The 57,671-nt window shown below is 43.3% G+C and carries 45 protein-coding genes, 1 tRNA gene and 2 pseudogenes (1 of these 48 running past the window's edge); 34 read left to right on the top strand and 14 right to left on the bottom strand.

Annotation, left to right across the window (positions count from 1 at the left end; all coding sequences use genetic code 11):
• On the bottom strand, positions 1-802 hold the 5' portion of the coding sequence (locus K941_RS14365; RefSeq protein ID WP_051225790.1) for a WG repeat-containing protein. Its footprint begins 122 nt before the window's first position; the window shows 802 of its 924 coding nt (coding positions 1-802); the start codon lies at positions 800-802; its stop codon lies off the left edge, out of view.
• Positions 803-981: 179 nt separating this feature from the next.
• Here K941_RS14365 and leuC point away from each other — a divergent pair, with 179 nt between their 5' ends.
• From leuC to K941_RS0101620, 10 genes are all read left to right on the top strand, one after another.
• Complete coding sequence (gene leuC, locus K941_RS0101665; RefSeq protein WP_029102242.1) at positions 982-2,424, top strand: 3-isopropylmalate dehydratase large subunit; 1,443 nt, start codon at positions 982-984, stop codon at positions 2,422-2,424.
• Between the two features lie 68 nt (positions 2,425-2,492).
• Positions 2,493-3,155 (top strand): DUF4272 domain-containing protein, encoded by a 663-nt coding sequence (locus tag K941_RS0101660; RefSeq protein WP_029102241.1) that lies wholly within the window; start codon positions 2,493-2,495, stop codon positions 3,153-3,155.
• A gap of 95 nt (positions 3,156-3,250) precedes the next feature.
• Complete coding sequence (locus tag K941_RS0101655; protein WP_029102240.1) at positions 3,251-3,784, top strand: YbhB/YbcL family Raf kinase inhibitor-like protein; 534 nt, start codon at positions 3,251-3,253, stop codon at positions 3,782-3,784.
• Between the two features lie 13 nt (positions 3,785-3,797).
• On the top strand, positions 3,798-4,022 hold the full coding sequence (locus tag K941_RS0101650; RefSeq protein WP_036387210.1) for a hypothetical protein: 225 nt from the start codon (positions 3,798-3,800) through the stop codon (positions 4,020-4,022).
• The gene (locus K941_RS14360) at positions 4,006-4,461 is read left to right on the top strand and encodes a type II toxin-antitoxin system VapC family toxin (protein ID WP_051225789.1); all 456 of its coding nucleotides are present in this window, start codon (positions 4,006-4,008) and stop codon (positions 4,459-4,461) included. The genes K941_RS0101650 and K941_RS14360 overlap by 17 nt, the downstream gene beginning before the upstream one ends.
• Before the next feature lie 87 nt (positions 4,462-4,548).
• Positions 4,549-5,199 (top strand): 3-isopropylmalate dehydratase small subunit, encoded by a 651-nt coding sequence (gene leuD, locus K941_RS0101640; protein WP_029102238.1) that lies wholly within the window; start codon positions 4,549-4,551, stop codon positions 5,197-5,199.
• A gap of 24 nt (positions 5,200-5,223) precedes the next feature.
• Positions 5,224-5,604 carry a hypothetical protein gene (locus K941_RS0101635; RefSeq protein WP_029102237.1) on the top strand — a complete coding sequence of 127 codons (381 nt, stop codon included), beginning with the start codon at positions 5,224-5,226 and terminating at the stop codon, positions 5,602-5,604.
• A gap of 23 nt (positions 5,605-5,627) precedes the next feature.
• Positions 5,628-6,695: a 3-isopropylmalate dehydrogenase gene (leuB, locus tag K941_RS0101630; RefSeq protein WP_029102236.1), complete on the top strand. Its 1,068-nt coding sequence runs from the start codon at positions 5,628-5,630 to the stop codon at positions 6,693-6,695.
• A gap of 369 nt (positions 6,696-7,064) precedes the next feature.
• Positions 7,065-8,051: an RsiV family protein gene (locus K941_RS0101625; protein WP_084137640.1), complete on the top strand. Its 987-nt coding sequence runs from the start codon at positions 7,065-7,067 to the stop codon at positions 8,049-8,051.
• Between the two features lie 150 nt (positions 8,052-8,201).
• A complete protein-coding gene (locus tag K941_RS0101620) occupies positions 8,202-8,774 on the top strand; it encodes a YceI family protein (RefSeq protein WP_029102234.1) in 573 nt (190 codons plus the stop codon).
• A gap of 166 nt (positions 8,775-8,940) precedes the next feature.
• On the opposite strand, the gene sthA is transcribed toward K941_RS0101620, so the two are convergent.
• The 3 genes from sthA to ppsR are packed head-to-tail and all read right to left on the bottom strand — an operon-like array spanning position 8,941 to position 11,875.
• Positions 8,941-10,566, bottom strand: coding sequence for a Si-specific NAD(P)(+) transhydrogenase (gene sthA / locus K941_RS0101615; RefSeq protein ID WP_228130346.1), 1,626 nt, complete (start codon positions 10,564-10,566; stop codon positions 8,941-8,943).
• 25 nt (positions 10,567-10,591) lie between these two features.
• Complete coding sequence (locus K941_RS0101610; RefSeq protein ID WP_029102232.1) at positions 10,592-10,960, bottom strand: DUF4377 domain-containing protein; 369 nt, start codon at positions 10,958-10,960, stop codon at positions 10,592-10,594.
• Between the two features lie 39 nt (positions 10,961-10,999).
• Positions 11,000-11,875 carry a posphoenolpyruvate synthetase regulatory kinase/phosphorylase PpsR gene (gene ppsR, locus K941_RS0101605; protein WP_051225788.1) on the bottom strand — a complete coding sequence of 292 codons (876 nt, stop codon included), beginning with the start codon at positions 11,873-11,875 and terminating at the stop codon, positions 11,000-11,002.
• Between the two features lie 317 nt (positions 11,876-12,192).
• Between ppsR and K941_RS0101600 the strand changes: the two genes are divergently transcribed.
• From K941_RS0101600 to glyS, 8 genes are all read left to right on the top strand, one after another.
• Positions 12,193-13,749, top strand: coding sequence for an MBOAT family O-acyltransferase (locus K941_RS0101600; RefSeq protein WP_036387207.1), 1,557 nt, complete (start codon positions 12,193-12,195; stop codon positions 13,747-13,749).
• A 23-nt stretch (positions 13,750-13,772) separates the two neighbouring features.
• Complete coding sequence (locus tag K941_RS0101595) at positions 13,773-14,975, top strand: SGNH/GDSL hydrolase family protein (protein WP_051225787.1); 1,203 nt, start codon at positions 13,773-13,775, stop codon at positions 14,973-14,975.
• 31 nt (positions 14,976-15,006) lie between these two features.
• Positions 15,007-16,275 (top strand): GDSL-type esterase/lipase family protein, encoded by a 1,269-nt coding sequence (locus K941_RS14355; RefSeq protein ID WP_051225786.1) that lies wholly within the window; start codon positions 15,007-15,009, stop codon positions 16,273-16,275.
• Between the two features lie 129 nt (positions 16,276-16,404).
• A complete protein-coding gene (gene ppsA / locus K941_RS0101585) occupies positions 16,405-18,765 on the top strand; it encodes a phosphoenolpyruvate synthase (RefSeq protein ID WP_036387206.1) in 2,361 nt (786 codons plus the stop codon).
• 129 nt (positions 18,766-18,894) lie between these two features.
• A tRNA-Leu gene (locus tag K941_RS0101580) sits at positions 18,895-18,980 on the top strand.
• Between the two features lie 186 nt (positions 18,981-19,166).
• On the top strand, positions 19,167-20,120 hold the full coding sequence (glyQ, locus tag K941_RS0101575; RefSeq protein WP_029102227.1) for a glycine--tRNA ligase subunit alpha: 954 nt from the start codon (positions 19,167-19,169) through the stop codon (positions 20,118-20,120).
• A 38-nt stretch (positions 20,121-20,158) separates the two neighbouring features.
• On the top strand, positions 20,159-20,476 hold the full coding sequence (locus K941_RS0101570) for a hypothetical protein (RefSeq protein WP_029102226.1): 318 nt from the start codon (positions 20,159-20,161) through the stop codon (positions 20,474-20,476).
• A gap of 77 nt (positions 20,477-20,553) precedes the next feature.
• A complete protein-coding gene (gene glyS, locus K941_RS0101565) occupies positions 20,554-22,647 on the top strand; it encodes a glycine--tRNA ligase subunit beta (protein ID WP_029102225.1) in 2,094 nt (697 codons plus the stop codon).
• Between the two features lie 115 nt (positions 22,648-22,762).
• Here the strand turns inward: glyS and glyA are convergent, their stop codons facing one another.
• The gene (glyA, locus tag K941_RS0101560) at positions 22,763-24,145 is read right to left on the bottom strand and encodes a serine hydroxymethyltransferase (RefSeq protein ID WP_029102224.1); all 1,383 of its coding nucleotides are present in this window, start codon (positions 24,143-24,145) and stop codon (positions 22,763-22,765) included.
• A 150-nt stretch (positions 24,146-24,295) separates the two neighbouring features.
• The gene (locus tag K941_RS0101555) at positions 24,296-24,754 is read right to left on the bottom strand and encodes a chorismate--pyruvate lyase family protein (protein WP_029102223.1); all 459 of its coding nucleotides are present in this window, start codon (positions 24,752-24,754) and stop codon (positions 24,296-24,298) included.
• Between the two features lie 423 nt (positions 24,755-25,177).
• On the opposite strand from K941_RS0101555, the gene K941_RS0101540 reads away from it, so the two are divergent.
• Together K941_RS0101540 and K941_RS0101535 are read left to right on the top strand one after the other, a co-directional pair.
• The gene (locus tag K941_RS0101540; protein WP_029102222.1) at positions 25,178-26,776 is read left to right on the top strand and encodes an isocitrate lyase; all 1,599 of its coding nucleotides are present in this window, start codon (positions 25,178-25,180) and stop codon (positions 26,774-26,776) included.
• Between the two features lie 151 nt (positions 26,777-26,927).
• Positions 26,928-29,090 (top strand): malate synthase G, encoded by a 2,163-nt coding sequence (locus K941_RS0101535; RefSeq protein WP_029102221.1) that lies wholly within the window; start codon positions 26,928-26,930, stop codon positions 29,088-29,090.
• A 94-nt stretch (positions 29,091-29,184) separates the two neighbouring features.
• On the opposite strand, the gene K941_RS0101530 is transcribed toward K941_RS0101535, so the two are convergent.
• Positions 29,185-29,565 (bottom strand): helix-turn-helix domain-containing protein, encoded by a 381-nt coding sequence (locus tag K941_RS0101530; protein ID WP_029102220.1) that lies wholly within the window; start codon positions 29,563-29,565, stop codon positions 29,185-29,187.
• Positions 29,566-29,740: 175 nt separating this feature from the next.
• Here K941_RS0101530 and K941_RS17465 point away from each other — a divergent pair, with 175 nt between their 5' ends.
• Positions 29,741-30,100 carry a hypothetical protein gene (locus tag K941_RS17465; RefSeq protein ID WP_147287571.1) on the top strand — a complete coding sequence of 120 codons (360 nt, stop codon included), beginning with the start codon at positions 29,741-29,743 and terminating at the stop codon, positions 30,098-30,100.
• 168 nt (positions 30,101-30,268) lie between these two features.
• Here the strand turns inward: K941_RS17465 and K941_RS14350 are convergent, their stop codons facing one another.
• Positions 30,269-30,727, bottom strand: coding sequence for a LysE family transporter (locus tag K941_RS14350; RefSeq protein WP_228130345.1), 459 nt, complete (start codon positions 30,725-30,727; stop codon positions 30,269-30,271).
• 293 nt (positions 30,728-31,020) lie between these two features.
• Positions 31,021-32,574, bottom strand: a complete 1,554-nt coding sequence (gene ffh / locus K941_RS0101515) for a signal recognition particle protein (RefSeq protein ID WP_029102218.1) — start codon at positions 32,572-32,574, stop codon at positions 31,021-31,023.
• Between the two features lie 110 nt (positions 32,575-32,684).
• On the opposite strand from ffh, the gene K941_RS0101510 reads away from it, so the two are divergent.
• The 4 genes from K941_RS0101510 (at position 32,685) to K941_RS0101495 (ending at position 35,612) form a co-directional block, all read left to right on the top strand.
• Complete coding sequence (locus tag K941_RS0101510) at positions 32,685-33,479, top strand: cytochrome C assembly family protein (RefSeq protein WP_029102217.1); 795 nt, start codon at positions 32,685-32,687, stop codon at positions 33,477-33,479.
• A 187-nt stretch (positions 33,480-33,666) separates the two neighbouring features.
• Positions 33,667-33,978, top strand: a complete 312-nt coding sequence (locus K941_RS0101505; protein ID WP_029102216.1) for a WG repeat-containing protein — start codon at positions 33,667-33,669, stop codon at positions 33,976-33,978.
• Positions 33,979-33,988: 10 nt separating this feature from the next.
• Positions 33,989-34,399 carry a WG repeat-containing protein gene (locus K941_RS0101500; protein WP_228130349.1) on the top strand — a complete coding sequence of 137 codons (411 nt, stop codon included), beginning with the start codon at positions 33,989-33,991 and terminating at the stop codon, positions 34,397-34,399.
• A 193-nt stretch (positions 34,400-34,592) separates the two neighbouring features.
• Positions 34,593-35,612, top strand: coding sequence for a WG repeat-containing protein (locus K941_RS0101495; protein ID WP_167539577.1), 1,020 nt, complete (start codon positions 34,593-34,595; stop codon positions 35,610-35,612).
• Positions 35,613-35,662: 50 nt separating this feature from the next.
• Here the strand turns inward: K941_RS0101495 and dusA are convergent, their stop codons facing one another.
• The 3 genes from dusA to K941_RS0101480 form a co-directional block, all read right to left on the bottom strand.
• Positions 35,663-36,634, bottom strand: coding sequence for a tRNA dihydrouridine(20/20a) synthase DusA (dusA, locus tag K941_RS0101490; protein ID WP_029102213.1), 972 nt, complete (start codon positions 36,632-36,634; stop codon positions 35,663-35,665).
• A gap of 62 nt (positions 36,635-36,696) precedes the next feature.
• Positions 36,697-37,272, bottom strand: coding sequence for a GNAT family N-acetyltransferase (locus K941_RS0101485; protein ID WP_036387203.1), 576 nt, complete (start codon positions 37,270-37,272; stop codon positions 36,697-36,699).
• 61 nt (positions 37,273-37,333) lie between these two features.
• Positions 37,334-38,728 carry a DUF3482 domain-containing protein gene (locus K941_RS0101480; protein WP_029102211.1) on the bottom strand — a complete coding sequence of 465 codons (1,395 nt, stop codon included), beginning with the start codon at positions 38,726-38,728 and terminating at the stop codon, positions 37,334-37,336.
• Positions 38,729-38,934: 206 nt separating this feature from the next.
• Between K941_RS0101480 and K941_RS0101475 the strand changes: the two genes are divergently transcribed.
• On the top strand, positions 38,935-40,080 hold the full coding sequence (locus K941_RS0101475) for a beta-ketoacyl-ACP synthase III (protein WP_029102210.1): 1,146 nt from the start codon (positions 38,935-38,937) through the stop codon (positions 40,078-40,080).
• A gap of 77 nt (positions 40,081-40,157) precedes the next feature.
• Here K941_RS0101475 and K941_RS0101470 read toward each other — a convergent pair whose 3' ends face one another.
• Complete coding sequence (locus tag K941_RS0101470) at positions 40,158-40,676, bottom strand: AAA family ATPase (RefSeq protein WP_167539576.1); 519 nt, start codon at positions 40,674-40,676, stop codon at positions 40,158-40,160.
• A 105-nt stretch (positions 40,677-40,781) separates the two neighbouring features.
• Here K941_RS0101470 and trmA point away from each other — a divergent pair, with 105 nt between their 5' ends.
• Positions 40,782-41,915, top strand: coding sequence for a tRNA (uridine(54)-C5)-methyltransferase TrmA (gene trmA, locus K941_RS0101465; RefSeq protein ID WP_029102208.1), 1,134 nt, complete (start codon positions 40,782-40,784; stop codon positions 41,913-41,915).
• Between the two features lie 50 nt (positions 41,916-41,965).
• On the opposite strand, the pseudogene K941_RS16290 reads toward trmA, so the two are convergent.
• Positions 41,966-46,734 (bottom strand): annotated as a pseudogene (locus tag K941_RS16290) (DEAD/DEAH box helicase).
• Between the two features lie 273 nt (positions 46,735-47,007).
• Between K941_RS16290 and prfA the strand changes: the two are divergent.
• The 7 genes and pseudogenes from prfA to dnaX all read left to right on the top strand — a co-directional run.
• Entirely contained in the window at positions 47,008-48,087 is a 1,080-nt protein-coding gene (gene prfA / locus K941_RS0101455; protein ID WP_029102207.1) for a peptide chain release factor 1, read from the top strand.
• Between the two features lie 14 nt (positions 48,088-48,101).
• On the top strand, positions 48,102-48,866 hold the full coding sequence (locus K941_RS0101450) for a phospholipase D family protein (RefSeq protein ID WP_029102206.1): 765 nt from the start codon (positions 48,102-48,104) through the stop codon (positions 48,864-48,866).
• A gap of 36 nt (positions 48,867-48,902) precedes the next feature.
• Positions 48,903-50,420, top strand: coding sequence for a lysine--tRNA ligase (lysS, locus tag K941_RS0101445; protein ID WP_036387200.1), 1,518 nt, complete (start codon positions 48,903-48,905; stop codon positions 50,418-50,420).
• A 241-nt stretch (positions 50,421-50,661) separates the two neighbouring features.
• Positions 50,662-50,844: a hypothetical protein gene (locus K941_RS0101440; RefSeq protein WP_029102204.1), complete on the top strand. Its 183-nt coding sequence runs from the start codon at positions 50,662-50,664 to the stop codon at positions 50,842-50,844.
• A gap of 405 nt (positions 50,845-51,249) precedes the next feature.
• Positions 51,250-52,736 (top strand): annotated as a pseudogene (locus K941_RS14340) (cation:proton antiporter).
• 42 nt (positions 52,737-52,778) lie between these two features.
• The gene (gene putA / locus K941_RS0101425; RefSeq protein WP_029102202.1) at positions 52,779-56,342 is read left to right on the top strand and encodes a bifunctional proline dehydrogenase/L-glutamate gamma-semialdehyde dehydrogenase PutA; all 3,564 of its coding nucleotides are present in this window, start codon (positions 52,779-52,781) and stop codon (positions 56,340-56,342) included.
• Between the two features lie 75 nt (positions 56,343-56,417).
• On the top strand, positions 56,418-57,671 hold a 1,254-nt coding region (gene dnaX / locus K941_RS0101420), incomplete at its 3' end, for a DNA polymerase III subunit gamma/tau (RefSeq protein WP_156892286.1).

The raw sequence follows: 57,671 nt of genomic DNA, 5'->3' as shown, positions 1-57,671 counted from the left end.
TGTCCAAGATAAACCCGTCTTTATGAAAGCGAAAATCGATGACCAGTTGCCCGCTTTTATCAATAAAGCCCCAATTATCGCCCATGCGTACCCCTGCCAGATTCTCACTATAAGCTCGGACATCATCAAAGGCGTAAATAATCATCGGTACGCCCTTATCATCGACAAAGCCCCATTTGCCGTCTTGTTGTCTTGGCGTGAGTGTTAGGTGTGTGCTAGGGTTTGGCAGACTGCCTTGGGCAGGTGTCGGCTCTGGGGTGGGCGATGGGTTGGGGGCTTGCCGTGTGCGATTGCCGTTTTTGTCGATGGTGTAGGTGCTACCACTAGCGGTGACGGTGGCAAGACCTTGAGAGAAGTCGCTAATGTGGCTGATGGCTCGCTCGGGACGGACGATGATCTTACCCTGAGTGTCTAGCACGCCAAAGCCACGGTTTTGTTTGACGATGATACGTTCGCCCCGCACGCCCCTTGCCCATTGGTTGCCATTCATACGGTCGTAGTTAAAGGCGATGATGGTTTTGCCTTTGTCATTGATGTAGCCGACTTTACCGTTTTTTAGGGCGGGGAGTAGCCCACTTCTAAACTCCGAGCCCAGCACCGCGTCATAAGCGAATAAATCGGCTGTTTTATTGCCTTTTTTGTCCAAAAGTGCCACGGGCGAGCCGTTGTCTTTGACCGCCAAAAATACGCCCGAACGTGCGGTACAGCTGACGTTTTTATAATGGCTTTTGGGCAGGGCACAGGCATAAGCTAGGGGTGTGAGCGAGCCGAGCAATAAGGCGGTGACTAGGTATTTTTTCATAAAAACAATGCGTGAGAATTTGGGCTATTTTATCATAAGTGGCAAGATTATCATGCCAAAAAAAATTTTTCCAAAAAGTTAAATAAACCATAAAAATTATAAATTATTGTTATTTTTAAAGTGTGTTATAATCTTTTAAAATTTACCATACCCAGACCATTTTAATTTGGAGAATAACAATGGCAGGCAAAACCCCCCAAGCGGTAGCGAAAACACTGTACGACAAACTTTGGGACGACCATTTGGTCAAAGAGCGTGATGACGGCTCGGCACTGATTTATATTGACCGCCAATTGTTGCACGAAGTAACGAGCCCACAAGCCTTTGAAGGCTTGACTTTGGCAGGGCGTACCCCTTGGCGACTCTCGGCAAATATTGCCACGCCCGACCACAATGTCCCCACTTCCACCAAAGAACGCTCGCAGGGCATTTTGGGCATTGAAGACAACACTTCTCGTATTCAAGTCAAAACTTTGGACGATAACTGTAAAACCTTTAATGTCGTGCAATTTGGCATTAACGATGACCGTCAAGGCATCGTTCATGTGGTTGGACCTGAACAGGGGCTGACTTTACCTGGTATGACGGTGGTGTGTGGCGATAGTCATACCGCAACCCACGGGGCTTTGGGCTGTTTGGCTCACGGCATTGGCACCAGTGAAGTTGAGCATGTACTTGCCACGCAATGCCTTGTCGCCAAAAAAATGAAAAATATGCTGGTGCGTGTGGACGGCAAACTTGGCAAAGGCGTAACGCCCAAAGACGTGATTTTGGCGATTATCGGCAAAATCGGCACGGCAGGGGGGACGGGTTATGCCATTGAATTTGGTGGACAAGTGTTTCGTGATATGTCCATTGAAGGGCGTATGACTGTGTGTAATATGGCGATTGAAGGCGGTGCAAGGGTTGGGCTTGTGGCAGTGGACGACAAAACCATAGACTATGTCAAAGGTCGCCCCTATGCACCGACTGGCGAAAACTGGGACAAAGCCGTTGCCTACTGGAACACCCTAAAATCAGACGATGACGCCCAGTTTGATGCGGTGGTGGTGCTAAATGGCGATGAGATTGAGCCACAAATTTCGTGGGGGACTTCGCCTGAAATGGTCATTCCTGTGTCCGCCAATGTACCAACACTGGATATGGCAAAAGACGATGTGCAAAAAAATGACTGGACACGAGCCTATCAGTATATGGGCCTCTCGGCAGGGCAGTCGCTGTCGGAGATTACGCTTGACCGTGTGTTTATCGGCTCGTGTACCAATTCACGCATTGAAGATTTGCAAGAAGTTGCCAAAATTGTCAAGGGCAAAAAAGTCGCACCCACCATCAAGCAAGCGATGATTGTGGCAGGTTCGGGTCTTGTCAAAAAACAAGCCGAAAAAGAGGGTTTGGATAAGATTTTCCTAGACGCAGGTTTTGAGTGGCGGCAGCCGGGCTGTTCTATGTGCCTTGCGATGAACGCTGATAAACTGCAAGCAGGCGAGCATTGTGCCAGTACATCAAACCGCAATTTTGAAGGTCGTCAAGGCAATGGCGGTCGCACGCACCTTGTGAGTCCTGCAATGGCGGCGGCGGCGGCGATAGCGGGACACTTTGTGGATGTGCGAGCGGTGGTGTAATCGTGAAAAATAAGACAATCTGTGGTAAGATGGGTTGTCTTGTTTTAAAATAAAATAAAGGTATTTTTATGAAAACCGCAGAGCAACGCAAACAGCTTTCTATTGAAAAACTCAAAAATGAAGGTATTGCCCATATTGATTGTTTGCCAGTCATAGAAGATGAAAGCGAAGCTGAATTAAAAACACCATTGGAAATCGCAAAACGCTTAATCGCCTGTATGCTGTGCATTCAAGCAAGTTTTGACCAAAGAAATGATGATTATGATGTAGAAGTTGTTATTTTTTATCAAAAACCATTAAAGCAATTTCAAATTGATAATTTAACCGAAAAAGAGTTGATTGTCTTTGAGCAAAAAGGCGATGAACAAGATTTGCTTAACATGACTTGGAAATATGAAGCGTGTTGGGCATTATTATGGGCATTGGGTTTAATTGATGAATTAAAATTCCCCAATGAACCCATGACCCACGATGAATGTCATTTTGCAATTGATGTGGTTTCTAATAATGCCAATATGGATGAATTTTTATCAAAAATCAAAATGCGTTCTTTGGATGAAATTTTAGACCAAGCCGATTTGATTTATCGTTATCATTGGGCGTGTGTGAATGCTCGTATTAACGGTAAAGAAGTAAATTTATTTGAAAGTGTGGTAATGGAACGCCGTGCAGGATTGGATTGGTTGTTTAGAGTAGATGCGGATTGGGATAATCCTGATTTAAATACCTAATGTAAAATGAATTATTCCGAACTTATCAAAACCCTAATTGCCAACCCCGTAGAAAGTGTCTTGATGACGAATTTAATTGTTAAAAGGAAAACTGTATGAACGATTTAGCCCAAAACACCTACCTAGATGTACGCAATCCCACCCAGCCAAAAGGCAATATGGTGCTAACTTGTGATGATATTGGCGAAGGTAGCACGCTGTCCAATGACTATGTCGCCAACATTTGGGGCTTTACAGGTAATAACATCAGCCCAGAACTTGCGTGGAAAAATGCCCCAAGCGAGACCAAAAGTTTTGTGCTAACAATGTACGACCCAGACGCCCCAACAGGCTGTGGCTTTTGGCATTGGAATGTGTTTAATATTCCTGCTGAGTGGAGTGAATTACCAAAAGGTAAGTCCAATGAGTTTGGCAATGGTATTATTGAGCTAAAAAATGATGCAGGACTGGACGGTTTTATTGGGGCATTCCCTCCAAAAGGCGATAAACCGCACCGTTATATTTTTACCCTATATGCCCTAAATGAAGTCCTTGATTTGCCAAATAGCATTAGCCCTGCGGTTTTGGGCTTTAATTTAAATGGTAAAGTTTTGGCAACAGCAAGTTTGACGGCTTATTATAACTGGTAAATGGAAGCCTAAAATGCCTATTGAAATTGTGGAGCATTATTATCAAATGATACAGCATTTGGACAATGCTGATAAAATGGCATTGGTTGAAAAAATCAATCAATCAATTGCCGATGACTATTCAAAATACCCTAAGTTATCACGATTAAAATCTCGCCCAAATGTGGTGATTGGCAATTCTGATGACTTGGTTAATATCAGTTGGGAAAAGGAGTTAAATCTTGATTTCTCAAGCTGATATTTATCTGGATACTCATACGGTCGTTTGGCTATATACAGGGCAATTAAAAAAGTTTTCCAAAAATACCTTAGATATTTTAGAAAACAATAATCTTTTTATTTCGCCTATGGTTAAGTTAGAATTGCAATATCTGTATGAAAAACAAAGAATTACTGATACAGCAGAACAAATTCTCAATGCTTTGCAAGAAGAAGTTGATTTAAAGATTTGCCATAAGAACTGGCTTGATATTGTTAATATGGCATTAACTTGTGATTTTACTCGTGATGCATTTGACCGTTTGATTATTGCTCACGCAATGCTAGATAATAGACTTCCTGCAAAACTAGGCTTTCCGTTCGCCCCGAGCTTGTTGAGGGGTGGCGGAAAACCGTTATGGTTCGACAAGCTCACCACGAACGGTTTTCCTTATTTTTGGGTTTTGCAGGAAGTCTAATAGCGTTTTAATTAGCAAAGATGAAAAATTAACCGAGCATTATAAAAATTGTGTTTGGTAATTGACTGAAATTGAAAAGGTAAACTTATGAAACAATACACCACCGAAATTGGCATTGTTGCCCCATTAGACCGTGCCAATGTGGACACCGATTTGATTATTCCTAAGCAGTTTTTAAAATCCATTAAACGCACAGGTTTTGGCGATAATTTGTTTGATGAACTGCGTTATTTGGACGAAGGCTATTTGGGGCAGGATATTTCAAAACGCCCAAAAAATCCTGATTTTGTGTTAAATCAAGACCGCTATCAAGGTGCAACGATTCTCCTTGCTCGTACTAATTTTGGCTGTGGTTCATCTCGTGAACACGCCCCTTGGGCATTGAATGAATATGGCTTTCGCACCGTGATTGCCCCAAGTTTTGCCGATATTTTTTATAACAACTGCTTTAAAAACGGTATGCTTCCTGTGATTTTGTCTGAAAGCGAAGTGGACGAACTGTTTAATGAATGTTTTGATACTGTCGGTTATCAATTAACCGTTGATTTACAAAATCAAAAAGTGATTAGCCCAAGTGGTAAAGAATACGCCTTTGAAGTGGATGCATTTCGCAAGCATTGTTTATTAAATGGGCTTGATGATATTGGACTAACTTTGCAAAATAGCGATGACATTAAAACCTTTGAAAACAAAGCCCGTGCGGATAGACCTTGGGTATTTAAGGAATTGATGGCTTAATCTGAATTCTTAAGGACTTAAAAGATGACAAAAGAAGAATTTTTGACAAAACTTTATGAATTGAAAGATTTGGCAATATCAGATGATTTTTTAAGTAGAAATTTGCATATTGCTGTATTAAAATCAAGTTATGGAAACCCAACAACTGCAATATTGGAAGTTGAGGGTTCTCCACCTAAATTGAGAATTATTGTTGATGTTGAGCATATTTCCAATGATTGGAAAATTTTTGAAAACATAGATGATGACCGCCTGTCAAATACATTATTTGTATTTCATTCAAAAAGTTTACCAGCCAGTCATAAGAAAAGAAAAGAAATGTTGCTTTTGATTTATGAATTTTTACAATCAAATTCTTATCTTTCTTATGACAAGAGTGCTAAATTTGGTTTTAATTCAATGTAAGAATTTTTAAAAAGGAACACTTTATGAAACACATTGCAGTCCTAAATGGCGATGGTATCGGACCTGAAATTGTCGCCCAAGCCGTTAAAGTTTTGGATAAACTCATTGAACAAGGCTTACAAGTTTCTTATGAATACGCCAAATTGGGTGGAGAAGCCTATGATGCTTATGGCTCGCCATATCCTAATGAGACCCAAGAAATCGTACGAAAAGCCGATGCCGTGCTTTTGGGGGCGGTGGGTTCTCCGCAATACGACAATTTAGACCGCCCCTTACGCCCAGAGCGAGGGCTTTTGGCAATTCGCAAAGATTTAAATTTATTTGCCAACCTGCGACCTGCTATTCTTTATAAAGAATTAGCCAATGCATCCACTTTAAAGCCAGAAGTGGTGGCGGGACTTGATATTTTAATCGTACGAGAATTAACAGGCGATATTTATTTTGGCGAGCCACGGGGTATTATTACCAACGATAAAGGCGAGCGAGAAGGCTTTAATACCATGCGATATAGCGAGAGCGAGATTCGCCGTATTGCCAAAGTATCCTTTGAATCTGCCCAAAAACGAAATAAAAAATTGTGTTCGGTGGATAAAGCCAATGTGCTAGAAACCACTGAACTTTGGAGACAGATTTTTAATGAAGTTGCCAAAGACTATCCGGATGTCGAGCTTAGCCATATGTATGTGGATAATTGTGCAATGCAACTGGTCAAAAACCCCAAGCAATTTGATGTGGTGGCGACAGGCAATATCTTTGGCGACATTCTCTCCGACCAAGCGTCTATGCTGACAGGCTCTATTGGAATGCTTCCATCGGCAAGCCTTGATGAAAATGGCAAAGGGCTTTATGAGCCAAGCCACGGCTCTGCTCCTGACATTGCAGGTCAAAATAAGGCAAACCCTTTGGCGACCATTTTATCGCTTGCGATGATGCTTCGGTATAGTTTAAATGACGAAGTCCGTGCCAAACAGGTAGAACAGGCGGTACAAAAAGTGCTAGAACAAGGTTATCGCACGGCGGATATCTATGAAGACGGCACGACTTTGGTTGGCTGTGCGGACATGGGTGATAAAGTGGTGCAGGCGTTGTAAGGTTGTCAATCTAACAAAAAGCCCATGATTGTGGGCTTTTTTATTTGCCAAGTGGTTGATTTTGCTTTACAATGCTAGGGCGTCTTGAGCATTGATAACATTTTATTTAAACTTGGTAGGGATTTAAAGCCTTGATTGATTTTCGCATGAAAAATGGCTATCCGACCACTTAATTTAAAAAATTAAGTGAAAATCTTAAAAATTTAGCCGTTTAAGTGGTCGGATTGTGGCTCGAAGTCAAAAACTTGTCTGATAGAATGACTATCAGTCCCAAGTTTTTTCCTTGAAAAACGTGCGATTTTTCTCATTTTTCATTGCAAATACCAATGTTCAACACGCCCTATCGGTTTTAATTTAAAAAGGGGTAAGATGATGAAAAAAGTATTGGTGCTGGCTTTGGCGGTGTTGATGACTGCTTGTAATCAAGATGAAACAGTCAAAAACAATCAAGTAGAATATCTAGATGCTCAAAAAAGCCAAGTCATGCCTGCCAATGAGCCAATGACAGCAACCGAGACACTAAAAGCGATTGATAGTAGTCTTGCCAAAGTAAGCGGTCAAGATGGTAAAAAGATCAGCTTTGCGACACAAAAATTAGACTATACCCTGCCAAAGGATGTGACAAATAACTGCGTGCCTGAATTGCCTGAGAATTGGGATGAAAACACCATCCAATGCCCGAGTGTTAATATGACGATGGCAAAAATCGAACCACGCTGGATAAATGACATCATGCGTCGTGAGATGACGGGCGATGACAATCCTGAGCTTGTCAAATTCCGTCGTGATTTGGATGATTTTGTCCGTTCGCAAATCCAAGATGAGATATCTTCGGGCTATTCGTGGAGCATTACCCCTGAATATCTGGGCATGCACAACCAAGTGGCACAGTTTGCAGTAATGCATGATACTTATTTGGGTGGGGCTCACGGCATGGCGGTGATGAACTATTATTTGTTTGACATGGATTTGCAAAGCCAAATCACCCTAGCTGACATCCAAGTGTTTGACTCAGAGCGTGGGACAGAGCTGTTTGACTTGATGGGCGATGCATACCAAAGCTATCTAAAAGGGCATGAGATGAGCGAAGAAGAGATAGCGGGGCATATGGAGACTTATCCACTTGATGTGAGTGAAGATTTCTATTTTGGTAAAGATGGGTTGGTGTTCTCGTACGCACCTTATCATTTGGGTCCTTATGCCATGGGAGCTGTGGAGCTTGTCATTGCTTATGACAAATTGCAAGGCATTATCCGAGAGGAATACCTGCCTAAGCAGACAGCCAAAACAGCGAACCAAGAGACAGTAAGCCAAAAGTCGGCAAGCAAAGAGGCAGCAGGTCAAAAGACGGAGTAGGCAAGCCAAACGGATAAACCTTGATGTATCATTAACCAAACATTGACAATGCGTTTCTTAATCGTGCTTGTTTTTCCTAATCAGTCTTGTTAGAATTTATCGCATTGGTGTTGTGCCAATAACATTATTCGTCAAACCCAAGGAGTTGTTATGAAAAAGCTAGCCCTACTGTCTCTTGTCGCCCTAGCAGGCATGGCAAATGCCGCCACTTATGAGATTGACCCATTTCACACCAATGCCCGTTTTGCTATTGATCATTTTAAAACCAGCACCAACGTGGGCGGTGTGTATGGTCTGACAGGTGAGATGGAGTTTGATAAAGCCAAACGCACGGGTAAGATTGACATTGAGTTGCCATTGGCAAATCTACAATCAAGCTCTAAGGAGTTTACCGAACATCTGCTGAGTGCTGATTTGTTTGATGCTGAAAAATACCCCACCATGCGTTTTGAATCTACCAAATTCAACTACACAGGCAAGGGCAAAGTACGCAAACTAAGCTCAGTAGATGGTAACCTTACCCTACTTGGTCAAACGCACCCTGTTCGTCTGCATGCCAATAAGTTTAACTGCTATGACAGTCCCATGGCAAAAACCGAAGTTTGTGGCGGTGATTTTAGCACGACCATTGACCGCACCAAATGGGGCATGGATTATTTAGTGAATGTTGGCATGGCAAAAAATGTCCGCATTGACATTCAAGTGGAAGCCGCTAAGAAATAATTTGTTTTAACTAAATCTTAACCAAAATCAAAAATCACCCCAAATTGTGTTGGAGTGATTTTTTGTGGTTTTATAAAAATAAAAAGCGAATGATATGGGCGGTATTTAAAGTTATCACAATTTAACCATGTGGACGTAGGGACGTGCTGAGCACGTCCTTTGGGCTTTAAAAAATACGGTTCATGCCATTTAACGCTGCCACACGATAGGCTTCTGCCATGGTGGGGTAGTTAAAGGTGGTGTTGATGAAGTATTCTAGCGTGTGACCACACTTCATCACCGCTTGCCCGATGTGGATAATCTCGGAGGCGTGGTTGCCGTAGCAGTGAATGCCTAGGATTTGCAAAGTTTCACGGTGGAATAAGATTTTTAGTACGCCTGAACGTTCACCGATGATTTGGGAGCGAGCCAGATGTTTGAAAAAGGCTTGTCCGACTTCATAAGGGATTTGGTCACGGGTTAAGTCTTCTTCGGTCGCCCCAATGCTTGAAATCTCAGGAATGGTATAGATGCCAGTAGGCACGCTATTGACAAACTCGGCGTGTTTATCACCCACCATAAAGCCGGCGGCATTTCGCCCTTGGTCGTAGGCAGCGGACGCCAAAGACGGCCAGCCGATGACATCGCCCACGGCATAGATATGCTCAGCTTTGGTGCGGTAGGTTTGGTCAACTTCAAGCTGTCCACGACTGTTGGCAGATAAGCCAACCGCTTCTAGATTAAGCCCGTCGGTGTTGCCCGAACGTCCGTTACACCAAAGGATGGCGTCGGATTTGATTTTTTTACCGCTTTTTAGGTGCAAGATCACGCAGTCATCAAAGGTTTCTAGGCGTTCAATCTCTTCGTTGCTACGAATACGCACACCAAACTGACGAAAGTCGTGCGATAGGGCGTCTGAGATTTCATCATCAAGGTAGCTTAGCAGTTGTTCTTTGTTATTAATCAAATCAACGACATAGCCTAAGCCTGTAAAGATGGACGCATACTCACAGCCAATCACGCCTGCCCCGTAGATGATGATTTTACGAGCGACATAGTCCATTTGCAAAATCTTATCTGAGTCAAAGACACGGGGGTGGTCAAAGTCAAGCAGGTCAGGACGGTAGGGGCGTGAACCCACGGCAATGACTGCCTTTTCAAAGGTAACTGTCTTGGCACCTTCGCCATGAACCTGTTCAACTTCTAGGGTGTTTTTGTCAATAAAACGCCCCCAACCTTGGATAATCTCAACACGGTTACGCTCATAAAATAGCTTATGGGTATTGACTTGACTGGCAATCACTCGCCGTGCTTTGCTTAACACCTTATTTAGGGGAACCTGAAAGTTGTCGGTAAATGAGCTAAAAATGGGGTCACGTCTCATGCTGATGATGTTAAACACCGATTGGCGAAGCGCCTTACTGGGAATGGTGCCGACATGAGCACAGTTGCCGCCTACTTGGTCACGGGGGTCGATGACTGCCACTTTGAGTCCTGATTTGGCAAGCTTCATCGCTGCTGCTTCACCAGCAGGCCCTGCTCCTAGCACCACGGCGTCATATTCAAAGCCGTGACGGGCTTTGCGTTTTTGGGGAGCGATGGCGATACGCTGACCGTCAAGGGGGCTAATTAGCGGGTGACTGAGGTCATGCTCTTCATGAGCTGGCGTGTTTGTGCTGTCAGGGGTTTTGATTTCTGCTTCGGGTAGGGCGGAACGTTTGGCTTGTTCTTTGATGGCGTGTTCTGCCTTGGTCTCATTTTTGGCAGGGTTTGGGGATTTACTTACCGTCTCGGTGGGGTTGGTTTTGGTCATGATATTACCTTTTTGTTTATTTTAATTAACGAATATTTTGCGTTAAAATCTCATCTAACTGCCACAGTCCTGTGGGTTTACCAGTATTTTGGTCTATCTCTTGACGCACCTTAATGGTGTAGGCGGTGCCAACAGTTGGCGTAAAGCCAATGATGTCATTATAGCCAATACCGAACAGCTTATCATCATCTGCCCCGACGGGCTTGACCAGTAGGCATTGCATGGGTGTGGCAGAATGGCAAGCACTGCGATAAGGCATGACTTCTAGTGTTTCACTGGCATTTAGGGCGACATTAGGGGTATAACGTGGCTCAGGCACAGGAGGACGACTTTGGCAGGCACTCAAAGAGATGATGAGTGTTAGGGGTAAGAGTAGCAAGTAGCGATGTTTCATATTTTTCTCAGGGTTTATCAGTTTTAAATATTTTAAAAATCAGCCAATTCGCCGTGCCAAACCTGTAATTTGTAAAATCCGTGTGGCAATCTCTTCAACGCTCATTTCTGATACATTAAGGTTGGGGATTTTTTGGGCGGTGTAGATGGCTTGGATGGCACGCTGTTCTTCTTGGCACTGGGCAAGGGAGGCATAGCGAGAGCCTGCTTTTCGCTCTTGGCGGATACGCACCAATCGTTCAGTGTCAATGGTCAGACCAAACAGTTTGTGGCGATAGGACTGTAACACTTTGGGTAGATTGCTACTATCTAGGTCATCTTCAGTCAAAGGATAGTTGGCGGCACGAATGCCAAACTGCAAGGCAAGATATAGGCTTGTGGGGGTCTTGCCTGAGCGTGATAAGCCAACTAGGATGATGTCTGCCCCGTCATAGTGATTGGTTCTTGCCCCGTCGTCATTATCCAAGGCAAAATGCACCGCGTCAATCCTTGCCTTATAGTCTTCGCTGTCCACTTGTCCGTGTGCCATGCCTGCATGGGAGTCAGGAGCCTCGCCTATTTCATTGGCAATGCGGGTAATTAACCCTTCATAGATGTCAAGGTTGGTGGCGTCCGCCCCATTGATGATACTGCGAATCTCATCGCTAACGATGGTGTCAAAAACTAAGGGTTTAAGTCCTGATAAACGATGAGCTTCGTTGATGCGTTTGACCGCTTCATAAGCCAACTCGGGAGTGTCCACATAGGGGATGATTTTGACGTCAAATTTGACATTACCAAACTGGCTAAGCAGTGATCGTCCAAGTGTCTCGGCAGTGATGGCGGTGCCATCAGAGATGAAAAAAGCACTGCGAAGTATCTCGGGGGCTTTAAACTGCTCGTCTTGTTGGCTGGGTGTGGGGGTGTGAACGTACATGGCTATCCTTTATGTCCTGTGCCATACATGGGTAAACTTAAATGAGAGTATAGCACAAAAACAGGGGGTTTTGTAGAGAAAATTATCAACTGCGGTATGATGAGCAAAGAACGTGGCAAGCAAATAACTATTAATAAAACAGCATAAAAGTGCAAGAAATCCCATTGCGAATTTTTGGTAATTTTGTTAAAATAAGTTTATTTTTGTAAATATAAAAAGTGTAGATGTATAAAAGACGGTATCAACCATAATAACAATTACATCTTTTGGTAAGATGTATTCATGATTTCTCAGATGGTTTATGACCAAGGATTGTAATGTTTTCATTTTTATCGGTAGAATTTGCTTTATTGTTCATAGCATTTTTTATGCTTTATTGGGCATTTAAAAAAAGACCAGACATTCAAAATATGCTGTTGCTCATTATCAGCCATGCCATTATTTATTTGATGGCAGGCATGATGGCAGTTGGCATACTGTTTGTTTCTGGCATTGTCATTTATTTCATTGCTCGGCAAATCATCATCAGTCATCACAAAAAAACGTGGATGACGACGGGTATTATCATCACTTTGATAAATTTATCTGTATTTAAATATTATGAATTTTTCCGTGCTAATATTATTCGTGCTTTGGAGATGTGGCAATTAGATAATACGGGACTTATGGCAAATATTATTTTTCCATTGGGTGTTTCTTATTATTCATTTCAAGCCATTAGTTATTTGGTAACGCTTTACCGACAAAGCGTGGTTTATGAGAAAAATGAACAAACTAAACAAAGCGAGCAAGAAAAACAAGATGAAAATAATGAAAATCCTATTTCTTATTTATATTTTTGGCAAGCATTAACGCACTTTTCGTTTTTTGCCACAGTTTCGGCAGGTCCGATTACCCGTGTTAATGAAACTAAAGGTTTGATTGACATTATGGGTAAGCCTTGTGGGATGTATGACCAATTAAATGAGCCAGAGCCACGCCAATTATTATACCCAAAAATCGCCTTTGCCTTGATTGTGCTTGCCCTTGCCAAAAAATGGTGGCTGGCAGGATATTTGGCGGATAATTGGGTCAATCCCGTTTTTGCCAATCCCACAGGATTCCACAGCTTGGAAGTATTGACTGCCATTTATGGTTATACCTTGCAATTATTTTTGGATTTTTCAGGATATAGTGAGATGATGGTGGCATTTGGGTTATTGCTTGGTTTTCGCTTACCCATGAATTTTAATGCCCCATTATTGGCTCATAATATTAGAGATTTTTGGGACAGATGGCATATTAGTTTATCAACATGGATACGAGATTATATTTATATTCCCTTAGGCGGTAGCAGAAAGGGTTTTTGGTTTACCCAGATTAATCTTATTATTGCGATGGTGTTATCAGGGATTTGGCATGGCTCAACCTTTAACTTTTTCTTTTGGGGGTTGTTACACGCCTTAGCCATTGCTTTATTAAATGTTGGAGATTTGGCTTGCCAAAAAATAAGCGGTCATGCCAAAGGGCGTAATTTTTTGACAAATACAGGCATCATTGGTAAAACGCTAGGCGTATTAATTACTGTGCATTTTGTGGTATTTGCTTTTGTGTTTTTTAGAGCGACAACATTAGATGAAGCATTATTGGTTTTTAATGCTTTATTTTCTAATCATATTAATGTAGCATGGACCAATAATCCGCTTTATCTATTGGCGATATTGGCATTGGCATGGCTGGTTTATCCATTATTTCATCGTCATCAAAAAAATGTAGGTCGGCTGATACTTAAAATGCCAAGTGTGATTTTTTATGTGTTATGCTTTATGATATTTATGGCGGTGGTAATTTTGGCTCCGTCTGGCATTCCCGGTTTTATTTATGCAAATTTCTAAAAGATAAGATAAAGGGTATTATCATGAGCGAAAACAAACAAGATGAGATTAATCATATTGACAAGGCTGATATTGATGGTCAAAATGACATTAATCAAGAAAATAAAAATATTGATACAAAAATCATTGATAAAGAAAATACAGAAGAAGAAATCATTTATCAAGAAGATAGTGATGATTGGGATAATGAATTAATTAAACCAGATGATAATTTTAAACAATCCTTTATTAACACGCTCATGTTTTTGGTATTATCTACCGTCATGGGTATTTGGATAATGCAAAAATCAATCAATGCCTATTATCTACAAACTTATCATCAGCCTAGTCCATTAAATCTAATCAATCACCCTTTATGGCAAAAAGGGGGCAATATTGGCGATGGGTTATATACCTTGCATGATAATATTGCCAATAATATCGACAATATGAATAAAAGTATGATTGATGAGTTTAATGATAATTATGCCTATACCCCTGCTTATAAAGCCCAAATGGCAGAAAAAGCACGCCAAGAGCAATTACGCCAAGAGCAAGAAAGGCAATTAAAAGCCCAAGACCTAAAAGAAAATCAAGCCCAAAATGAATTAGAACAATCCTTAACGTTAAATAAAAGCCAAAAGGTATTTTTTGCTGGCGATTCGATGATGCAGGGCATTGCCCCACATATGCAAAAATATTTACAGGGCTTAGGCGTAGATTCGATCAATCTTAGCAAACAAAGTACCGGCTTGGCATATCCTAAATTCTTTGATTGGAATAGCACCATTAAAAATACTTTGAGGTCAGATAGCAATATTAAAGTACTCATCATCATGCTTGGGGCAAATGACCCTTGGGATATACCAGATAAACAGGGAAAATACCTAAAATTTAATAGCGAAGAATGGATAGCAGAATATCAGGCACGCATGAAAGATATATTGGATTTTGCCAAAGAAAGACAGGTGGGTGTGATTTGGGTAACGCCGCCAAATATGAAAAAAAATAAATTAAATGAAAAAATGGTTCAGCTCAATGATGTGATGATGAATGAGCTGGCTCGTCATAATGTTAAAGTGATTGATGCACGCCCTATTATGGGTGGGTGCAATAATATTTACAATGATTATCTTGAAAAAGATGGCAAAAATATTAAAATGCGTAGCACTGATGGCGTTCATTTTTCTGGCGATGGTCAGCGGATTCTTGCCAAAGAAGTGCAATCTTATTTAATCATTGAGTGATATTATCATTTGATAACTAAAAAGAGTATTCATGAATTTAACAAAATTTAGCTTTAAGCTTACCTTATTAATCATGGCGTGCGTGTCGGTATCGGCTCATGCCAATCTAGCCAATTTTGGTGAATCCAACACCAATGCCCTAGCACAGGCAATGGCAAATCACTCGGTGCATATCGTCCAACTGGGCGACAGCCACACCGCCGGCGATACCATGACGGACGCTCTAAGAAATCGCTTGCAGGGCGTGATGGGCGATGGTGGCATGGGCTGGGCGATGCCGATGTATTTTAGCGGTCAGCGTATGACACGGTTTAGCTATGATAATGTCGATTTTTCGCCAATTTCTAGCCGTACCAACCAAAGCGAGTACTATACGCTGGGCGGACTGATTGCCAGACCCAAGGTCAATGGGGCAAGCCTCACTCTAAAACCCAAAAAAGGGGCAGAACCTGCTCAGCGTATTTGGGTGAGCATTCGTCAGCAACCGACAGACGGCAGATTTACAGGGGTGGACGCTTATGGTAAGCGGTTTGTGTTAGAGACGGCACGTAAGGACGGTACATGGCAGATGGTGAGCGTGGACGTGAATTTGCCGTTTACCATTTATAATGATAATGCCACAGGCTCGGCGATTGGCGGTTGGTGGGCGTTTAATCCTAGTGGGCGTGGGGCGGTGGTGTCGGCATTGGGTATCAATGGCTCTGAGCTGTCGCATTGGAATAGGTGGAATACGCAGGCATGGCAAAGCGAGCTTGCCACCATTCGCCCCACGCTCATCGTACTCGCCTATGGCACCAATGAAGCCTATAATGGTGTTTCAGGCGAGAGCGTGCGTACGACTTTGACCGAAAAAATCCGCCAAATCCGTGCCGTCAGCCCACGTTCGGCGGTCATGGTGTTAGGCTCGCCAGAAGCTCTAAAAAGCACAGGCGGAAGCTGTGGCACACGCCCTGCCACGCTCACAGACGTGCAGACTGCCCAACGGCAAGTCGCCCAAGCCGAACGTACGCTCTACTGGGATTGGCAAGGGGTGATGGGTGGCTCTTGCACCATGAAATCGTGGATAAATCGTGGGCTTGCCAGTAAAGATGGCGTGCATTTTAGCCAGTCAGGCTACACTCGTCTGGGCAATGAGTTGGCAAATGAGTTATTGGCATTACAAACGCAAGCCCTCACGCAGTACCCCAATGCCACGCATCCTAACACCACTCCGACATACACCCCCAATGATGTGCCGAGTATCAACTCAGGGCAGGGCGGTCAAGGGCGGGGGTTTATCCGCATTGAACGAGTTAATTAGTCTTATCAAAAGGTTGAAATGAGTGTATTTAGATAATAAATACACTCATTTTTATAAAAAATAAAATTGAGTATTGGCAAATTTATCGTTATAATTTGACAAATTTCATAGATTAAAAAAGGTGTTCGTATGGCACAAGTTATCCCTTTTAACAAACTTGGTAAAGACGATGTTGAGATTGTCGGTGGCAAAAATGCGTCTTTGGGCGAGATGATTAGCAACCTTGCCAATGTTGGCGTGTCTGTGCCAAACGGCTTTGCCACGACCGCAGAGGCGTTTAACCGCTTTTTGAACGAAACAGGTTTGCTTGACAAAATCAATGCTGAACTAAAAGGCTTGGACGTTGATGATGTCGAAAAACTTGCCGAAGTGGGGGCAAAAGTGCGTGGTTGGGTCATCGCCCAAGCATTGCCAAAAGACTTAGAAGACGAGATTCGCACGGCATTTGATGCGCTTACAGGCGGTCAAGATGTGGCGGTGGCGGTGCGTTCGTCAGCGACTGCCGAGGATTTGCCTGATGCGTCTTTTGCAGGTCAGCAAGAGACATTCCTTAACATTCGTGGCATTGACAACGTGCTGATTGCCATCAAAGAAGTGTTTGCAAGCCTTTATAACGACCGTGCGATTGCCTATCGTGTACACAAAGGCTTTGAACACGCAGGCGTGGCGTTGTCGGCAGGCGTTCAGCGTATGGTACGCTCGGAGACGGGCACGTCTGGCGTGATGTTCACGATTGACACCGAAAGTGGATTTAATGATGTGGTATTTATCACGGCAAGCTATGGCTTGGGCGAAATGGTGGTGCAAGGGGCGGTAAATCCTGATGAGTTTTATTTATCCAAAAAACTTCTTGCCGAAAACCGCCCTGCGGTGGTTCGCCGTAATCTTGGTTCAAAACACATCAAAATGGTCTATGGCGATGAAGGCACGACCAAACGCTCAACCAAAATCGTGGACGTAGAAAAAGCCGACCGTCAGCAGTTTGCCCTAAATACCGATGAGCTAACTCGCCTTGCCAAACAAGCCCTTATCATTGAAAAACACTACGGCTGTCCTATGGACATTGAGTGGGCAAAAGACGGCGATACTAATGAGCTTTTCATCGTACAAGCTCGCCCCGAGACCGTCAAATCTCGCCAAGACAAAACCAGCATGGAGCGTTACGTCATCAATAGCAAGGGGGCAAAAGTGCTATGCGAAGGGCGTTCTATTGGTCAGCGTGTCGGTGCAGGCAAGGTGCGTATCGTAACGAATTTGAACGAGATGAGCAAAGTTCAAGACGGCGATGTGCTGGTATCTGACATGACCGACCCCGATTGGGAACCTGTGATGAAGCGTGCCAGTGCGATTATCACAAACCGTGGCGGACGTACCTGCCATGCGGCGATTATCGCTCGTGAGCTTGGCGTACCTGCCATTGTCGGTTGTGGTAATGCCACCGAGCTTTTGACGGACGGACAAGCGGTAACGGTATCGTGTGCCGAAGGGGATACAGGCTTTATTTATGACGGTGTTTTGGATTTTGAGGTGCAAAAAAATTCTGTCGCCAGTATGCCCAAGCTTGGCTTTAAGGTTATGATGAACGTGGGCAACCCCGACCGTGCCTTTGACTTTGCCCAAATCCCGAACGAAGGCGTGGGCTTGGCTCGCTTAGAATTTATCATCAACCGCATGATTGGCGTACACCCAAAAGCCTTGCTTAACGTGGACACCTTGCCCCAAGAGACCCAAGCCCAAGTGTTTGAGCGTATCGCAGGGTACAACTCGCCTGTGGAGTTTTATATCAACAAACTCATCGAAGGCATCTCAACGCTTGCCGTAGCGTTTAAAGACAAGCCTGTCATCGTGCGTATGAGCGATTTTAAATCCAACGAATACGCCAACCTAATCGGCGGTAAGTTGTACGAACCACACGAAGAAAACCCCATGCTCGGTTTCCGTGGGGCGAGCCGTTATATTTCGGACAATTTCCGTGATTGCTTTGAGCTTGAATGCCGTGCGTTGAAATACGTCCGTGATGACATGGGGCTAACCAACGTCAAAATCATGATTCCGTTTGTGCGTACCACAGGCGAAGCCCGCCAAGTCATTGAATTACTTGAAAAAAATGGGCTAAAACGTGGCGAAAATTCTCTTGAAATCATCATGATGTGCGAGTTGCCAACCAATGCCTTGCTTGCTGATGAATTCTTGCAATACTTTGACGGTTTTTCAATCGGTTCAAACGACCTAACTCAGCTTACGCTAGGGCTTGACCGTGATAGTGGCATTGTGTCGCACTTGTTTGATGAGCGAGACCCTGCGGTCAAAAAACTGCTTGGCATGGCGATTGAAGCGTGTCGCAAGCAAGGCAAGTATGTCGGCATTTGCGGTCAAGGACCGTCCGACCACCCAGACCTCGCCAAATGGCTCATGGAGCAGGGTATCAGCTCAGTATCACTAAATCCTGATACGGTGCTGGATACTTGGTTATTTTTGGCGGATAAATAATACCTATAAGATTGGGCTGTCCAATCAGTCCAGTCTTTAAAATAATTTTAAAATTTTTATAAAAACCCCTTGACGAAATTTTAAAATAAGCTATAATACGCACCCATAGCAAACAAGCTAACCGCTCATGCCAGTGTGGTGAAATTGGTAGACACGACGGATTCAAAATCCGTTGCCTAATAAGCGTGTCGGTTCGAGTCCGACCACTGGTACCAACTATAAACCCTTGATTTTTCAAGGGTTTTTTGTTTTTAAAAGCAAAATCATATCCCCAACCCTTTAATCTGCTCTGTCATTCGCCATTTATCTGTAAAAATCTTAACAACTTAAAATTATAACCATTTTTTATCCTATCCATTTGTGTTAAAATAACTCATTTACCAAAGCCAAAAGTGATGACCATGACACAAACATCAAAACAACCACTTACCTTTCAACAAATTATCCTAACTCTACAAAACTACTGGGCAGAGCGTGGCTGTGTGGTCTTGCAACCTTATGACATGGAAATGGGGGCAGGGACGTTTCACACCGCTACATTTTTGCGTGCTTTAACCCCCGAAAAATGGAACGCCGCCTACGTTCAGCCGTCTCGCCGTCCCACAGACGGGCGTTATGGCGACAACCCCAACCGCTTGCAACATTATTACCAGTTCCAAGTCGTCTTAAAACCAAACCCTGCCAATATCCAAGAGCTGTATTTGGGCTCTTTGCAGGCGTTGGGTATTGATACACTAACCCATGACGTGCGTTTTGTGGAAGACAATTGGGAGAGTCCAACGCTTGGAGCGTGGGGGCTTGGCTGGGAAGTGTGGCTAAATGGTATGGAAGTTACCCAGTTTACCTATTTTCAGCAGGTTGGGGGTATTGAGTGTTTCCCTGTAACGGGCGAGATTACTTATGGGCTTGAACGCCTTGCCATGTACATTCAGGGTGTGGACAGCGTCTATGACCTTGTGTGGACGGACGGCGAGTTTGGGCGTGTAACTTATGGCGATGTGTTTCACCAAAACGAAGTGGAGCAATCTACCTATAATTTTGAATATGCAGACGTTGCCAAACTTTTTGAATTATTTGACTTTTATGAGCATGAAGCCGAACGTCTGGTGGGCGTAAATCTGCCCCTGCCTGCCTATGAAATGGTGCTAAAAGCAAGCCATACCTTTAACCTACTGGACGCTCGTGGGGCGATTTCGGTTACCGAACGCCAAAGATTTATTTTGCGAGTGCGGACTTTGGCAAGAAAAGTGGCGGTCAGCTATGTGCAAGCTCGTGCTAAACTGGGCTTTGTGCTTGCTGATGAAGAACATAAAGCAGAAGCTCTTGAAAAATGGCTTGCCAAAGAAGAAGATTGATTTGACCATCACAACCTTTTTGTTAACTAGGACGCATCATGAACACCAAATTCATTAAATCACTATCTGTATTATCACTTATTGCTCTTTTGACTGCTTGTGGTTTTGGTGGTAATAATGATAATGACAATAACGAACGTGAAAACGACCGCACCGAATATTCCGACCGTCAAGACCGTGATAATGACGATGACAGAAATGACAATCGTGACAATCAAAATGACGACCGTCGTGATAATGATGACGATGATGACCGCAATGAGCGTGATGACGATGAGAGAAATGACAATCGCAATGACGACCAAGACGGTGACAGAGATAACGATCGTGATAATGACGACGATGACAAAAATTAATACCAAATAAATATCATATCGGTTATTGATAAAAACCTGTATCGTGTTTTATAGTTAATTAAATGTAAAAGGTTAAAATGAACACAATCCTATTTGAACTTGGCACCGAAGAATTGCCCCCAAAATCCCTAAAAACCCTACAAAATGCCCTATACGACCACGTCAAAACGGCATTGGGCGAGCAAAACATCGCTTTTGATGACATCAAGGCATTCTCTGCCCCACGCCGTTTGGCACTACTTATCAAAGGTGTGGGCGACTATCAGCCCGACCGCACCGAGACCAAAAAAGGCCCAAACATCAAGGCAGGTTTTGACGCTGACGGGAATTTGTCTCGTGCAGGGCAGGGCTTTTTGCAGGGGCTTAACGCAAACGGTCTAAATCTCACCAAAGATGATTTAATCACAATCAGCGACAAAAAAGGCGAATACATCGCCTACAAGCTGACTATTAAAGGCGAGAAAATTACCAACCTGATGCCACGCCTTATCCAAAAGGCATTGGACGATTTGCCGATTGCCAAACGTATGCGTTCTGGGGCGAGCAAGGACGAGTTTGTCCGTCCTGTACAATGGGTGGTACTCATGGCAGACGATACTGTCATTCCTGCACGCATTCAAGGACATGACACAGGCAAGCAGTCTCGTGGTCATCGCTATCACGCCCCTGATTTTTTTGTGATTGACCATGCCGAGCATTATGAAAGCCTGCTTGCTGAGCGGTTTGTGGTGGCGGATTTTGCCAAACGCCAAGCGGACATTGTCGCCCAAGTCCAAAAACTCTCCGATGAAATCGGTGCGACCGCCATTGTCCCTGATGAGTTGCTGGATGAGGTTACCGCCCTTGTGGATTATCCTGTTGCCTTGCGAGCGGGTTTTGAAGAGCGTTTCTTAGCCGTTCCCCAAGAAGCCCTTATCAGCACCATGCAAGCCGACCAAAAATATTTTTGTCTCACGGACGACAACGGCAAGCTAAAACCCAACTTTATCTTTATCAGCAACATTGACAGCCTTGATAAATCTGCGGTGATTTTGGGTAATGAAAAAGTGGTACGCCCACGCCTGTCGGACGCTGAATTTTTCTTTTTGCAAGACCAAAAACGTCCGCTTGCCGACTTTGCCGAAACCCTAAAAACACGAGTGTTCCAAGACAAACTTGGCACGATTTGGGAAAAGGGCGAGCGTATTGCCAAACTGTCTGCCTTTATTAGCGAAAACTTGCGTCCGCACGGCTGGGACGTGCCGACCGATGACGTGGTGCGAGCGGGGGTTTTGGCGAAGGCGGATTTGGCGACCACGTTGGTGGGCGAATTCCCCGAATTGCAAGGCATTGCAGGGACGTATTATGCCCACAAGTCAGGCGAAAAAGCGGACGTGGCGAACGCCATTAGCGAGCAATACCTGCCCAAATTTAGTGGCGATGAATTGCCAAAAACACCAATCGGTATCGCCCTTGCCTTGTCCGACCGCCTAGACACTTTGGTGGGGATTTTTGGCATTAACGAAGCTCCGACAGGCTCAAAAGACCCATTTAGCCTAAGACGAGCAAGCATTGGCGTTCTGCGTATTTTGATTGAAAATAAACTGCCATTAAACCTAGCAAGCCTTGTCGGTGAGGCCATTAAAAATTATGGCAATAAAATCAATAACATGAGCGAGACTTTTAATGCCGTCATGGAATTTGTCAGCTCACGCTATCGTGCCATGTATACCGAGCAGGGCGTGAATGTGGACACCATTCAAGCGGTGCAAGCGATAAATCCGCACATGCCCCTTGATTTTGATGAGCGTATCCGTGCGGTGCAGGCGTTTCGTGCGTTGCCACAGGCACAGGTGCTGGCAGAGAATAACAAACGTGTTGCCAATATCCTTGCCAAAGCCGACAATGTGGGCGAGAATGTAGATGAGAGCCTATTGACCGAGACGGCAGAAAAGGCGTTGTATCAGGCGATTCTGAGCGCCAAAGAGACGGTAAAACCCTTGCAGGACAATGCCGATTATCAAGGGGTATTGACCGCCCTGACCGCCTTGGCAAGCCCATTGACCGACTTTTTTGATAATGTCATGGTAAATGCCGATGATGAAAATCTCAAAAACAACCGCCTAGCCTTGCTTGGGCAGGTGCGTACGCTGTTTTTGAGCGTGGCGGATATTGGGGTGTTACAAGGTTAAACAAGTCTTGCCAAAACCAAAACCCTATCGCAATGATAGGGTTTTTGATTAACTCTACAGACAACCAAAAAAATCCGCCCCATGACATCATCAAGGGGCGGATTTGATTTAGGACTTATTTTTGATTGATTTTCGCCATCGCTTTTTCGTAGAACTCATTGAATTTGTCTTTGGCGGTGTGGACAAATTCACTGTCAGCTTGCTCATCAATCATATCACTGATTTTGGAGAACAGCTCTTTGGTTTTGGATTTTTGATAAACAGGCAGTCTTTGACATACTTCGCTAACTTTGGTACGCACCTCACCAATCACCTTTTCATCGCCTTTGGCGTCTAAAATATCGCACACCCAGCCAGCCAGCTCCACGCACTCAGCTTCTTTAAAACCACGAGTGGTAACGGCAGGTGTACCAAGGCGGATGCCACTTGTTACAAAGGGCGATTTGGGGTCATTTGGCACGGAGTTTTTATTGACGGTGATATGAGCATCGCCTAGCCATTTGTCCGCTTCTTTGCCTGTAATGCCTTGCTTGATAAGACTGATAAGCATAAGGTGGTTTTCGGTACCGCCAGACACCACGTCATAGCCACGAGCGATGATCGTGTCTGCCATGGCTTTGGCGTTTTTGACGACTTGTTGTTGGTATTCTTTGAACTCTGGTGACATCGCTTCTTTAAAGCACACGGCTTTGGCAGCGATGGCGTGCATGAGTGGACCGCCTTGCGTGCCAGGGAAGACGGCTGAGTTGAGTTTTTTCTCAATCTCTTCGTTGGCACGGGCAAGGATAAGACCCGAGCGAGGGCCTCGCAAGGTTTTGTGAGTGGTGGTGGTCGTTACGTCTGCAATCTGCACGGGGTTCGGGTACACGCCTGCCGCCACAAGCCCTGCCACGTGTGCCATATCTACCATAAGATACGCACCGACTTCATCGGCAATCTCACGAAACTTTTGCCAGTCCATGACTTGACTATATGCCGAAAAGCCAGCGATAATCATCTTAGGCTTATGTTCACGGGCCAGACGAGCCACTTCATCATAATTAATCAAGCCGTCATCGGTAATGCCATAATGCACGGCATTGTACGTCTTGCCCGAGAACGACACGCTTGCCCCGTGTGTCAAGTGTCCGCCGTGAGCCAAGCTCATGCCAAGCACAGTATCGCCTGCTTCTAGTAGGGCAAGATACACGGCAGCGTTGGCGTTAGACCCTGAGTGTGGCTGTACGTTGGCATAGTCCGCCCCAAACAGCGCTTTGGCACGGTCAATGGCAATCTGCTCAATCACGTCCACATGCTCACAACCGCCGTAGTAGCGTTTGTTAGGGTAGCCTTCGGCATATTTGTTAGTTAGGTTTGAACCTTGGGCTGCCATCACGGCAGGCGAGCAGTAGTTCTCACTGGCGATGAGCTCAATATGGTCTTCTTGACGCTTGCCCTCGGCATCAATGGCGATGGCAATCTCGGCATCAATGGCGTGTAGGGAGATGTCTTTGAACATAAAAAATCCTTAGATTAGATTGGAAAGATTAGAGATGAAAGGGTATAAATAAACATGCTAAGTGTATCATATTTTACCTAAAATGGTAGGGGTATTTTGGTATCAGAGATGATAAATAGACCAAAATCATACCAAGATATTAGCCGATTATCAATTTAAAAAATCCGTCAAAAATACCTCTTGCACCAACACCGCTCGCCCTTGCCAATCATAGACCGTATTTCGCCCCCAATGTTCATTATTATCAAAAAAGTAAGTGCGAGTATGGGGTAGATTTTTGTTGTGTTTAAACATGACATAGCCAATCGGCGTGCGTTTTAAATGGCGTAGGCGTTTGGCATTACCGACTAGGCTTGTCAAGGGAAATACGCTTTTGGCACGCACCCATGCTTTATCATCATTGCCATAAAGCCCCACTTCACGTACCCACGCAAGGGTAGGACGGTGGACGGGCAATCCTAAGAGTTTTTTGGTGGTAAAATCAATGACTTGATACGATTCACGTACCACATTGACACGCAAGGCTTGCCCTGCTCGCTGTTCTAATAAGGTGGTGAGCGAGCCGTGAGAATACAGATAAGGGACTAGGGTGGTGGGTGGTGTGGTCATGATAAAATGGTGTGAAATTTGGCAAATTTTAGCATAAAATGACAATAGTGGGGGTCAGATGGGGTGGTTTTTGAGATGTTTTGTTACAATTTGGCAGATTTTTCAAAAAATTTTTATAAAAAATCAAACATCATCATCAAGATAATTTATACACCCCATTTTGAGAAAATCACCTTACTTTTCAAAGGGTTGTCATCTTGCTTGTCTTAATTATCATCAATTTTTATAATGAAAAATCCAACATCATTTTTTTAAAAAATAATGACAATTTAAGCAGGCTATTGGATAAATGCCAAACTTTTGGGTATGCTAGGCACATGAAAAACAAACGAGCAATACAGATGGTCTTGCATTGCTTTTTTTCATAAGTTGGCAGTTTTATCATTCACGGTCCTAGACCCATGAACTTTAAGGAAAATTCTCATGACTTACCAATCCGCCCTAGAACACGTTCGCTCTGTTAAAGCCAGATTAGGTGGCACTTGGGACGCTATCCGCCCAGAAGATGCCGCTCGCATGATTGTCCAAAACCGCTTCAAAACTGGTCTTGACATCGCCAAATACACCGCAAGCATCATGCGTCGTGACATGGCAGAGTACGATGCTGACAACACCAAATACACACAGTCTTTGGGCTGTTGGCATGGATTTATCGCCCAACAAAAAATGATTGCCAACAAAAAATACTTCGGCACTACGAACAAACGCTACATCTACCTATCAGGCTGGATGGTTGCCGCCCTACGCTCTGAGTTTGGTCCACTGCCCGACCAATCCATGCACGAAAAAACCGCCGTGCCAAAGCTGATTGAAGAGATTTACACTTTCTTACGTCAAGCCGATGCCAAAGAGCTAAACGATTTGTTCCGTGCCTTACAAAAGGCTGAGCAAGCAGACGACACTGCCAAAGTTAAAGAAATCGAAGCGCAAATTGACAATTTTGAAACTCATGTTGTGCCAATCATCGCCGACATTGATGCAGGGTTTGGTAACGAAGAAGCGACCTACCTACTTACCAAGCAAATGATTGAGGCAGGTGCGTGTGCCATTCAAATTGAAAACCAAGTATCAGACGCCAAGCAGTGCGGACACCAAGCAGGCAAAGTTACCGTACCACACGAAGATTTTCTTGCCAAAATCAATGCCGTGCGTTATGCGTTCTTAGAGCTTGGCGTGGACGAGGGTGTGATTGTTGCCCGTACCGACTCAGAAGGTGCCGACCTTACCCAAAAAATCCCTGTAAGCCGTGAACCCGGTGATTTGGCGAGCAAATACATCAGCTACCTAGAAACCACTGAGATTGACATTGCGGACGCCAAAGAAGACGAAATCCTTATCAAGCGTAACGGCAAGCTACACCGCCCAACTCGCCTAGCGTCTGGCTTGTATCAGTTCCGTGAAGGCACACAGCACGAGCGTGTGGTGCTAGACTGCGTAACTTCGCTCCAAAACGGTGCGGACATGATTTGGATTGAGACCCCAACCCCAGACGTGGCGGGTATCGCAAGTTTTGTCAACGACATCAAAAAACAAGTGCCAGATGCTAAATTGGTGTACAACAACTCTCCGTCATTTAACTGGACAATCAACTTCCGCCAACAAGCCTACGACCGCTGGGTTGCCGAAGGTAAAGATGTGTCAGGCTATGACCGTGCCAAGCTCATGGACGCTCAATATGACGACAGCGAGCTTGCCCGTGATGCGGACGAAAAAATCCGTACTTTCCAAGCGGACGCTGCCCGTGAAGCAGGTGTGTTCCACCACCTCATCACGCTACCGACTTACCATACCGCCGCTCTATCTACGCACGAGTTGGCAAAAGGCTACTTCGGTGATGAAGGTATGCTTGCGTATGTGGCTGGCGTTCAGCGTAAAGAAATCCGTGGCGGTATCGCTTGCGTGAAACACCAAGCCATGGCTGGCTCGGACATTGGTGATGACCACAAAGAGATTTTCTCTGGTGAGAACGCTCTAAAAGCAGGTGATGCGAGCAAAAACACCATGAACCAATTTGGCGGTTAATCTAATCGGCTAAATGAAAGAAACGGTGTTTTGCTGTAAAGTGGAACACCGTTTTTGTTTAAATTATCCGTTCGGTGCGGATTTGTAGGGACAAATTGCAATTTGCCCTATTATCCAAATTTCATCATTATTTTATTTTAAGGACAAAATTATGGCTACCCAACGCATTACCAAAGGCTCACTTGCCATTGACAAAATCTTATTTGATTTTATTGAAAATGAAGCCCTACCTGTCGCCAAACTTGACAGCGATACTTATTGGAAAAACTTTGAGCAGGTTGTGCTTGATTTGACCCCAAAAAACAAAGCCCTACTTGCTCGCCGTGATGAATTGCAAGCCAAGATTGATGACTGGCACAAAAACAACGCTTATGAGCTGTCGGCGTATAAAAATTTCTTAACTGAGATTGGCTATCTTGAACCCGAAGTTGCCGATTTTACCATCACCACCGAAAATGTCGATGATGAAATCGCCACCATCGCAGGGGCTCAGCTCGTTGTGCCTGTGCGAAACGCCCGCTACGCCCTAAACGCTGGTAACGCTCGTTGGGGGTCGCTCTATGATGCTTTATATGGCTTTGATGTGATTCCCGAGATAGACGGAGCCGAGAAAGGCAAGGGCTATAACCCTGTGCGTGGGGCGAAAGTGGTGGCATTTGCCAAAAATTTCCTTGATAAAACTTTTGCCTTGCAAAACAGCTCGCACGCTGATGTAACGTCTTATACCATAAAAGACGGCAAACTATCCGCCAAAGTGGGCGAGACTGACACCACTTTAACCGAAAATAAAGTGGTCGGCTACAACGGCGCGCCTGACAATCCTAGCGAAATTATATTAAAAAACAATGGCTTACATGTCATTATCCAAATTGACCCAAATAGCCCAATCGGTAAAGATGACAAAGCAGGGGTTAAGGACGTGGTGCTAGAATCTGCCGTTACCACCATTCAAGACCTAGAAGACTCTGTGGCGGCGGTAGATGCCGAAGAAAAAGTAGAAGGCTATCGCAACTGGCTGGGGCTTATGAAAGGCGATTTGTCCGAAACCTTAGAAAAAAATGGCAAAACCATTACCCGTACGCTAAATGCCGACCGCACTTATACTGACCTTGACGGCAACACCCAGACCTTGCACGGGCGTTCGGTCATGCTACTTCGTAACGTGGGGCATTTGATGACCAACCCTGCGATTTTGGTCAATGGCGAAGAGATTTTTGAAGGCATTATGGACGCACTTATCACGCCCATGCTGTCCGCCATTGACATTCGTGGCGAGAACACCTTGCGTAACTCTCGCACAGGCTCTATGTATATCGTTAAGCCAAAAATGCACGGCTCAGAGGAAGTGACATTTGCTGTTGAGCTGTTCTCTCGTGCCGAAGAAGCCATTGGCTTGCCCAAAAATAGCCTAAAAATGGGCATCATGGACGAAGAGCGTAGAACGTCCGCCAACCTTAAAAACTGTATCGCCCAAGCTCGTGAGCGGACGATTTTTATTAACACAGGCTTTATGGACAGAACGGGCGATGAGATTCACACCGCCATGCACGCAGGGGCGTTTGTGCGTAAGGGCGAGATTAAGGGGCAGACGTGGTTTGGGGCGTATGAAGAGCGTAACGTCTCAATCGGTCTAAAAGCAGGACTGCGTGGCAAAGCCCAAATCGGTAAAGGCATGTGGCCTAAGCCTGATGAGCTTGCCGATATGTACCGCACCAAGATTGAACACCCTCAAGCAGGGGCAAACTGTGCATGGGTACCGTCTCCAAGCGGTGCGGTGATTCACGCCATTCATTATCACAAATGCAATGTCATGAGTCGCCAAGAAGAGCTTGCACGCCTTGCCACGCCTGGCCTTGATGACCTTTTGACCATTCCACTTGCCACCGATACAAACTGGACAGCAGACGAAAAACGCCGTGAACTTGAAAACAACTGCCAAGGCATTTTGGGCTATGTGGTGCGGTGGGTTGATTTGGGTGTGGGCTGTTCCAAAGTGCCTGACATCAACAACGTGGGGCTGATGGAAGACCGTGCCACCTTGCGTATTTCATCTCAGCACGTCGCTAACTGGCTTGCTCACGGTATCGTAACTGCCGATGAAGTCTGGGACACCCTAGAACGCATGGCAAAAGTCGTGGATGAACAAAACAAAGACGACCCTGCCTATCGTCCGATGTCGGCTGATTTTGACAATAACATTGCCTTCCACGCCGCCGCCGACCTTATCTTTAAAGGAGCGACCGAGCCGTCTGGCTATACCGAGCCACTGCTACACAAAGCTCGTTTGAAGTTGAAAGGTTATCAGAGCGATTAATTGACTTGAATTGGTTGTAAAAACAAAACCCCAAATTTAGGTTTGGGGTTTTTGGTTTTTTAGGTGGGGTTGGTAAAAATTTATCCACTCTTGACTATTTTTGCAAGGCATTAACCAATTTTTCCAATGTTTCAATCTGTGCTTGTTGCCTATCTATGGTTTGTTTTTGATGTTCAATAATAAGTTTGAGTTTATCATTTTCATGTTCTAAGGTATCACCTTGCCCATAATAAGAATTGATATTATTGTGAGAATTTCCATCTCCAAGTACAACAATGCTATTTGGGCTAACAAGTTCGGTAACGGAAATGCCAAACACATTGGCAATTTGCTTTAATCTATCCGTATTAAGTCTTGTTTTGCCTTGTTCAATCTTAGCATAACCATTTTTAGACATATGAAGTTGGTTTGCCATATCTTCCTGCGACCATTGGTTAATTTCTCGGTATAAACGAATTTTTTCATGAGTTTCCATAAAACACCCAATTAGTGTACAAAATAAACTTTTTGTTGTTTGAAAAATATTTATCAAAATTTTATCATATACAAATCTTAAGTCAAGGCAAAAACTGTAATTTTGCAGTAAGCCGTTAATTGGAGAAGTCAAATGGCAAGATGTCCAGAATGTAGAGGTTCAGGCGAATCGTCCTGTGATGTGGATTATGGTGAGTGGCCACATCCAGCAGGGTGTCCCGCGTGTGGCGGTAGTGGGTGTTCAACTTGTTTTGAATGCGGTGGTACTGGTCAAGTTGATGATGATTAAGAACCAAAAAATCCTTAACGTTTTGTTGGGGATTTTTTTATTTAAACTTGCCAATATATTTTATATAATTTATATTAGACTTCCTGCAAAACTAGGCTTTCCGTTCACCCCGAGCTTGTTGAGTGGTGGCGGAAAACCGTTATGGTTCGACAAGCTCACCACGAACGGTTTTCCTTATTTTGGGTTTTGCAGGAAGTCTATTATCAACCAGCCCAATTTTAAAATTTACCCCGACAAATCCACATAACAAAATCACGATACATTATAATTAAATCCCCAAATCACAACCTTGCCAGCCACAAATTCACCTCAAACCCAATAAACAAACACCCCACCCCAAACATCGCCACAGTCATAATCATCGGGCGAGAGCTAAAGATATCCGCCAGTTTTTTGCCACTAAAAATCAGCAAAGTCAAATATAAAAAGCTGACAATTTGCAAAATGACCGCCAAAATAAAAAAGTCAAAAAGGGCTTATCATAATCAGGGCGGACAAATTGCACAAAAAATGATAGGAAAAATAAAATCGCTTTTGGATTGGTAAGGCTAAGTGATAATGAGCGATAAAAATAATTTTGCTTTTCAACGGCTGGCGGATTAAAACTTTTATTAGCGATGGCATGGCGATTTTTAAAGGTGTGATACGCCCCAATGATAAGCCGTACCCCCAGATATGCCAGATAGCACCCACCGATGAGTTTAATGCCATTAAACACACTTGGATAGAGTTTTAATAACGCCCCCGCCCCAAAGATGGTCGCCAAAATCAGCAAAGTATCGCCCACCAAAATCCCCGACATCGCTCCCATGCCTGCTCGCCTGCCTTGATTTGCCGACATCGATAGGCAGTAAGGTTGTTTGAATGATGACAATTACGTCAGCAAGGCAGAAGACTAAGTTCTGTGAAGTTCTGAATTAAAGAACAATTACACAAAACTTAGTCCTTAGTGGATACAGCTAGCTTTACCAACCTAACCTTTGATCTTGTGTCTAAGATTTGGATTGGTTCATTTTTCGGTTTTTTTGTGTGTGTATTGGGGCGTGCTGAACATTGATAACATTTTATAAAAATAAGATAAAACTTATTGTTTTGTCAATTTTTGCATGAAAAATGGCTATCCGACCGCTTAATTATGCAAATACCAATATTCAAGCCCAGGCAAGACTAAAAACGCTTTTTAAACTTACCGCCCATCGCATTACTGGCATTTTGTAACTCGTTCATTTTTTGGCGAACTTGCTCTTCACTCATGCCCAGATTGATGGTGCTGGGGTCTACACCCATCTCATGAATGTCACTGGTCATTTTGGCAAATTCTTGTTGTTTGTTACCGCCAAACAAAGGACCGCCACCACCACCAGACATGCCACGAGTCAGCCCTTGCACCGCTTTCATCATTTTCTCGATGCCATCAGGGCGACTAATCATTTTCATCATTTTTGCCATCTGCTTGTGCTGTTTTAGCAGGGCATTGACGTCTTGGATTTGTTTGCCCGAACCTGCGGCGATGCGACGTTTACGGCTAGGGGTGATTTTGTCGGGATTTTGGCGTTCAAAGGGTGTCATGGAATGAATGAGCGCTTCCATTTCTTTGACTTTCTCTTCGGGTTTGGCTTGGGCGAGTGCGTCTTGGATGTTTGCCCCGCTCATGCCTGGCATTTTGTCCAAAAATCCTGCCATGCCCCCCATGTTTTTCATCTGTTGGAACTGGGTCAATAAGTCTTCTAAGTCAAACTCACCGCCTTTTTGGATTTTTTTCGCCATGCGTTCGGCTTTGTCACGGTCGATTTTGTTTTCAACTTCTTCAACCAATGACAACACGTCCCCCATGCCCAAAATACGCTGGGCGATACGCTCGGGGTGGAACAACTCCAAGGCTTCTAGTTTTTCGCCACGACCCAAAAATTTAATGGGCTTGCCAGTAATCACACGCACGGACAAAGCGGCACCGCCACGAGCGTCACCGTCTGTTTTGGTCAAAATCACGCCTGTTAGGGGCAGAGCGTCGTTAAAAGCTTTGGCGGTGTTGGCGGCGTCTTGACCAGTCATTGAGTCCACGACAAACAAGGTCTCGGTAGGATTGACGGCAGCGGTTAGCTCTTTGATTTCGGTCATCATCGCTTCATCAATGGCAAGGCGACCTGCGGTGTCGATGATGAGAATGTCAGCAAACTGGATTTTGGCTTGTTCGATGGCACGATGAGCGATGTCAATCGGATTCTCGTTCACGCTCGATGGCACGAACATTGCCCCCACTTGCCCTGCGACAAATTCAAGCTGATTAATCGCGGCAGGGCGATACACGTCTGCTGACACGAGCATGACTTTTTTCTTTTGTTTGTCTTGTAGGAACTTGGCAAGTTTACCTGCGGTGGTGGTCTTACCTGCCCCTTGCAAGCCTGCCAGTAGATAGACCACAGGCGGTTTGCCCGTCATCTCTAAGCCTTGGTTTGCCGAACCCATCATCTCGGTCAGCTCGTCATAGACGATTTTGACAAAGGCTTGACCAGGGGCGAGTTCTTTTAGCACTTCTTGCCCGAGGGCTTGTTCTTTGACTTTGGCGACAAAATCACGAGCCACAGGCAGTGCCACGTCCGCTTCTAGGAGTGCCATACGCACTTCACGCAAGGTGTCTTTGATGTTGTCTTCGGTTAGGGTGCTTTGACCTGCCAGTTTATGAAGTGTGCCAGAGAGTCGTTCGGTTAAGGTGTCAAACATGATGAGTTCCAAAAAATTAATAGAAAAATTTGGGTTATTTTATGCTAAATTTAAAAATTATGCTATTATTATTGCATATTTTGTACCAATTTTATGATAAAGGGGTGGTTGTGTTCGTTTTATACCTGATTGGCGTGATGATTTATGCAGGGGTGGGGCTTCATCTGTATCACGCTTTGGTTAAAAATAAGCCAATTTTTAAGACCGCCACGTTATCCGCCCTAGCCATCGCCATCATCTTGCATGGCGTGATACTCGCCCCACAAATCATCACGCTCTATGGGCTTAATTTTAACATTTTTAACGTCCTTAGTCTAACGGGGCTGTTTTGCCTTATCTTTTTTGTGCTGTTTAGTCTGTATCGCCCCATTTTGAGCCTAGGCGTGCTTGCCGTGCCGACCGCCATTATTGGCATGAGTTTTGGTGAGTTCGGACAAGCCCCGTATCAGCCGATTACTGACATGAACATGGGTCTACAAACGCACATCCTACTGTCGTTTGGGGCGTACTGCGTGCTACTGATGGCGTGCGTGCAAGCGGTGATTTTGCGACTACAAATCCGTGAGTTAAAGCACCAGACGATACACCGCTTTTGGGTTGCCAAACTGCCGTCTTTGCAGAGCATGGAGAGCCTGCTGTTTGACATGATACTCATGGGTTTTGTGATTTTAAGTGTTGCTATTGGGCTTGGGCTTGTGACCACTTATGACATCATGGCTCAGCATGTGGCACATAAACTCGTGTTTAGTGTGCTGTCGTGGCTCGTGTTTGGGGTGTTCATTGCGGGGTATTACCGTTTTGGCTGGCGGGGCAAAAAAGCGTCCAATTTTGCCATTTATGGCTTTATTCTGCTTGCCATTGGGTTTGTGGGGTCAAAGGTGGTGTTGGAGTTGATTTTAAAATAAATTGGGTTATATGGGGGTAATTTATTCATCCAAAAACCAATCTTTTATCACAGGGTAAATTGCAATTTGTCCCTACAAGCCTATCTAAGGCATAATTTATCAACAACGCCAAACATTTAAATAAATATTACACCAAAAAAGGATGAATCATGATAAAAAATCACTCTGTATCATTATTGGTTTATGTATGGCAATGTCTGCCCATGCTCACTGTATTTATGAAAAGCCCTTGGATGAACCCATAACCGATTTTCGCTGTGTTGGCAATCTCATCGAACGCAATCACGATTATGAATATTATAGTGTCATAGATAAACAGGGCAATGTTTTATTTGCTAAGGTGGATTTATTATATGATGAGTATGATAGAGGGATTGACATGGTTGTGAATGGTGAAACAGGATTGATTGATAAAGACGGTCGCATAAAACTGCCTTTTAAGTATGAACATATCGGCATCTTTGAAAAAGATGACAATCTTATCTTAGTCAAATGGTAAATTTGGCTATATCAATCAACAAGGCGAAACGGTCATTGATTTTATCTATGATGATGCTTGGGGGTTTGGAGAAGGTTTGGCTTGGGTTGTACAAGAAAGAGCGGATGGCAAAGGTCTTGGTCTTGATGTTTATTTTATCGATGAAAAAGGCAATAGGGTATTTGATGTGCCAAAAGATGTCTCATCAATGGTGATGGTTTTTAATGATGGGCTTTATATGGTTAAAAAGGATGGCAGGTTTGGCTATGTCAATAAAGAAGGAGAGCTTGCCATTGATTATCAGGATTATGATTATGTTGAGGGTTTTCAATATGGGCTAAATGTTGTCACTAAAAATGATAAAGAAGGTGCGATTGACCGCATGGGTAATATTGTCATTCCCATAAAATACGATAATATCGAATATGTGGATAAGCATTAGACTTCCTGCAAAACTAGGTTTTCCGTTCACCCCGAGCTTGTTGAGTGGTGGCGGAAAACCATTATGGTTCGACAAGCTCACCACGAACGGTTTTCCTTATTTTTGGGTTTTGCAGGAAGTCTATTATTTGATATTAACCTTGGGTGATGATATTTTTATTGCAAATTTTAATGGCGATATTTTAAAAAAGGACATGAGACTATACCGCTTATCTGACCTTTATGATAATAACAACCACCCCATATACATCGAAACTTTGACAAATGAAGAAGGCTATCCAACTGCATTGGTCAATCACGAATTAAAAGAAATTGTCCCTTTTCATCGCTACGATGATATATTTGTATTAAACGCTAATTATTTTGAAGTAAAAAACAAGCGTTTAAATCAAGATGAAGCCATGCCAATAGATGATGATAGATATGGCATCATTGACAATCAAGGCAGGCTGATATTTGAGCCTGATTATCAGATTGATAAAACCTATCATGGTAAGGTTATGGCTGATTATTATATTTTAAAAAACAAACATCATGCAGGCGTGATTGATAAAAACATGAATGTGCTATTGCCTTTTGATTTTGATGATATTTATTTGCCTGACATGCCATTTTTTATTGTCAAAAAGGATGATAAAGTGGTATTGTATCAATATGACAAAGCCATGACGGGTTTTGATTATCAAAAGATTGAATTTATCACGCCAACGCTATGGGCGGTTCAAAAAGATGATAAGTGGGCGTTAATCAATGAACAAAATAAGCCTTTGACCAAATTCATATATGATGACATGGATGGGTTAAAATATGGCATGATACCTGTTTTAAGACAAGGAAAATGGGGCGTGCTTGATGAGCATTACCAAGAAATCATTGCTCCTGTGCATGATGGTTTATGGATTTTGGATAATGGGGCGATTGGCGTGAGCAAATCAAGTGATGGTTATCATAAGTATGGCTTGGTGGATAAAAAAGGCGTGGCATTGACTCAGATTGAGTTTGATGACTTGTCAAGTTTTGGGGCGACAACAATAAGAGTAGCAAAGCAAATCGGCGATAAGCAGTACTATGGACTGCTTGATACCACGGGTAAGGAGATTTTCCCTGTCAAATACGACTTCATCACGCAGTCAAATGGGGCGGTCGAAGAGATGCATCTTAATGATGAGACCATTACCATAAATAAGGCAGGCAAGATATTGGCAAATAGATAAATAGGTAATGGCTAAGTAACCGCTAGGTAACAGCTAGGCGATGTGTATCATCACAGCCCATTTTGGCTAAGTACGCTCTCGCCTGCTTGCTTGATGTCGTCCACGGTAAGATTTCGCTTACCGCTCAAATCCTGTCGCCATTTTCTTGCTCCTGTCAAGCCTTGAAATAACCCCAAATAATGCCGTGTCAAGGTTGCCAAATTCGCCCCTTGCTCGGCTCGTTTTTCAAGATAAGGATAGAGATTTTCTAGGATTTCACGGTGCGTTGGGATAGCCTCGCCCCACAGCTCATTGCACGCCCCCATGAGCATGGGATTGTGATAAAACGCCCGTCCTATCATCACGCCGTCCACATGGGTTAGGTGGGTTTTGATGTCATCAAGATTGTCCACACCGCCATTGATTTCTATAAACAGATGGGGAAATTCTGTTTTTAGGCGGTAAATATCATCATAGCGTAGGGGCGGGATTTCTCGGTTTTCTTTGGGGGATAAGCCGTTGAGCCATGCGATACGAGCATGAGCGATAAAGTGCGTACACCCAGCGTCCGCCACCGTCCCTACAAAATCACGCATAAACTCATAACTGTCAAACGTGTCAATGCCAATACGGTGCTTGACGGTAACGGGCTTATCCGTACTGTCTTTCATTGCACGCACCATATCCGCCACCAGTTTTGGCTCTGCCATAAGGCATGCCCCGATTTTGTTGTGCTGAACACGGTCGGACGGACAGCCCACGTTGATGTTAAATTCATCATAACCCATCTTATCGGCAATCTGTACGCATTGTGCCATATCGTTAGGATTTGACCCACCAAGCTGTAATACCACAGGATGCTCGCTGTTATCATATCGCAAAATATACTCGGTATCTCCCTTTAAAATGGCACTCGTGCTTATCATATCGGTGTACAAATGTATGTATCGGTTAAAGAGCCGTGCAAAATAGCGAAAATCGGCTGTCGTCCAATCTATCATGGGTGCAAGGCTAATGCGTTTATTATCTTTAAAATCAATCATTTGGTAAAATCTTGTGGTTGTATTAGGCAGATGGTTCACGGCTGTTTTATGCATTTATGGTTTTAGGGTATGGGTTTGAATAACCAATGTAACGCCAAATCATCTCGTTTGGGTTTGCCATTATTGCCATCATCAGGAAAAGGCATGCTCTCGCCCGTGAGCTGATAACCACGCCGTTCATAGTAGGCGAGCAGTTCGGGGCGGTGCGATAGGATGGACATGGCACAGCCGTCTAAGGCGTGGCGTGTGGCGTGTCGCCCTGCAAAGGTTTCGACCGCTGTCAGCAGGGTGTTGCCCACGCCTTTGCCTTGGAGTTCGGGCGAGACGGCAAAGGTGCCGATGTAGGCGACATTTTTGTCGTGCATGGTGGTAAACTGCACTCCGATACATGCCAAGATTTGCTTGTCATTGTCAAGCTCTGGCTCAAACACGAAGACATACGACCCATCGGCGGTGATGGTCTTTTCTATCTCGGCTAAGGTGGTGCGAATACCACCGATGAGCTGACTTTCGTTTGTCCAGCCTTCATCGTTACGATAACAGCGGTTTAGGAGCGTGACCAAAGCTTGAGCGTCGCTGATGTCGGCTTGGCGTAGGCGAATGTCATCGGTGCGGATGGTTGGGGCAGATGTGGTCATGATATGTCCTTGGTGTGTTGGTGTTATGGCAATGAGTGTCGCCGATAGGGCAGGCGTGGCGTTAGCGTAATTTTTCCATGTTGCCCAGATGGGTCAGCAGGATGTCGCTGAGCTTGTCCGACAGCTCGGAGCGGACGGCTTTTTTGTCATCATAACGCCCGTCCAGACTGCTATAATGCGGATAGGCACGAGCTTTTTTAAGCGGCGTGGGGAGCTTGCCTGCTTGCCACACCAGCGTGTCATGATGATGAGTGCTGATGATGTCAAGGCTAGCATGCCCTAGGTGGCGTAAGGTGTAATGCAGGTTTTGGCTTTGGATGGCGAGCAGGGCAAGCGTCTCATTGTTGATGGTCAGGGTCTTAACGCCCATCGCTTTGTCCTTAATGGTACCGCTGTTAGGCAGCAGTCCACCAAGCACGCCCCCGATGGCGGTGCCTAACCCCAGACTTGCCCCAAGGGTCGCCACGTCAATGCCTGCCCCAACTATCATGCCTGCCATGCTACCACTGGCGGTGCGAATGCCATAACGGGCAAGCAGTTCACTGTCAAAAATATCCTGCTCGGCACCTGTGACGGCAAACTCGCCATGCTCGGTCTGTACATGATAAAATTTATACAAATCCAACAGCTTTTGTTGCATGATGTCAAAGGCTTGACGGGTGGCGTGTTGCATGGTAGTGAGAGTGGGCGTGGGGTCGTCATCTTCCCCGATTTTTTTGTGAAAACTTGCCACATTAACGAGAAAATCAGCAATCACCAAACTGCCCATCTCCGCCATGTCTTGCCATAGTTCGGTACGTTCGTGCTTCAAGGTGGCAAAGGCAGGATGATGAGTGAGCGTGCCTAGGTTGTCCCATAACGCCATCTCGCTGGCAAAGTCAAAAGCGATGGTATCAAAGGGCTGATAAGCATGCAACGCCCGCCGTGTTAGGGTCTCACGCCAGTCATCGAGGTTTGCCCGCTCATCTTTGATGAAGTTAAATACAGGCAACACAGGCACGCCCGAGCTTGCCAAAATCGCCAGTTCATCTTTGTATTTGGACAGCACAGGCTCACGCACGTCTACGACATAAATGGCGACATCGGCAGAGAGTAGGGCGTTAATGACTTTGGCTTCTTGACTATAATCATCGCTCAGTTTGGGGTCACTGCTTGCAACCGCTCTTAGAAAGGCTTGCAACCGCTCCACGCCATCAGCTCGCCCGTCGGTGTGTTCATGCAAAAAATCCATCACACCCGAGCCATCTTCTAAGCCGGGGGTGTCACATAGGGCAACCAAGGGCTTACCATCGTTGGCATAGAGCGTGACAGCTTCGACATGGCGAGTGGTGGCGGATGCATTTTTGACTTCGCCAAATTCACCATCTCGGAGCAAGGTTCGCATGAGTGATGTTTTGCCGACATTGGTGTGTCCGATGACGATGAGTTTGATGGGCGTGGCAGGTTGGTGTGACATAATGAACGGTCGTGATAAATTGGCTTTTATTATAAAATAAATGGCAAAAGAATGATAGTCAGATGATGACTGATGGCAATTTACTTTTAATAAAAGACTACAAATGTATGCTGTTTTTTATGAAAAAATATGTTAAACTAGGCAAATAAATTTGTAACTAAATTTTTCAAACACAACATAATACATAAGGCAAAAGCGGAGTATCTATGACCATTTGCATCACCGCCACAGGGCTACACATTCCCAAAGACAAAATCACCAACGAAGAGTTGGTAACGGCATTTAACACTTATGTGGATAACTATAATGAAGCCCACGCCCAAGCCATTGAATCTGGCGAAAAGACGGCTTTACAGCATTCTACCGTGGAATTCATCGAAAAAGCGTCAGGCATCAAATCTCGCTATGTCATTGATAAGAAAGGTATTTTAGACCCGAACATCATGGCACCGATTTTCCCTGCTCGCAAACTTGGTGAGGAGCTGTCTATCATGGCAGAGATGGGGACGGACGCACTCAATCAAGCCTTAGCTAATGCTGGCTTAGAAGGCAAAGATTTGGACGGGATTATCTGTGCTTGCTCCAACTTTCAGCGTGTCTATCCTGCCATTGCCATTGAGATTCAGCATGCCGTGGGTATGGTGGGCGGTTTTGCCTTTGATACCAACGTGGCGTGTAGTGCGGCGACTTTTGGTATCGCCCAAGCGGTCGGTATGATAAAAGGCGGTGTCGCCAAACGCATTGCCGTGGTCAATGTCGAGATTACGTCCGCTCATCTCAACTGGCGTAACCGTGATAGTCATTTCATCTTTGGCGATGTGGCAGCGGCGACTATTATCGAAGAGACCGACACACCAAAAGGCTATGAAGTGCTAGATAGCAAGCTGTGGACAGAGTTTTCAACCAACATCAAAAACGAATTTGGCTTTATGGACAGAAGTGAATTTTTGCACGCCAAAACGTCCATGTATCCTGATCTAGACGAGCCTGTTACCGATAAATTATTCTTACAAGAAGGGCGTAAAGTATTCCGTGAAGTCTGCCCCAAAGTGTCCGAGATTATCAGCACGCATTTGGCAGAAAACAACATCAGCACCGATAAAGTCAAAAAACTGTGGCTACACCAAGCCAACATTAACATGATTGATTTGATTTTACGCACCGTGATGGGTAAAGATGCGGACAAATCGATTGCTCCGATTGTCATTGATGAGTTTGGTAATACCAGTTCGGCAAGTCCGATGATTGCCTTTCATCGTTGTCAAGACGGCATTGCCAGCGGTGATTTGGCGGTGATTTGCTCGTTTGGGGCGGGATATTCTATCGGTTCGGTGATTGTTAAGAAGGTGTGATAAAAATCATTGACCATTGATATAATAAAAAGAGCGGATGATTTTCGCTCTTTTTATTGTTATTAAAATTTATAAAATTAAAGATTTTTTAATAATTCCCCAACTTGTTTTATTCTATTTTCCAAATTTCCCGAAATGGCGTGATAAGTTAATTGGCGGTTTTCTAATTCTTTAATAATCGTTTGTCGCATTTGCTGTCGCCCATTGGGTAAATCTCTCATGCCATCATCTATCCATGTAATGCCAATCTCATCGGTAACTAAAATTAAATCATATTGGTTATTTAAATTATCCAAAATAATATCAGGCGTTTTATTAAAATAGTGCTGACTATAAATATGTAGTAGTAATAATGATGTATCTATAAAACAATAGCGATGGGCAGTGGCAACCGCATGCTTCTCACTGTCCATTTGTCCTTGTGCGATGGGCGTTAAATCATCAAAGGTGCAGACATAGCCTGTTGGCTTTTGTTCTAGGTAGGTACGCAGGTATTCGGGCGTGTAAGTGGTGTTGTATTTGTCCGCTAGGGCGTGGGCGAGCGTGGATTTGCCAGTGCATTCGGCACCGATAAGCAGGATTTTCTTGACGGTCATTTTGGGCATTATGATTTGATGGATAAATAGGCTATTATAGCGTGCCATTTGCTTTTTGGCGAATATTTTTATAAAATGGCGGTTTTATTTGACATTAGCCATATTATGACACACACCGCCTTTACGCACGATGATTACCACGCCCAATTATCCGCCAAAATTGACCGCATTAGCACCCAATTCGCTCCGTTTAATCCGCCTGCCTTAGAAGTCTATGAATCGCCGATAAGCCATTTTCGCCAGCGTGCCGAATTTAGAATTTGGCATACCGAGCGAGACGGGGCGGACGATATGTTTTATGCGATGTTTGAGCGAGACGGCAAATCAAAAAAGGTGATTGAAATTACCGATTTTGCTATTGCCAGTCGTGCTATCAACGAGCTGATGCCTGTTTTATTAAATGAATTAAAACAAAACAGCTTATTAAAAGATAAACTATTTCAAATTGATTTTTTAAATACCTTGCATGGGCAAATGCTCGTTACGCTCATTTATCATAAAAAATTAGATGAAAACTGGCAAGCATTGGCAAATTCATTGGCGGATAAATTGAGTATAAAACTCATTGGGCGAAGTCGTGGACAAAAATTGGTATTAGATGATGATTTTGTCATTGAAAAAATGAGCGTGGACATTAAAGGACAGTCCCAAGATTTTTATTATCAACAAATAGAAGGCGGATTTAGCCAGCCCAATGCTTATGTGTGCCGTCATATGCTAAACTTTGCCTGTGATGTGGCGGATAATATTAGCCAACATGATAAAAAAGATTTGTTAGAATTATATTGTGGTAATGGTAATTTTACCTTGCCGTTATCTAGGTATTTTAATCAAGTTCTGGCAACCGAAATGGCAAAATCATCGGTTAATTCTGCCAAATGGGCGATTGATTATAATAATATCTCCAATATCGCCATAGCTCGCTTATCTGCCCAAGAATTTAGCCAAGCTCATAATGGCGAGCGTGAATTTAGAAGACTTGCCGAGAGTGATATTGATATTAAATCTTATGACTTCAATACTGTCTTTGTCGACCCGCCCCGAGCAGGGATTGATGATGAAACTTTAAAGATTTTGGCAAATTTTGATAATATCATTTATATTTCATGCAACCCCGATACTTTATTTGAAAACTTGCAATTTTTAAATCATACCCACGAAATAAAACGCTTTGCCTTATTTGACCAATTTCCCTATACGCACCATATAGAAAGTGGGGTTTGGCTTAGTAAAAAATAAAGCTCAAAAAGTATAAAAGCGGATAAAAATTTTATCCGCTTTTTATTGTGTTACTCAATCACAAGACTGGGCAAATTATTCACGATATTCATGCTCTCAATACTTACCGTTATGACACGAAGTAATAACTCTAAGGGATAACGAGCATTATTCATCGTCTCTATTGCCCAATCATTGGCATTATTGGTGATGCCACTGGTTTTATCGGTTTTAATGGACTGGCGTTCCATTACCCATTCTACCCCTGATTTGCCATTGACGATATAATCATAGGCTTGTAATGGAATGTTACTTACAGTAAAATTATCATTATAAATAATCACTGTTTTGTCATCTTCATTTTTGCCTGTTTTGGTATTTTTACGCTTACCAAATTTCATTTTACTCACATAAAAATCATCATCGCTACCACCAATAATTTTATCATCAGAAATATAAATACCGCCTTGTAATTTCACATCACCATACATTGCCACACTTTCATAATTTAAATGCAAATCTGCCAATGCTCGTCCTGCCTGTTCAAATGCCAAAAGTCATCTAGCGATTTGACTCGTGGAATGCGTGGTAATTGCTTAGACAGATTATCGGCATAGCGTTCACGATAATCGGTGCTATGGAGTAAGCCATAGATATAATAAAAAATCTGTTCTTTATTTAATTCTGCATTGTAATAGGAAGAAAAATGCGTTAATGCGTCATCAGAAATGGCGGATTTTTGGGTATAATTGCCATTTTTGTCATTTTCATAGAGATATAAGGGGTAACATTTTGTATCGCCAATCAAATGATAGTCTGGTATTGAATTTGTTATAATCACTGAAAAATATTTTTTATTAGCCAATGCCAAACAAATAACCAAGTTATTGCAAGATGAATTTGGGTAAATTTTATTATTTAAAGTTCTTTCTATCCAAAATTTATCAAAATAAATAAACTGAATAGAGAAAGGTCTGTATAATGATTTTGTTATAAAGTTTTGGTTGAGTTCCGATTTTAAATTTCTTTTAATGTATTTTTTTGTATTATCACTCCAACTGATTTTCTTTTCGTCTAAGTTTAAATTGTATTGTCCATTATTGGAAATCCAGTTTTCTCGCTCTAAATTGTAAAAATCAATACAAGACTGCATTTGTTGCAATAAATTATTTCTTGAGCTATTATAAACCCACTTATCACGACTGCTTGCAACCCCATTAGAGTAATCTAAAAATACATTTAACTCATCAGAGCCAGTCATTGAAATGTAATTATTAAAGTTAGTATCACGATGATTAAGCCAGTCATTAAATTCATCAGGAATTATGGTTTGCCAATTTTTAATACCATCAATAGACTTAAATTCACTAATGATATTCAATTTTTCATCACGGGTTAAATAGTCCCCAATATTATAGAAATTTATTTTTCCATTTGTTGGGTAATTTTTATTTTTTACCAAAATAGATATGGCAACTGGTTCTTTGATTGAACCTTTATTTTTATCATCACTTCCAAATACATTGTCTTTTTCTTTTCTTCTTAATTCGCCAGATGTGTTCGCATTGCCACGCAAATGAAAAATATATAGACTGCTACATTCATCAGCTAAAACTTTTCTTAATCCGCTAAACAGCTGACTTTCAATAAATCCAGCACTGGTAACAAAACCAATGATGCCGTTATCACCTATTCTATCATTTGCCCAACGAATTTCACGGATATAGCTATTGTAGTACCCCTTTTTTAAAGTGCTGTTTGAGTGTTTGATATAGGTATTTTCAATTCTATTATCTAAGAAGGGATATTTAAAGTTTTCAATATTATCATTTGCACTTTTTTTGCCAACAGAATAAGGCGGATTGCCCATAATCACAGTAATGTCCAATGCTTTTTGGCGTTTTTGGCGTTCGCTGTTGTCGCTTAATGTAATTAAGTCATTTTCATACATCGCAAAAGTGTCCGCCAGACAAATGCCATTAAAGGGTTTATAATCATCAATAATTAAACTGTGATACACACTTTCTATATTAATGGTAGCAATATAATAGGCGAGCAGTAGCATTTCATTGGCGTGGATTTCTTGATATTTTTTGGGTAGGTTTTTATTATCAATAATGCCACTTTGTAATAGCCGTGTGATAAAAGTACCTGTGCCTGTAAATGGGTCAATGATTTGTACGCCCTGATTATTTAGACTTGAATTAAATTCGGTTTTTAAAATATGTTCTATGGAATGTATGATAAAATCCACCACTTCTATGGGTGTATAAACAATGCCCATTTTTTCAGAGAGTTTTGGGAATGCTGTACGAAAGAAATTATCATAAAGTTCTTTGATGATTCTTTGGCGGTGGGCAGGCTCTTTAATACCACTAACCCGAATGGCGATGGCGTGATAAAACTCATTTAATTCTTTGGTTTCTTTATCAGAAATGTTGGTTAATGCTAGGGCATTGATGACTTTATCCAATGCCACAGACATTGGATTTTTTTTGGTAAATTCTGGGTCATCAAATAATGCATCAAAAATTGGCTTGGTAATAAGATGTTGGGCGAGCATTTCTATTGCATCATTATCGGTGGTTGCGGTATTTAAATCATTTTTAAGCTGTTCTACAAATTCATTAAAGGCTTTGATTTGAATAACATTGTCTTTGTTTTCTAATATTGCTTTAATTCTATCGCTGTGAGTGCCCGCAATTTCGGCGACATTTTTTGCCCATTCTTGCCAGTGCATGCGATTACCGCATTTTTTGACGATTTTGGCAATTAATGCCCGTTCAATATCGCTGACATTAAAATCCAATTCACCTTGTACTGCTGGCTTATTCTCTTTTTGACCAATGGTGGATTTGCCACGAGTGGTTTTTTTATTGCTTGTGGATTTTTTGCTAATATTATTGGTAACATCAATAATTTCAATTTTATCTTTACTTGCTCCAAATTCTAATTTATTGAGCATTGCATCAAATCTATCATCGTGTGAACGCAAGGCGTTTAACACTTCCCACACCACTTTATAATTTTCGTTATTATCAAGAGCGGTTTCAGGCTCTACGCCAGCAGGAATGACAATCGGCAATATCACATAGCCCCGTTTTTTGCCTTCGGCTTTTCTCATTACTCGTCCTACCGATTGCACCACATCAATCTGTGAATTACGAGCGGACAAAAATAACACAGCGTCCAATGCAGGCACATCAACGCCTTCGGATAGACAACGGACATTAGAAAGTATTCGGCAGGTATTGTCTGGGGTGTTTTCTTTTAGCCAGTTGATTTTATTTGCCTTTTGGCTGGCGTTCATTGAGCCGTCTATATGGTTGGATTCACAGTTTAATTGCAATGATGGGTTTAATATTATTTCATCTGTTTTAGATTTTTCTTTTAGCAGTTTGATTTCTTGGGCTTGATAAGCACTCACCACTTCATTAAACATACCACTAATGGCTTTTGAACTGACTTTATGTTTGCCTGTATATTTGTCAATCACTTGACAAAAGGCAACCGCTCGTTTCATTGGGTTATAATCATCGGCTAATTCTGTTTCTACACCATATTTTGATAAGGCTTTCCAACAGCCGATGATTTTGGCGACATCATCAACTTTATATTCGTTTTTATCATCATTTAATAATTTTTCTAATCGGCGGTTAATATGACTTTCGGATATGGCTAATACCAAAACTTTATAATCTACCAACAAATCTTGATTGACCGCACTGCTAAAACTGATGGTATGAAAAATTTTGCCATAATATTCTTCATTATCCATAGAATAAATGGCTTCTACACCTTCAACATTTTTGGCTTTATCGCTATATATTCTTGGGGTGGCGGTCATATACAGGCGTTTTTGTGCTTTAATAAAGTCATTATGATGAATTTTGACAAAATGGCTTTCGTCATTATTTTCAAAAGTTGCCCCTGTGGTGCGATGGGCTTCATCACAAATAATCAAATCAAATTCTTTTAAGCCTAATTGTTGGGCTTGATGAATAACTTCAATGGAATGATAGGTGCTAAAAATAACCGTCATTCCCATATCATTATCTTTGAGGTTGATTAATTTTTCGGCTAATTTTTGGGCGTTGGTGGTGGCAGGGTATTGTAGTTCGTGTAATTGGGTTTGTAACACATCATCGTTTTTTTGTTTACCGACATCGCCGTCCGAACACACCGCATAGGCATAAATAGGTATATCAGATTGCTGTGTCCATTCGCTCAAAGATTGGGATAATAAGGATAGGCTTGGCACACAAAAAAGCACCAATTTGCCAGCCCCAGCCAGATTTTCGGCGATTTTTAGGGAAGTAAAAGTTTTGCCTGTGCCACACGCCATAATGAGCTTGCCACGATTGGCATTAAGAAAACCTTTGGTAACATCAGCTAGGGCTTGTTGTTGGTGGGGGCGTAGCGATTTTTTGGCGTGGAGAATGGGCGTGCGGTTGGGGGTGTATTTTGCCCAGTCAATGACGCTGTTTTCAAGGTCGCTACGGCTGATGATATTGACGGGGATTTTTTGATTTTCAAGGGAATTTTGGGCGTTTGCTGTCCAATGATCAGTTGTGGTGATGATAAGGCGGTGGCTAAAATCTGTCTTGCCAGATGCGGTAAAAAAGCTGTCAATGTCAGATTTGGCAATGTGATAATCGGCAGAATAATTTTTGCATTGAATGGCGGTCAATGTGCTGTCCTTGCCAATGGCGACAAGGTCTATTCCTGTATCAGTTTTGGGGAAATCGGGTTTGTGCTGGCTTACCCATTTGGTAAAGGGAAGTACGGTATCATAAAGGGTTTTGTAATGATTTTCGGTGCTAAGATAATCAATGCACAAGCGTTCAAAATAAGTGCCTTTTTCACGCTGAGTGTGAGAAAGTGCTTGATATTGCTCTAAAATGTCCGATAATGTGGTTGGTTGGTTGGTTGGTTGGTCATTTTGCAGTCCTACTGTATATATATCAAGAAAATTTTTTCATTTTAACAGATTTTTAGTGATAAAAGAAAGGGGGTTGCGATTGATAAAATTGCCAATAAATTGGTAAAACTTAATGCAAAAATTTTAAAAATATGGCAAAATAGCCTGTTTTAAAAGAATTAAATCATCATCATGAAAGAATCCCTACGCCACCGCCTAGACCAAATGGCGGACAGATTTGAAGAAGTTACCGCCTTGTTGTCCGACCCTGACACCATTTCTGACAGCAAAAAATTCCGTGCCTTGTCGGTGGAGCATAGCGAATTGTCCGAGCTTGTGGATGCTTGGGGGAAGTTTTGCCAAGCCGAAGAAGATTTGGCGACCGCAAACGAAATGCTTGCCGACCCTGACATGAAAGAGCTGGCACAAGATGAGATTGAAACGGCAAAATCCAAAATTGACGAATTGACCGAAATTCTCAACGTCATGATGCTCCCCAAAGACCCCAACGACAAGGCGACCGCCTTTTTGGAAATCCGAGCAGGTACAGGCGGAGACGAAGCGGCGATATTTAGTGGCGATTTGTTCCGTATGTACCAAAAATACGCCCAATCACAAGGCTGGCAAGTGGAAGTGTTATCGGCAAGCGATGGCGAACATGGGGGCTACAAAGAAATCATCACCCGAGTGTCGGGCGTGGGCGTGTACGGACGACTCAAATTTGAAAGTGGGGCTCATCGGGTGCAACGTGTGCCAGAGACCGAAAGCCAAGGGCGGGTGCATACGTCCGCTTGCACGGTTGCGATTATGCCTGAGATTGAACTTGATGATACGGTGGAGATTAACCCTGCCGATTTGCGGATTGATACTTATCGTTCAAGCGGGGCGGGCGGTCAGCATGTCAACACCACCGATTCTGCGGTGCGAATTACCCACATTCCCACAGGCGTGGTGGCCGAGTGCCAACAAGAACGCTCGCAGCACGCCAACAAAGACAAGGCGATGAAAATGCTGGTTGCCAAAATCCAACAAGCCAAAGTCCAAGCTCAAATTGACCAAACCAGCGATATGAGACGCAATCTTGTCGGTTCTGGCGACCGCAGTGAGCGCATTCGCACTTATAATTTTCCACAAGGGCGAATGACCGACCACCGTATCAATTTAACGCTGTATAAATTGGACGCAATTATGGAAGGGGATTTGGGTGAATTGCTTGATAGTTTGTTAAGAGAGCATCAAGCGGATTTGATGGCAAGTGTGGGTGGGGAGTAAATTAGGAGATAATTATGGCAAAATTTTTAAACACCAGTGGTACGACTTATCATTTAGAAGAGTTGATTAAAAAAGCAACGGACAGATTGGTGCTAATCAGTCCTTATTTGCAATTTAATGAACGCATTAAGGAATTATTGGAAGATAAAAACCGCTTAAAAATTGATATTCGTATTGTTTATGGCAAAAGTGAATTATCGCCACAAGAGATAAATTGGCTTAAAGAATTGACTTTTGTCAGAACGAGTTTTTGTAAAAACTTACACGCCAAATGTTATTTGAATGAACATGAGTGTATTATCACCAGTCTAAATTTATATGAATTTAGCCAAGTCAATAATAATGAAATGGGCGTGCTTATCAATAAAAATGATGATGGTCAGTTATATGCGGATACTTATGATGAAGTGCAACGTATTATTAGAATTAGTGAAGAAGTGAGATTGTCAGCAGATACTGAAAAATCTACCACTTATCAAGAAAAACCAAAAACCGAAAGTCATTCCAAACCAAGAAATTACGATAAAATCACAACCGCCAAACTTGCTGAGAAATTTGGCATTGATAGCAATGAATTTACCAAACTACTTGCTGAAAATGGCTATATTGAATTAAAGGGTAAAAAAACCTTTTTAACCGATAAAGGTCGTGAAGTCGGTGGAGAAGTTAAAAAAGGTCAATATGGATATTTTATTGTTTGGTCGGTGGATTTAGAAATTTCTTTTGATGATGAAAAAACAAGTTTTGCCGATAAGTTAAAAAACTTATTTAAACGCTAATTTTTATTTAATTTAATTGATATTAAGGCTTTTATTATGTCAAACCAACCCCAAACTCCCGATACTCAAATCAGCGAAAATGATTTAATTGCTCAACGACTTGCCAAATTGCAAGAATTGCAAACAAAAGCCCAAGCCAATGGTAAAACTGCTTATCCAAATACCTTTAAGCGTGAGGATTATGCCCAAGATTTGCAAGAAAAATTCGCTAATGTGGATAAAGAAACCATTGAAAATGGCGAAAAAGTCTATGCATCTGTGGCAGGACGAGTGATGCTAAATCGTGGCTCGTTTATTGTTATTCAAGACATGACAGGGCGGATTCAGCTTTATGTGGATAGAAAAGGCTTGCCTGCCGAGACCTTGGAGCTGATTAAATCACTAGATTTGGGCGATATTATTGCGGGTGGTGGCTATATTGGTCGTTCTGGTAAAGGCGATTTATATGTTCATTTAGAACACTTTGAATTATTGACCAAATCACTGCGTCCACTCCCTGATAAGTTTCACGGTTTGACCGATACCGAAGTCAAATACCGTCAGCGTTATTTGGATTTAATGGTGAACGAAGAAACCCGTAAAACTTTTGAAATTCGCTCAAAAGTGGTGGCGGGCATTCGTGAATATCTTACCAATGAACGCTATATGGAAGTGGAAACACCAATGATGCATATTATCCCAGGGGGTGCGTCAGCAAAACCGTTTGTTACCCATCATAATGCCTTGGATATGGAGCTGTATTTGCGTATTGCCCCTGAGCTTTATTTAAAACGCTTGGTGGTTGGCGGTTTTGAGCGGGTATTTGAAATTAACCGTAATTTTAGAAATGAAGGGGTTTCTACTCGTCATAATCCTGAATTTACGATGATTGAATTTTATCAAGCCTATGCCGATTATAAAGATTTAATGGCACTCACCGAAAATATGCTTGAAAAATTGGCAGTGGATATTTTGGGAACAACCGATGTGCCGTATGGCGAAGAGACTTTTAGTTTTAAAGCTCCTTTTGCCAAAATTCCAATGAGTGAAGCGATTTTACAATATAATCCAAATCTAACTTTGGACAATATCAACTCCCAAGAGTTTTTGGCGGAGTTTGTTAAAAATACTTTAAAAATCGAGGTCAAACCGTCTTTTGGTTTGGGTAAATTACAAACGATTGTCTTTGAAGAAACGGTAGAAACCAAACTTCGCCAGCCGACTTTTATCATCGAATACCCAGCAGAAACTTCGCCCCTTGCTCGCCGTAATGATGACAATCCGCATATTACTGACCGTTTTGAATTCTTTATTGGCGGACGAGAACTCGCCAATGGCTTTTCAGAATTAAATGACCCGATTGACCAAGCCGAACGCTTTAAACAGCAGGTTGCCGAAAAAGACGCAGGCGATGATGAAGCAATGCACTATGATGCTGATTTTATTGAGGCGCTCGAATATGGTTTGCCACCAACCGCAGGTGAAGGGATTGGTATTGACCGCCTTGTGATGTTATTTGCCAATGCCCCAAGCATTCGTGATGTGATTTTATTCCCGCATATGCGACATAAATAATAGTCAATAAAAATAACCCTGTTTTTTATAAAATGGGGTTATTTAAAAAGAAGTTATTATGTAAGAAATCCCCAAACTTATTTTACTTATCCTAAAATCACTTGTATATGCCATACAAATTACTGGTGAATTTTGTTTGTCTTGCGGTCAATTTATCAACAATCGCTATGCAATTTGGTGGGTAATTGGCATTATCCTAACCATTGTGATAAGTTGTATAATACTGTTTTGGGGAAATTAAATGGCGATTGGTATTATAGCATTTATTTTGGCGGTTGTTTATGTCATTATCGAATGTTTGACACACGCTGACGACCCAATCTTTAATACTCGTTATTGGAAATGGTATCTCGTCATTTGTGTGATTGCTACCATTATTGCCATTGGGTTTTATCATAAAGAATTTTTGGCAATATTGTCATAATGTTGTTGATTTAATATTTTATAACATGGTGCGTAATACGCACCTTACAGCCATTTTTAAATCAATGAAGGGATAAAAATGGACGAATTTTTAAAAGGTTTATTTGCCATTTTTCGTTTTAGTGCTCATTAGACTTCCTGCAAAACTAGGTTTTCCGTTCGTCCTGAGCTTGTTGATGGGTGGCGGAAAACCGTTATGGTTCGACAAGCTCACCACGAACGGTTTTCCTCATTTTTGGGTTTTGCAGGAAGTCTATTGTTGGTTTAAAATATGGCTTTATTTAAAATTAGATCAACTTTGGTATAAACATACCAAATGGTTCATATTTTTTATTGTGTTATTTTTACTATTGGTCATTTACTTAATTGCAAATTCTTAATCTTTTTTTAGATAAGGTGGTTACCTATGGGAAGTTTTATTTTTTTAGAGATTTTTACCATTGTGTGTTTGGTGTCTATCATCACCACTTTATTTAATAAACGTATTTTGGGAATGCCCCAAGCCATTGGCGTGCCGATTGTTTCTGCGGTATTGGTCTTTATTTTACAATGGTCAGCGACATTATTGGCAGGCAACCAATTTATTAATATCAATATTCACGCCATTGAAGAAGCTGTCCGCCAAATCAATTTTTATGATTTTTTAATTAATGGGGTGATTTGTTTTATCTTAACTGCCTCCGCCCTTAAATTTAAAATGGCGGATTTAAGAACTTATTGGAAACCCATTGGGATTTTGGCAAGTTTGGCACTACTGTTTTGTGCTTTTGTTTTTGGTGGATTGTTATTTAGCTATCAATTCATCACAGGTCATCATGTTCCTTTAATTGTTTTATTGTTGTTGGGTTCAGCACTTGGAGCAACCGACCCGATTGGCATTAAAGGTGTATTAAGCTCCATTAAAGCCCCCAATCATTTGATGATTAAATTAGAGGGCGAGTCGTTATTTAATGATGCCATGTGTATTGCGGTATTTATGACGATTTTAAAGGTGATTCAAGGGGTGAATTTAATTTATTGCACGTTGCTGAGCATTTGGCCTTTGAAATTATCGTGGCGGTCATTATTGGTTTTGCTTTTGGTAAAATGGCGTTGTATTTATTAAAAGGCAAAAACGAAATGGAGTCTTTGATATTGACCACTGCCGTGTTAGCCTCAGGCTCTTATTTGGTGGCACTCTATGCTCATGCGTCTGCACCGATTGCTTGTGTGATTGGTGGTTTGATGGTGGGCGATAAATGGCAAGAGATTTTGGCTCATAAAGATGTAGAAGAAATTAACCATTTTTGGCACACCATTGAAGGGATTATTAATTCCTTTTTATTTACTTTAATTGGACTTGAATTATTTATTTTGGATTTGAATGCTCATATCATCATTGGCGGTATTTTTGCTTTTGTGATTTTGCATTTGGCACGCTTTTTGGCAAATTATTTGGCATTTTCGTTTTTTCCTAGTGTGCGTAAAAATGCCTATAAAGGCAGTTTGGAGATTTTGTCATGGGGCGGGGTGCGTGGTGGCATTTCGCTTGCCCTGATTTTGGCGGTTGCCAACGTCCCACAATTAAAAGAATACACCAATGTGTTGATTGGTTATACCTTTATCGTGGTGCTTTTGTCAGGGGTGGTGTGTGGTTTGGGATTGCCTGCGGTGATTAATGCCTTTTATTATAATCCCAATGAGCCAAGCGAAGGGTTTGCAGGCTGGTATCAACGCCTAATGCATAAAATCATGAACCGCTCTGATAGATTGTATGTGCTTAATGAAGATAAATCTGGCAATCAAACCATTAGCCTATATGAGCCTACGCCAGAGGAATTGGAGGAATTGCCTAAGTTTGACGACACCAAGCACGAAACGCAAGCGACACTCAATGACCCCAATCGTTTTTGATGTTAAAATGATGGGTCATTATAAGACAATTAAGGAGATTTTATGTTTCACTTTACCCATGCACAAACCCCATTAAAAGATGCCATTACCGCCGCTTATCGCTTGGACGAGACGGTGGCAGTACGAAATTTGGCAAGTACGCTTGACTTTACCCAAACCCAAAGAGACGATATTCAGTCGCTTGCCCGTTCGCTCATCACTCAGGTGCGTGCCGACCGCTCCAAATCATCGGGCGTGGATGCTCTTATGCATGAGTTTTCGTTATCCAGCGAAGAAGGCATTGCTCTTATGTGCCTTGCTGAAGCCCTGCTACGCATTCCTGATAACGCCACCAGAGATAAGCTCATTCGTGATAAGCTCGCCGATGGGGATTGGCGACGTCATGTCGGTAATAGCCCATCCATGTTTGTCAATGCTGCTGCTTGGGGGCTGGTCTTGACGGGCAAGCTGACCACGGACGTGTCGGATGACTCGATGGGTTCATCTTTGACCCGTGTCTTACAAAAAGGTGGCGAACCCTTTATTCGTGGTGGCGTGAACTATGCCATGAAACTCCTTGGCAAGCAGTTTGTGACAGGGCAGACGATAGAAGAAGCCCTTACTAATGGTAAAGAGCGTGAACGTCTGGGCTATCGTTTTAGCTTTGACATGCTTGGTGAAGCTGCCATGACACAGGCGGATGCTGACCGTTATTTTAATGACTATGTCAGTGCCATTCATGCCATTGGCAAAGATGCTAAAGGGCGTGGGGTTTATGATGGTAATGGCATCTCAGTCAAGCTGTCCGCCATTCATCCCAGATATTTTCGCTCACAGCGTAAGCGTGTGATGAGTGAGCTATTGCCTAGGTTGAAGGCATTGTTTTTGCTTGCCAAAGAGCATGACGTCGGGCTAAACATCGATGCCGAAGAAGCTCATCGCTTGGAGCTGTCGCTTGAACTCATGGAAGCCTTGGTGTCTGACCCTGATTTGGCAGGTTTTCGTGGCATTGGCTTTGTGGTGCAAGCCTACCAAAAACGCTGTCCTTTTGTCATTGATTATCTCATTGACTTAGCTCGTCGCCATAACCAAAAACTCATGATTCGCCTTGTCAAAGGAGCGTATTGGGACAGTGAGATTAAATGGGCTCAGGTGGATGGCATGGACGGCTATCCTGTCTATACCCGCAAAGTCCACACAGATGTGTCTTATTTGGCATGTGCCAAAAAACTACTGTCCGCCCAAGATGCCATATTCCCCCAATTTGCCACGCATAACGCCCAAACGCTGGCAACCATCTATGAGATGGGTAAGGAGCTTGATTTTGAATTTCAATGCTTACACGGCATGGGCGAGACGTTATATGACCAAGTGGTCGGCGATAAACTTGGTCGCCGTGTGCGAATCTATGCCCCTGTCGGCACACACAAGACCCTGCTCGCCTATCTGGTACGCCGTCTTTTGGAAAATGGGGCGAACTCATCATTTGTCAATCGTATCGTGGATGAGAAAGTCAGTATTGATGAGTTGGTCATCTCGCCTTTAGATGAGATTGATGTCGGTAACATCACACCAAACCCACTCACACCAAACCCACGCCATATTTATGGCGAACGCAAAAATTCATGGGGCATGGATTTATCTAACGAGCATGTCCTATCCCAGCTCCAAGATGACATGACCATGGCAAGTGGCATTGACTTTAACGTTAGCTCCTTGACCCATCATGATGTCGCCCATATACCTGCCTTTGCCGTGCTAAATCCTGCCAATCACACCGATGTGGTCGGACAAGTAGCATTTATTAACCCAAATCAGGTGTCAGACGTGGTTGGAGTTGCCATCAATGCCCAACACTCATGGCAAAACGTCTCGCCAAAACAGCGTGCTGACATGATACGAGCCTTTGCCGATTTGATGGAAGAGCCCAAACGTATGGCACTGCTTATGATGGTGGCGGTGCGTGAAGCAGGCAAAACCCTGCTCAATGCCATTGCCGAAGTGCGTGAAGCGGTGGATTTTTGCCGTTATTATGCCGATGAATGCGAACGGCTAAACCTAAGCACGCCACTAGGTGCGGTGGTGGCGATTAGCCCGTGGAATTTTCCCCTAGCGATTTTTGTTGGCGAAGTGGTCTCTGCCTTGTGTGCAGGCAATACGGTTGTTGCCAAACCTGCCGAACAGACGTCCATCATCGCTCACTTGGCGGTGTCATGGCTACATGAAGCAGGTATCCCAACTGATGTGTTACAACTGGTGCTGGGTGCTGGGGATGTGGGTGGTGTTTTGACAGCGGACGAGCGTATTGATGGCGTGATTTTCACAGGTTCAACAGACGTCGCCAAACGCATTAATACTTTGCTTGCCAAACGCTCTGACAATCCTGTACTCATCGCTGAGACAGGGGGCATGAACGCCATGATTGTGGATTCTACCGCCCTGCCTGAGCAGGTGTGTGCCGATGTATTGGCATCTGCCTTTGACTCAGCAGGTCAGCGTTGCTCTGCTTTGCGTATCCTATGCATCCAAGAAGACATCGCCGAGCCCATGATTGAGATGATAAAAGGGGCGATGGATGAGCTTGTCGTGTCAGACCCACGCCTGCTTAGCACAGATGTCGGGCCTGTGATTGACAGCGAAGCCCAAGCGAATCTGCTAGACCATATCAATACCCTAAAACAAACCAGCGATTATCATGAAGTGCGTGTTACAGATGGCGAGCAAGGCACCTTTGTTGCTCCGATTTTATTTGAACTAAAAGACCTATCACAGCTTAAAAAGGAGGTCTTTGGACCTGTGCTACACGTTGTCCGTTATAAAGCCCATGAACTTGATGACGTGATAGACAGCATTAACAAAAAAGGCTATGCTCTAACACACGGCATTCACAGCCGTATCGATGGCACGATAGAGCATATCACAAATCGCATACAAGCAGGTAACGTCTACATCAACCGCAACATCGTCGGGGCGGTGGTGGGCGTCCAACCCTTTGGCGGTCATGGCTTATCGGGTACAGGACCCAAGGCAGGCGGGTGCTTTTATCTGCAACGCCTAAGCCGTCTGGACAGTTGGGACATACCGACCCTTGATAAGCCTGCCACGACTTATGATAACAATGTAGCTCGTGTCATGGACGTTGCTCGGTCGGTAGGCGTCAATCTAGACAGCACCATCAAGCATGCTTATCAAACGGCACTCAATCACGCCCAAACCACCCTAACAGGACCAACAGGCGAGACCAACACCCTATCATGGCATGCCCCACGCTCGGTGGCTTTGACAAATGGCACGCCAGACAAGGCTCTGGCAGTGCTTGCTGTGCTTGCCCTAAATGGCACCAAGGCGCACGTTACCCCAAGCCATGAGCTTGCCCCTTACGCTGATAAGCTGGCAGATGTGCTTGACGTCATGGAGCAACAAGGCGTGGATAAAAACACCATCATCGTGGCGTTGTCCGACCTACCGACTTCTGAAAAAGTGCGACTGTCAGAGCTGGACGGGGCGATTCGTCGTGTGATGGACGCCACAGATGGCTTTGACATGACACGTCTGTATCATGAAGTTAGCCAAAGTTATAACACCACAGCGGCAGGGGGTAACGCCAGTCTGATGGCAAGTGCCTAATCTAAAATCGGTATTCTAAACGGACAAAATGCGGTATAATGGCACAAATTTATACCGCTCATTTGCCAATCTGTCATGTCCGAATACCAAGTTTTAGCACGCAAATACCGTCCCAAAAATTTTAGCGAATTATTGGGGCAAGCCCACGTCTCCCAAGCCCTATCGCACGCCATTGATACAGGGCGATTGCACCACGCTTATCTGTTTACAGGCACTCGTGGCGTGGGCAAGACGACCATTGCACGGATTTTGGCAAAGTGCCTCAACTGCGAAACAGGCATAACAAGCACGCCCTGCGGTGTGTGCGATACTTGCGTGAGCGTGGATACTGGGCGGTTTATTGATTTGATTGAGATTGATGCGGCAAGTCGCACCAAAGTAGAAGACACTCGGGATTTGCTAGAAAATGTCCCCTACGCTCCCACGCAGGGGCGGTACAAAGTGTATCTCATTGACGAGGTGCATATGCTCTCCACGCATTCGTTTAACGCCCTATTAAAAACACTAGAAGAACCGCCCCAGCACGTCAAATTTATCCTAGCGACCACCGACCCTCAAAAGCTCCCTATTACCATTGTCTCTCGCTGTTTGCAATTTGTGCTTCGTCCGATGTCGCAAGAATTGCTCCACGCCCATTTAGCCAAAATCCTACACGCTGAGAACATCGCACACGATGACACCGCCCTGTGGCAACTGGCTCAGTCCGCCAAAGGCTCGGTGCGTGATGCCTTATCCTTGACCGACCAAGCCATTGCGTTTGGTGGGGGACAAGTCGGGGCGAATACCGTCATGGAGATGCTCGGGCTTGTGGATAGCCTTGATGTGCTGGATTTGGTGCGTGATATTTATCACGATGACCGTTCGGGCGTGGCTCGTCATATTGCCCGAATGCGTGAACAAATGGTGGACGCTACCGCTTTGCTTGACCGCCTTGTAGACAGCTTTCATGCAATGGCGCTGGTGCAGATTTTGCCTGACATGCCCCTTGATATGAACGATGAGCAAAAACAGGCGTTTTATCATCTTGCCCACACCTTGCCTGCCGATGTCATACAGCTTTATTATGAGATTAGCATCAAGGCACGAGACAGCGTTCGCCTTGCCAGTACGCCCATGCAGGCGTTGGAAATGGGGATTTTGCGACTGCTTGCGTTTCGTCCGCTTGCTGGTGATGAAGTTATTTATCAAGAACCCAAAGCAATTTTAAATCAACAAACAGATAACTGCGTTAATCAAAGTTTAAATGATGAAAGTTTAAATGATGAAAGTTTAAATGATGAAAGTTTAAATGATGAAAGTTTAAATGATGAAAGTTTAAATGATGAAAGT

The organism is Moraxella caprae DSM 19149, from assembly GCF_000426885.1.
Classification (GTDB): Bacteria; Pseudomonadota; Gammaproteobacteria; order Pseudomonadales; family Moraxellaceae; genus Moraxella; species Moraxella caprae.
The sequence above is the reverse complement of the archived record's forward strand: the minus strand, read 5'-3'. Positions and strand labels throughout refer to the sequence as shown.

What these genes read in the sequence shown, in the direction of transcription:
- K941_RS0101440 (WP_029102204.1), top strand. Translation starts at nt 50,662, where the DNA reads ATGGCGATTGGTATTATAGCATTTATTTTGGCGGTTGTTTATGTCATT.
- K941_RS0101470 (WP_167539576.1), bottom strand. Translation starts at nt 40,676, where the DNA reads ATGACCGTCAAGAAAATCCTGCTTATCGGTGCCGAATGCACTGGCAAA.
- K941_RS0101540 (WP_029102222.1), top strand. Translation starts at nt 25,178, where the DNA reads ATGACTTACCAATCCGCCCTAGAACACGTTCGCTCTGTTAAAGCCAGA.
- K941_RS0101505 (WP_029102216.1), top strand. Translation starts at nt 33,667, where the DNA reads ATGGCAATGTCTGCCCATGCTCACTGTATTTATGAAAAGCCCTTGGAT.
- K941_RS14355 (WP_051225786.1), top strand. Translation starts at nt 15,007, where the DNA reads ATGAATTTAACAAAATTTAGCTTTAAGCTTACCTTATTAATCATGGCG.
- K941_RS0101620 (WP_029102234.1), top strand. Translation starts at nt 8,202, where the DNA reads ATGAAAAAGCTAGCCCTACTGTCTCTTGTCGCCCTAGCAGGCATGGCA.
- K941_RS0101475 (WP_029102210.1), top strand. Translation starts at nt 38,935, where the DNA reads ATGACCATTTGCATCACCGCCACAGGGCTACACATTCCCAAAGACAAA.
- K941_RS0101600 (WP_036387207.1), top strand. Translation starts at nt 12,193, where the DNA reads ATGTTTTCATTTTTATCGGTAGAATTTGCTTTATTGTTCATAGCATTT.
- K941_RS0101535 (WP_029102221.1), top strand. Translation starts at nt 26,928, where the DNA reads ATGGCTACCCAACGCATTACCAAAGGCTCACTTGCCATTGACAAAATC.
- ffh (WP_029102218.1), bottom strand. Translation starts at nt 32,574, where the DNA reads ATGTTTGACACCTTAACCGAACGACTCTCTGGCACACTTCATAAACTG.
- dusA (WP_029102213.1), bottom strand. Translation starts at nt 36,634, where the DNA reads ATGATTGATTTTAAAGATAATAAACGCATTAGCCTTGCACCCATGATA.
- leuB (WP_029102236.1), top strand. Translation starts at nt 5,628, where the DNA reads ATGAAACACATTGCAGTCCTAAATGGCGATGGTATCGGACCTGAAATT.
- K941_RS0101610 (WP_029102232.1), bottom strand. Translation starts at nt 10,960, where the DNA reads ATGAAACATCGCTACTTGCTACTCTTACCCCTAACACTCATCATCTCT.
- K941_RS0101625 (WP_084137640.1), top strand. Translation starts at nt 7,065, where the DNA reads ATGATGAAAAAAGTATTGGTGCTGGCTTTGGCGGTGTTGATGACTGCT.
- K941_RS0101655 (WP_029102240.1), top strand. Translation starts at nt 3,251, where the DNA reads ATGAACGATTTAGCCCAAAACACCTACCTAGATGTACGCAATCCCACC.
- K941_RS0101595 (WP_051225787.1), top strand. Translation starts at nt 13,773, where the DNA reads ATGAGCGAAAACAAACAAGATGAGATTAATCATATTGACAAGGCTGAT.
- ppsR (WP_051225788.1), bottom strand. Translation starts at nt 11,875, where the DNA reads ATGTACGTTCACACCCCCACACCCAGCCAACAAGACGAGCAGTTTAAA.
- leuD (WP_029102238.1), top strand. Translation starts at nt 4,549, where the DNA reads ATGAAACAATACACCACCGAAATTGGCATTGTTGCCCCATTAGACCGT.
- K941_RS0101660 (WP_029102241.1), top strand. Translation starts at nt 2,493, where the DNA reads ATGAAAACCGCAGAGCAACGCAAACAGCTTTCTATTGAAAAACTCAAA.
- prfA (WP_029102207.1), top strand. Translation starts at nt 47,008, where the DNA reads ATGAAAGAATCCCTACGCCACCGCCTAGACCAAATGGCGGACAGATTT.
- K941_RS0101650 (WP_036387210.1), top strand. Translation starts at nt 3,798, where the DNA reads ATGCCTATTGAAATTGTGGAGCATTATTATCAAATGATACAGCATTTG.
- K941_RS0101480 (WP_029102211.1), bottom strand. Translation starts at nt 38,728, where the DNA reads ATGTCACACCAACCTGCCACGCCCATCAAACTCATCGTCATCGGACAC.
- trmA (WP_029102208.1), top strand. Translation starts at nt 40,782, where the DNA reads ATGACACACACCGCCTTTACGCACGATGATTACCACGCCCAATTATCC.
- sthA (WP_228130346.1), bottom strand. Translation starts at nt 10,566, where the DNA reads ATGACCAAAACCAACCCCACCGAGACGGTAAGTAAATCCCCAAACCCT.
- K941_RS0101570 (WP_029102226.1), top strand. Translation starts at nt 20,159, where the DNA reads ATGAACACCAAATTCATTAAATCACTATCTGTATTATCACTTATTGCT.
- K941_RS0101635 (WP_029102237.1), top strand. Translation starts at nt 5,224, where the DNA reads ATGACAAAAGAAGAATTTTTGACAAAACTTTATGAATTGAAAGATTTG.
- leuC (WP_029102242.1), top strand. Translation starts at nt 982, where the DNA reads ATGGCAGGCAAAACCCCCCAAGCGGTAGCGAAAACACTGTACGACAAA.
- lysS (WP_036387200.1), top strand. Translation starts at nt 48,903, where the DNA reads ATGTCAAACCAACCCCAAACTCCCGATACTCAAATCAGCGAAAATGAT.
- glyA (WP_029102224.1), bottom strand. Translation starts at nt 24,145, where the DNA reads ATGTTCAAAGACATCTCCCTACACGCCATTGATGCCGAGATTGCCATC.
- glyS (WP_029102225.1), top strand. Translation starts at nt 20,554, where the DNA reads ATGAACACAATCCTATTTGAACTTGGCACCGAAGAATTGCCCCCAAAA.
- K941_RS0101485 (WP_036387203.1), bottom strand. Translation starts at nt 37,272, where the DNA reads ATGACCACATCTGCCCCAACCATCCGCACCGATGACATTCGCCTACGC.
- putA (WP_029102202.1), top strand. Translation starts at nt 52,779, where the DNA reads ATGTTTCACTTTACCCATGCACAAACCCCATTAAAAGATGCCATTACC.
- K941_RS0101495 (WP_167539577.1), top strand. Translation starts at nt 34,593, where the DNA reads ATGAGACTATACCGCTTATCTGACCTTTATGATAATAACAACCACCCC.
- glyQ (WP_029102227.1), top strand. Translation starts at nt 19,167, where the DNA reads ATGACACAAACATCAAAACAACCACTTACCTTTCAACAAATTATCCTA.
- K941_RS0101530 (WP_029102220.1), bottom strand. Translation starts at nt 29,565, where the DNA reads ATGGAAACTCATGAAAAAATTCGTTTATACCGAGAAATTAACCAATGG.
- ppsA (WP_036387206.1), top strand. Translation starts at nt 16,405, where the DNA reads ATGGCACAAGTTATCCCTTTTAACAAACTTGGTAAAGACGATGTTGAG.
- K941_RS0101555 (WP_029102223.1), bottom strand. Translation starts at nt 24,754, where the DNA reads ATGACCACACCACCCACCACCCTAGTCCCTTATCTGTATTCTCACGGC.
- K941_RS0101450 (WP_029102206.1), top strand. Translation starts at nt 48,102, where the DNA reads ATGGCAAAATTTTTAAACACCAGTGGTACGACTTATCATTTAGAAGAG.